The sequence below is a fragment of the Pseudarthrobacter sp. H2 genome, from assembly GCF_050157045.1.
Lineage (GTDB): Bacteria > Actinomycetota > Actinomycetes > Actinomycetales > Micrococcaceae > Arthrobacter.
This window is the reverse complement of the sequence record NZ_CP189594.1, coordinates 3,407,574-3,465,244: the sequence shown is the minus strand read 5'-3', so window position 1 is coordinate 3,465,244 and position 57,671 is coordinate 3,407,574. Positions and strand designations below refer to the sequence as shown.

Genomic DNA, 57,671 nt, shown 5'->3' with positions numbered 1-57,671 from the left:
ATCCAGGCTCGCCTCCGTCAACTTCATCACGTCCCACGACGGCTTCACCATGGCGGACCTGATGTCCTACGACCGCAAGCACAACGAGGCCAACGGCGAGCAGAACCGCGACGGCCATGGCGACAACCGCAGCTACAACCACGGCTTCGAGGGCCCCACCGAGGACGAGGGCGTCCTTGCCCGGCGGGCCCAGACCGGCCGCAACCTGATGACCTCGCTCATGACCTCCCTGGGCGTGCCCATGATCACCGCGGGCGACGAGATCGGCCGGACCCAGCAGGGCAACAACAACGCCTACTGCCAGGACAACCCCATCTCCTGGATCGACTGGACCAGCACCCCGCAATCCCATGCGATGCTGCGCGTCACCAAGCGCGTGATCCGGCTGCGCAAGGAATTCCTCGCTGGCCAGCCGCACGACTATCCGGCGCGCGAAAACCAGGCCTACTTTCGTTGGTTCGATGCGAGCGGCGCGCCGATGTCCGGCGACAGCTGGGAGGACCACCGCCACCGCGTGGTCCAGCTCCTGCTCGGCTCCGACGACGGCGAAGTGATCGGTCTCGTGGTGGTCAACGGCGGCGCCGAGGACGTCAAGGTGACGCTGCCGCTTCTGAACAATGAGGACGGCACCGGCCACCGGCTCTTCGAACTGCGGATGACAACCTCTGAACTGAACGACCGGCGCCAGGGCGTCCGCGTCTCCTCCGGCGAGCGTGACGTGGTCCAGGCCAACACCATCAACATCTACCGCACCTGATCCGGTCCACAGCGAGGATTCACGCACTGCGGAAGTCCGCGAAACTTCTTGCCTTGATCGCTCTGCTGGCCGGACTCGTGGCGGGGAATTCCGGCGAGAAGTATTACACCGGGGACCACTACTCATCGTTCAGATTCATCATCGAAGGCAAATAGGGGAATCCATGAAGATCTACTCGGCAGACACCTGGACCCTCGAAGAGCTGCGGGAGCAGATCGACGACGCCGGCCGCCGCGCCGTCGTCATCCCCGCCGCGGTCACCAAGAAAGCCGTGCTGAAGACGTTCGGCGAGACCCTCCAGTTCCCGGAGCACTATGGCGTCAACCTTGACGCCCTCAACGACTCGCTGCATGACTTCGCCGACGCGGTCGCGGATGACGGCGAGCCGCCGCTCACGCTCATCTGGCAGGTGCCGGCCGCCTTCCGCGCCGACCGCTCCTTCGGTGTCATCTGCGAGATCCTCCAGGACGCCGAGAGCTATGCCGGGAAGAACCTGGCCGTGATCGCCGTCTGCCTGTAGCCTTCTGCGCGACATCGCACGGGGGCTGCGGCGCTGTGCCACCCGCCCGCCGGCTATTCAGGGTAACGGGCGGGGGCAGCCTGTCGTGGCCCCTGCGTAGCGGCCGGGTGCTCGATCGTGACGGTGCCGGCGTCGCCGTCGACGCGGATCTGCTGGCCGCTGGTAAGCCGCTGGGTGGCCACTCCGGTGCCGAGCACAGCCGGGATGCCGTACTCCCGGGCCACGATCGAGCTGTGGCTCAACGGGCCGCCGACGTCGGTGACCACGGCCGAGGCCATCGCGAACAGCGAGGTCCAGGCAGGGGTGGTGATGCGGGCGACCAGAACCTCGCCGGGCACCATCTGGGAGAAGTTCTGGGGCCCGCCCAGGACCCGGGCCGGACCGCTGACCCGGCCCGAGCTCGCGCCGACCCCCTTGATGACGTCGCCGTGCTGGTCCTGCGAGCCTGCCGGCATCATCCCCCCGAAGGCCCGCTCCATCCACCGGCTCTCCGGCAGCAATTGCGGGGCAGCGGCCTTGCGCTGGCCCCGCCAAAGCATCTTGCGCTCCTCGACGGCGTCGGCGCGGACGGGCCGGTCCGCTCCGGTAATGGCGACTGCCACCGGTGCGCCCATCGGTTCCGGAACGCCTTTGGTTTTCCGGCTTCCCGGGGCTTCGCCGGCCCGCGGCGCGGCGAGGCCGAACTCGACGGCGCTCCGCAGTTCCTGCTGGCGCAGCCAGAACACGTCGGCGGGACCGGCGATGACACCGGAGCCAACCAGCCGTTCCCCGAGTTCGAGCAGCATCCGCCGCATCAGCGGCCACGCCAGGCCGACGTCGGCCAGGGCATCCTCGCGGATCGGGGCGGCCTTCTGCGCCCACCGGAGCAACCGGAGGAACCCGGCCCTGCTGCTCCGGCCGAGCCTGGCGACCATTCGGCCGGTTTGCTCCTCCCTGCGGGCGGCGGAAAGCCGCTGGCGCTCGTGCGGGTCATTGCCCTGCCCCCGCAGGTAGAACTTCACCGTCTCCAGCAACGGCGCGGGATCGTCGGCCGGCACGGGGCTGACGAAGTCCAGGTTGTAGACCGCATGGCCGAACCGGTCGAGGTGGTCCTGGAACCGGGAACGCCACTGCTGCCACAGCGCCGGATCCATGCCGCCGGGAGCAGGCCCGGTGCGCTGCGACTCGGACAGCGCCGGTGCCGGTGCGCTGAGAATCGCAGGGGCCAGCCCGGGCACGCCCCGGGCCCAGGCTGCGAGGTCGTACAGGGACTTCTCGGCCCGGATGGGCTCGCTGTCGTAGCCGAGGAGAAACGTCTCGGCCGGTGGATCCCCGTCGCGCCGGACGAGTTTGTCGTAGTACGCCCGGAACGAGATTTCGCTGGTCGCCGAGATCGGAATGATCGACTGCACTGCCGTGTAGTACACGGTCCCGGCGTCCAGCAGCGCCTGCACTCCCGCCAGCAGTTCCTGTCCCGGGAGCTCCCCGACGGGCTTCGCCGACCAGTCCGCAATGATCCGCTCGTAGCGGGGGTGGGAGAATTCCCGCCAGCCGGCCACACCCATGTGCGCCTTGCCGCGGACCAGCGCGCGTACCGCCGTCAGTGACCTGCCCATCACCCGCCACATTCCCGAGGTGCGGTAGTAGTAGTACGCGTAGCCGTTGACGGTGGGCAGCCCCACATCGTCCTCGCGGACGACATTCTTGCCGACGGCCTCTGCCATCAAGGCTCTCAGCGACCGGGCCACCGAGCCGTCGATGAGGTCGGCGAACAGCGGCGAGAGGGGGTCCGGCAGCTGCTCCACGATGCTCGCCCGGAAGTAGAGGCCGTTCGGGTAGGGCACCGCCCAGGTATCCGGGGTGTCGGCCGCCGGTTCAGGCAGTGCGGTGATGGGCCGGGATTGCAGGATGAAGAATTCGCCGCCGGCCCGTGCCCACTCGATGTCCTGCGGCGCCCCGAAATGATCCGCAATCCGTGTTCCATGGCGGGCCAGCGCGGCCGCCGCCCGGTCGTCCAGCACGGCCTGGTGACGGCGTGCCGCCGGCACCGGCTGCTCCCGGGTGCCGCGGTCCGCGTAGACAGTCATGACCTCCTTGTCGGCCGTCCGCCGCGACAGCACGCGGCCCGTCGCTGCTTCGACGACGACGTCATCCGTGGTGACCGTTCCGCTGACCACGGACTCGCCCAGGCCCCACGCGGCGCTGATCACGATCTGGTCGCGGCGCCCGTTGGCCGGATTGGCGGTGAACATGACCCCGGCCGCCTCGGCCTCGACCATCCGCTGGACCACGACAGCGAGGCGGACCGCGTCCGGTCCGATGCCTTCACGGGCCCGGTAGGCCATGGCGCGCGCTGTCCACAGCGAAGCCCAGCAGTCGGTCACCGCCGCGGCCAGGGCCTCCGCCCCGCGGACGTTGAGGTAGGTGTCCTGTTGCCCGGCGAAGCTGGCCGAGGCGAGGTCCTCGGCCGTGGCGGAGGAGCGGACCGCCACGGCTGGACCGCCTTTGCCGGGACCATCGCCGGGACCGTTGCCGAGATGCCCGTAGGCAGCGCCGAGTTCGGCTGCGATCACTCCCGGCATGGTGCCGCCGGTGAACAGGGCGCGGATCCGTCCGGAGGCATCCTCATAGTCCTGCGGCACCGCCTGCGGCGACAGTGCGGCCAGCTCTTGGATGCCCGGCCCGAGATGATTGGCATCCACAAAAGCCGCGTAAGCCGCGGTGCTCAACACAAACCCCGGAGGGACCGGCGCCCCGGCCCGGATGAGACCGCCCAGCCCGACGCCCTTGCCGCCGGCCGCGGCGACGTCGCCCTGTCCCACATCGCCGAAATTGCTGATGTATGTCACGACCGTGCGTCCATTCTGCCCGTGCCCGGAGCTGGGCCGCGTTCATTGAGCCTGATGCCCAACATACTGGCACGCCGGCGGGCCGGAGGCCATGGCCGCCGGCCGCCCGGGACGACGCCCGGGCGGCCGGCGGTTTACAGCCCTAGGCGTTGACGATCAGGCCAAGCTCGGCCTTGGACGCCAGGGCCTCGTGCTTGGGGAGCACGCGGACCGTGTAGCCGAACGATCCGGAGCGGTCGATCACAAGGGTGCCGGTGAAGAGGTGGCGGCCCTTGCCCAGGCTCTCCGCGGCCTTCAGTTCCGCGACCGTGATGTCCGCCAGTTCGTCGCTGTCCTCGGCCCGGCCATAGGCCACCTCGACGTACACATCGTCCGGGGAAAGGTCCGTCAGGTCCACGTAGGCGTTCACCTGGAGCAGGTCGCCGATCTGCGGGTCCTCGGAGACCCCCACGGAGTCCACATGCTCCACCTGGATCTGGGGCCACGCGGCCCGGACCCGGGAGGTCCACGCAGCGAGGTCCTTCGCCTGGGCGTAGTTGTCCGCCACGGCGTGTCGTCCGGCGATGGCTGCGGGCCGGTACAGGACGTTGACGTAGTCCTTGAGCATCCGGTCCGCGGAAACGGCCGGGCCCAGGTGGGAAATGGTGTGCTTGATCATCGACACCCAATGGGTGGGGACCTTCTGCGGCCCGGACTGCGAGGGGCCGGCGGCCCCCGCATCGTCGGCGGTGGTCAACCCGTAAAACCGGGGTGCCACCTGCTTTTCGAGGAGCTCGTAGAGCGCCGCGGCCTCGATATCGTCGCGTTCCTCGGGGGAGGCGTCGTTGTTGGCGGTCGGAATCGCCCAGCCGTTTTCGCCGTCGTACATCTCGTCCCACCAGCCGTCCAGCACCGAAAGGTTCAACGAACCGTTCAGGGCGGCCTTCATGCCGGAGGTTCCGCAGGCCTCCAGCGGACGCAGCGGGTTGTTGAGCCACACATCGCAGCCCGGAAACAGCGTGCGGGCCATCGCGATGTCGTAGTTGGGCAGGAACGCGATCCGGTGCCGGACCTGGGGGTCGTCGGTGAAGCGGACCAGTTCCTGGATCATTTTCTTGCCCGCGTCGTCGGCCGGGTGCGACTTCCCCGCGATGACCAGCTGGATGGGGTGCGTCTTGTGCAGCAGCAGCGCCTTGAGCCGCTCGGGTTCGCGGAGCATCAGGGTGAGCCGCTTGTAGGTCGGCACACGCCGGGCAAAGCCGATGGTCAGGATGTCCGGATCAAGCACCGAGTCCGTCCAGGCCAGCTCGGCGTCGGCAGCGCCGCGCTTCTTCCAGGCGGCCCGCAGGCGGCGCCGGACGTCGTCGACGAGGGACACCCGCATCTCCCGGCGCAGCGCCCAGACGTCCTCGTCGCTGACGTCGTAGGCGAGGTCCCAGCGGCCCTGGGACTCGGCCTCGGAGCCGAACTGCTCGCGGGCCAGCTTCGAGATGCGCGGGTCCACCCAGGTCGGGACGTGCACGCCGTTGGTGACGGAGGTGATGGGCACCTCCGATTGGTCGAATCCCGGCCAGAGGGCGGAGAACATCCCGCGGGAGACCACGCCGTGCAGCTTGGCGACGCCGTTGGCCCGCTGGGCCAGGCGGAGGCCCATGACCGCCATGTTGAAGACGAAGGGGTTGCCGTCCGCGTAGCTTTCCCGGCCCAGGTCCAGGATCTTGGCCACCGGGACATCCGGCGCCAGCCCGGCGTCGAAGAAGTGCTGGATCTGCGAGGTTTCAAAGCGGTCGATGCCGGCCGGCACGGGCGTGTGGGTCGTGAACACCGTGGAGGCCCGGCCGGCGGCCAGCGCTTCTTCCCAGGTCAACGGCTCCTCCGCGGACATCATTTCCTGGATCCGCTCGACGCCGAGGAAGCCGGCGTGGCCTTCGTTGGTGTGGAACACCTCAGGGGCAGGGGAGCCCGTGAGTTTCTGGAACGCCCGCAGGGCCTTGACCCCGCCCATGCCCAGCAGCAGTTCCTGCTGGAGGCGGTGGTCACCGCCGCCGCCGTACAGCCGGTCCGTGATGCCGCGGGCGGCGTCGTCATTGCCGGGAACGTTGGAGTCCAGCAGCAGCAGCGGAACACGCCCGACGTCGGCCCGCCACACGTGCGCCAGCAGCCGGCGCCCGTGGGGGAGGGGCAGGGAGATCTGGATGGGCTTGCCGTTGCCGTCCGGCGAGGCCTCGCGCAGCAGCGTCAGGGGCAGGCCGTCCGGGTCCAGGACCGGGTAGGTTTCCTGCTGCCACGCGTCGCGGGAGAGTGACTGCTTGAAATAGCCGGCCTGGTAGAGGAGGCCGACGCCGATCAGCGGCACGCCGAGGTCCGATGCCGCCTTCAGGTGGTCGCCGGCCAGGATGCCCAGGCCGCCGGAGTACTGGGGCAGGACTTCGGTGATGCCGAATTCCGGCGAGAAGTATGCGATGCGCGACGGCGCGCCGTCGCCCAGGCTCTGGTACCAGCGGGGCTGCTCGAGGTACCGGTCCAGGTCTTCGGCGGCGGCGTGGACACGGCTGACGACGTCCATGTCTGCAGCGAGGCGCTGCAGCTCTTCCCGGCTGACCAGCCCCAGGAAGCTCACCGGGTCGTGGTTGCTCGCGGCCCAGATCCGGGGATTGAGCCCTTCGAAGAGCGCCCGGGTTGGCCGGTGCCACGACCATCGTAGGTTGGTCGCGAGCCGGGCCAGCGGCCGGATGGACTCGGGAAGTACGGTTCGGACGGTAAATCTGCGGATTGCCTTCACCAGCGACACACTAACGGACAAGTGTGGGCCCCGGAACTGCTTTGAGTTTCTTTCGCCTAAATGACGGAGGGCGTCCGGGAAAATCCGGAAACCACCGGAACACGGGCGCATTCTTAGCAATCTGGGAGAAATCTAGATAACGTCGAGCCTGTGACGACTAACTCGCGAACCAGTGCCGTGTCCAAGCAAAAGCCGAAGGCCCTGATCACGGACGGCCTTCGCTTTGGCCGTTTTCCGATCACCGCCGTACAGCCGGCCGTCGAAGGCGGGAAATTCCCGGCCAAGGCCACGGTGGGGGAAAGCCTGGTGGTGGGCGCCACGGCCTTCCGGGAAGGCCATGACCAGCTCGGCGTCAGCGCCGTCCTCCTCGATCCCCGCGGAAAAGAGCGGCAGCGGGTCCGGCTCGCGCCGCCCCGGGGCCCCCGCGGCCAGGGCACGGACCGCTGGGAAGGGCTCCTGGCTCCGCCCGCCACCGGAAACTGGTCCTTCGTCATCGAGGCCTGGCACGACAGGTACGGCACCTGGCACCACAACGCCGAGGTGAAGGTGGAGGCGGGCATCGACGTCGACCTGATGCTGGCGGAGGGCGCCGCCCTGCTCTCCGAGGCTTCCGAGGACCCGGCCCGCCCGTCGTCCGACCGGCGCACGCTGCGGATGGCCGTCGTCGTCCTGTCCGACGCGTCGCTGACCCCGGAGGAACGGCTCGCCGCCGGCTTCAGCGCCGAGGTGGCCGCCGTCGTCGAACGCCAGCCGATCCGGGACCAGGTGACCGTCTCGGAGCAGTACCCGCTGCTGGTGGAACGGGATCTCGCCGGCCGCGGCGCCTGGTACGAATTCTTCCCGCGCTCCGAGGGCGCCGTCCGCCACCACGAAACCGGGGAATGGACCTCCGGGAACTTCCGGACCGCCGCGAAGCGCCTCGACGCCGTCGCCGGCATGGGCTTTGACGTCATCTACCTGCCGCCGATCCACCCGATCGGGATCCAGCACCGGAAGGGCCCGAACAACACCCTGCTGGCCGGCCCGCACGATCCGGGCTCGCCCTGGGCCATCGGCGCCAGCGAGGGCGGCCACGACGCCATCCATCCGGACCTCGGGACCTTCGAGGACTTCGACGCCTTCGTGGCGCGGGCCGGCGAGCTGGGACTGGAAGTCGCCCTGGACCTGGCGCTGCAGGCCGCCCCGGACCACCCCTGGGTCCAGAGCCACCCGGAGTGGTTCACCACCCGCGTGGACGGCAGCATCGCCTACGCCGAGAACCCGCCGAAGAAGTACCAGGACATCTTCCCGCTCAACTTCGACAACGATCCCGCGGGCCTGTCCCAGGAAATCCTCCGCATCGTGTTCCTCTGGGTGAGCCACGGCGTGAAGATCTTCCGCGTGGACAATCCGCACACCAAGCCGGTGTGGTTCTGGGAATGGCTGATCGGCAAGGTCAACAAGAAGCACCCCGACGTCATCTTCCTCGCCGAGGCGTTCACGCGCCCCGCCATGATGCACGCCCTCGGCCGCGCCGGCTTCCAGCAGTCCTACACCTACTTCACCTGGCGGAACACCAAGGAGGAACTGGAGGAGTACTTCCAGGAAGTCAGCCACGAATCCGCGGCGTTTTTCCGGCCGAACTTCTTCGTGAACACCCCGGACATCCTCACCGAATTCCTGCAGTTCGGCGGCCCGGCCGCGTTCAAGATCCGCGCCGTGCTGGCCGCGACCGCGAGCCCGAGCTGGGGCGTCTACGCGGGCTACGAACTCTACGAACACGTGGCCCGGCCGGGTGCCGAGGAGTACATCGACAACGAGAAATTCGAATACAAGGCCCGGGACTGGGACGCGGCGGCGGAATCCGGCCGCACCCTGGCCCCCTACCTGACCAGGCTCAACGCCATCCGGCACGAGCACCCCGCACTGGGGGACCTGCAGAACCTGACGGTGCACCAGAGCACCGACAACGCCACCATCGTGTACTCCAAGCACAAGACCCTTCCGGACGGCACCAAGGACACCCTGATCATCGTCGTGAACCTGGATCCGCACTCCACCCGGGAGAGCACCGTCTCGCTGGACCTGGCGGCCCTGGGGCTTGATCCGGACGACCTGACGCGCAGCGGCGGCATCATGGTCGATGACCTGCTGAGCGGCGAGAGCTGGGAATGGCGGGAGTCCAACTACGTCCGCCTGGATGCGCATGTCGAGCCCGCGCACATCCTGAGCATCCGGAGGGAGCGCCAGTGAGTTTCAGCCCGCAGAACCCCAGCCAGCACTTCAGCCCGAAGGCGAGTTTCGAACTGAACGCGCCTGGCCTGCACCACGACCCGTTGTGGTACCGCAAGGCGGTGTTCTACGAGGTGCTGGTCCGGGGCTTTGCGGATGGAAACGGGGACGGCTCCGGTGACTTCCACGGGCTCATCGAGAAACTCGACTACCTGCAGTGGCTGGGCGTGGACTGCCTCTGGCTGCCGCCGTTCTTCCAGTCCCCGCTCCGCGACGGCGGCTACGACATCTCCGACTACAACTCCGTCCTGGACGAGTTCGGCACCATCAGCGATTTCAAGCGGCTCGTGGCGGAGGCCCATGCCCGCGGCGTGCGCGTGATCATCGACCTGCCGCTGAACCACACCTCGGACCAGCACCCCTGGTTCCAGGAATCCCGCCGGGACCCGGACGGGCCCTTCGGCGACTTCTACGTGTGGAGCGACACGGACGAGAAATACCAGGAAGCCCGCATCATCTTCGTGGACACGGAGGAATCCAACTGGACCTTCGACCCGATCCGCCGGCAGTTTTTCTGGCACCGCTTTTTCAGCCACCAGCCGGACCTGAACTTCGAGAACCCCAAGGTCATCGACGCGCTCTTCGACGTCGTGCGGTTCTGGCTGGACCAGGGAATCGACGGCTTCCGCGCCGACGCGATCCCATACCTGTTCGAGGAGGAGGGCACCAACTGCGAGAACCTGCCGCAGACCCACGAATTCCTCCGCAAGCTGCGCAGGATGGTCGACGAAAGCTACCCGGGCCGGGTGATCATCGCCGAGGCCAACCAGCCGCCGGCCGAAGTGGTGGAGTATTTCGGGACCGAAGAGGAACCTGAATGCCACATGGCCTTCCACTTCCCGATCATGCCGCGCCTGTACTACGCGCTGCGGGACCAGAAAGCCGCTCCCATCATCGAGACGATGAAGGACACCCCGGAAATTCCCGAAGGCGCGCAGTGGGGCACCTTCCTGCGCAACCACGACGAGCTGACGCTGGAAATGGTCACCGCCGACGAGCGCGCGGCCATGCTCGGCTGGTATGCGCCGGATCCGCGGATGCGCGCCAATATCGGCATCCGACGCCGGCTCGCGCCGCTGCTGGACAACTCCCGTGCCGAAATCGAGCTCATCAACGCCCTGCTGCTGTCCCTGCCGGGCAGCCCGTTCCTGTATTACGGGGACGAGATCGGCATGGGGGACAACATCTGGCTGGAAGACCGTGACGCCGTCCGCACACCCATGCAGTGGAATCCGGACCGCAACGCGGGGTTCTCCAGCGCGGACCCGGGCAAGCTGTATCTTCCGGTGATCCAGTCGCTGGTCTACAACTACAGCATGGCCAATGTCGAGGCCGAGGCCGCCCATTCGGGTTCGCTGCTGCGCTGGACGCGGCAGATCCTCAGCGTCCGCAAGAACCACCCCGCCTTCGGGCTGGGCGGATTCAAGCACGTCGAGGCCGACCGCGACGTCGTCCTCGCGTACCTGCGGGAGCTGCCGGAAGGCAACGCGGCCGGCGAGGACAGCGAAACCATCCTGTGCGCCTTCAACCTGTCCCAGCACCCGGTGGCGACCACGCTCCGCGTGCCCAAGTACTCCGGCCGGGGCCTGCGGGACGTTTTTGGCGGCCAGGCGTTCCCCGCCATCGCCGAGGACGGCACGCTGACGCTGACCCTGGGAAGCCACGATTTCTTCTGGCTGCGGATCCGTTCGGCCGCCTCCAACCCGGCGTCGCCCCTCACCCAGGCGATGCCTATCCTGTCCCTCGAAGGCTGACATGACCCGACCTACCATGACTCCCGCCCTCCGTGAACTGCTGGGGGCGTGGCTCCCGCGCCAGCGCTGGTTCCCGGTCAAGAGCGCGGCGTTCACCTTCCAGCCGGCAGGCGGCCTGCGGCTGGCCGGCGGCCTCGCCGAGGGCGGCGCTGGCGGCGGCGGCGGCGCCGAGCTTGCGGTGTTGCTGGTCGCGGTGCGCTACCCGACCGCCGACGGCAACCGCACCGACGTCGTGCAGGTCCCGCTGAGCTTCCGCCGCGCTCCCCTGGCCGGTGCGGAGTCCGCACTGATCGGGGAGGCCCTGACCGGGGAGTCTGAACTGATCGGGGAGACAACGGGGGCTGAGGGCCGCCGCTGGATCTACGACGGCGTCCACGACCCCGCCTTCATCGCCGCGTGCCTGGACCTCATGCGCAGCCGCGGCACCACGCCGTCGGGACATGCCTCCGGCCACCTCATGGAGTCCGGCTACCGCCTGCCCTTCGCCAGCGGCACGGTGCGGGTGCTCTCCGGCGAGCAGTCGAACAGTTCGGTAATCGTCGACGACGGCGGATCGGCCGCCATCCTGAAGTTCTTCCGCGTGCTCTCCGAGGGCCAGAACCCGGAGGTGGAAATCGGCGCGGCCCTGACCGCCGGCGGCACCATGGAAGTTCCGGCGACCCTCGGGTGGGTCACCGGCGAATGGGAGACCGCCGGAGGCGGGAAGGGCGGCACCCCCGCGCAGGGCGAGCTCGCCGTGGCCCACGAGTTCCTCGCCGGCGGCCTGGACGCGTGGCGGCTCGCCGTCGACGCGGCAAGCCGGGGTGCCGCGTTCACCGCCGAGGCCCATGCGCTGGGCGTTGCGACGGCCACGGTGCACCGCAGGCTGGCCGGGGCGCTCGGTCGCGCCGCCGAATCCGCCCCGGGCCCCGACATCGCACCCGGAGTAGCCGAGCGGGTGCGCGGCTCCTGGGCCGAAGCCGGGAACGCCGTCGGCCCCTATGACGAGGCGCTGGAGGGGCTGCTGGCGCGGCTTAGCGGCAGCGCCGGCCCCCTGCAGCGCATCCACGGCGACCTTCACCTCGGCCAGATCCTCCAGGTCCCGGGAGGCGCCGGGAAAGCGCCGCGCTGGGCCATCCTGGACTTCGAGGGGGAGCCGCTCCGGCCCATCTCGGAACGCAATTTTCCCGACGTCCCGCTCCGCGACGTCGTCGGGATGCTGCGGTCCTTCGACTATGCCGCCGGCGCGGCCGTCCGGGAACATCCGGGCACCGTGGTGCCGGCGGCGTGGGCGGACGACTGCGCCGAGGCCTTCCTGGCCGGCTATGCGGAGGTCACGCCCGGAACCATCGACCGGGACTCGCCGCTCTTCACCGCGTTATGGCTGGACAAGGCCCTCTACGAAGTTGTCTATGAATTACGGAACAGACCGGACTGGCTTTCAATCCCGGTAAATGCAGCACGTCGTCTCCTCGGCAGTACAGGCTCCGGCGTTCGCGCCGAAGCCGCAGCGGAAGGTATTAACATGACAGGTTCAACAAGTATCGATCGGCCCGGCGCCCCCCTCCCCGTGGATGCGGAGACCCTTGCAAGGGTTGCGTCCGGCGAGCACCACGCGCCGCATTCGGTCCTGGGCGCGCACCTTGACGACCACGGCCATGTGACGATCCGGGTGGTGAAGCACCTGGCGGAAGCAGTTTCCGTCGTCACAGCGGCCGGCGTCTTCCCCATGACCCACGAGTCCGGCGGCGTGTGGGTGGCCGTTCTCGAGCCGCTGGAGCACGGCCATGTGCCCGACTACCGGCTTGAAGTGACGTACAAGGACCACACGCCGGTTACTGCCGACGACCCTTACCGCTACCTTCCGACCGTGGGGGAAGTGGACCTGCACCTGATCAGCGAGGGCCGCCACGAGCGGCTCTGGGACGTGCTCGGCGCGCACGTCCAGCACTACAAGTCCGCCCTCGGCGACGTGGACGGCGTGTCCTTCGCGGTGTGGGCCCCGAACGCCCAGGCTATCCGGGTCAAGGGTGACTTCAATAGCTGGAGCGGCAAGGAACACTCCATGCGCTCCCTGGGCTCCTCCGGCGTCTGGGAACTGTTCATCCCGGGCGTTCTTGCAGGGGCGTGCTACAAGTTTGAAATCAGGAGCCGGCACGGGCACTGGGTGGAGAAAGCGGACCCGCTGGCGTTCGGCACCGAGATCCCGCCGCTGACCGCGTCCCGCGTCGTTGAGCCCTCCTATGCGTTCAAGGACGCCGAGTGGATGGAGGCCCGGGCCACCCGGGACACCCACAACGCGCCGATGAGCGTCTACGAAGTCCACCTCGGCTCCTGGCGGGTCGGCCTGGGCTACCGCGAACTGGCCAAGGAGCTGGTGGAGTACGTCAAGTGGCTGGGCTTCACCCACGTGGAATTCATGCCGGTGGCCGAGCACCCCTTCGGCGGCTCCTGGGGCTATCAGGTCACGTCCTATTTCGCCCCGACATCACGCTTCGGGCACCCGGACGAATTCCGGCACCTGGTCGATGAGCTCCACCTGGCGGGCATCGGCGTGCTGCTGGACTGGGTTCCCGCGCACTTCCCCAAGGACGAGTGGGCCCTGGCCCGCTTCGACGGCGAAACCCTGTACGAACACGCGGACCCGAACCTGGGCGAGCACCCGGACTGGGGGACGCTCATCTTCGACTACGGACGCCGTGAAGTCCGGAACTTCCTGGTGGCCAATGCGCTCTACTGGCTCGACGAATTCCACATTGACGGGCTGCGGGTCGACGCGGTCGCCTCGATGCTCTATCTCGACTACTCACGCGAGGAAGGGCAGTGGCAGCCGAACCGCTTCGGCGGACGTGAGAACCTGGAGGCGATCGCCTTCCTCCAGGAGGTCAACGCCACGGTCTACAAGACCCACCCCGGCGTCCTCATGATCGCCGAGGAATCCACGGCGTTCCCGGGAGTGACGGCCCCCACGAGCCAGGGCGGCCTGGGCTTCGGCATCAAATGGAACATGGGCTGGATGCATGACTCGCTCCAGTACATGGCCGAAGAGCCCATCAACCGCAGGTGGCACCACGGCACCATCACCTTCTCGATGATCTACGCCTACACGGAGAACTTCCTCCTGCCGATCAGCCACGACGAGGTTGTGCACGGCAAAGGCTCGATGCTGCGCAAGATGCCGGGGGACCGCTGGCAGCAGCTGGCGAACCTTCGGGCGTTCCTGGGCTACCAGTGGGCCCACCCGGGCAAGCAGCTGATCTTCATGGGCACGGAGTTCGGCCAGGAGTCGGAATGGTCGGAGCAGCATGGCCTGGACTGGTGGCTCGCCGACATCCCTGCGCACCACGGGATCCAGCTCCTCACCAAGGACCTGAACGAGCTGTATAGCTCCACGCCGGCCCTGTACGAGCAGGACAATGACCCGGCCGGCTTCCAGTGGATCCACGGCGGCGACTCGGACCGGAATGTGCTGACCTTCATCCGTCGCGACGCCGCAGGGAACCCCCTCGTCTGTGCGGTGAATTTCTCCGGCGGCCCGCACCCCGACTACCTCCTCGGCGTGCCGTCCGCGGGCGGCTGGCAGGAAGTGTTGAACACCGACGCCGCCGGCTACGGCGGCTCGGGCGTCCTGAACGCCGGCACCCTGACGGCGTCCGACGGCGGCCTGGACGGACAGCCGGCGACGCTCACCGTCACGTTGCCCCCGCTGGGCGCCGCGTACTTCAAGCCGCTGGGCTAGCTGCCCGTCGGCCGAAGCCCGCAGGGAGCCTGGAGGGCGTCGCACCGAAAAGCCCGGAATCCGCGTGATTCCGGGCTTTTTGGTCCCCTGCTCGGGGCGGCTTTGTCACCAGGGCAAAGTGGTGGTACAGTTTATTTCCGCGCTGCTCCCCGGAGTTGAACGGCAAGAAAGACACAGAAGCCTATGGCAAAACTGAGTCGGAACCGCCGATTGACAGTCGATTTGACAAGGGTGAAGCGGCCCGGTAAGTTTGGGAAGTTGCTCCGGAGCGAGCCGCGACCGTGATGGTTGTGGTGGTGCCGGGTGTGTCTGTTGTTTGAGAACTCAATAGTGTGCCAAGTTTGTTGATACCAATTTATTGTATGATGGATTGGTTGTTTTGCCGGGCCCGCCACCCCGTGGTGTGGTCTGGTTTTTACAGCCGGTTTCAAATTTTGTGCAGCCTGGGTCCGCGTTTTCCCGCGGGCTTAGTGGTTGTGTCTGTTTTTGTTTTACTTCAACGGAGAGTTTGATCCTGGCTCAGGATGAACGCTGGCGGCGTGCTTAACACATGCAAGTCGAACGATGATCCGGTGCTTGCACCGGTGATTAGTGGCGAACGGGTGAGTAACACGTGAGTAACCTGCCCTTAACTCTGGGATAAGCCTGGGAAACCGGGTCTAATACCGGATATGACCTCTCACCGCATGGTGGGGGGTGGAAAGCTTTATTGTGGTTTTGGATGGACTCGCGGCCTATCAGCTTGTTGGTGAGGTAATGGCTCACCAAGGCGACGACGGGTAGCCGGCCTGAGAGGGTGACCGGCCACACTGGGACTGAGACACGGCCCAGACTCCTACGGGAGGCAGCAGTGGGGAATATTGCACAATGGGCGCAAGCCTGATGCAGCGACGCCGCGTGAGGGATGACGGCCTTCGGGTTGTAAACCTCTTTCAGTAGGGAAGAAGCGAAAGTGACGGTACCTGCAGAAGAAGCGCCGGCTAACTACGTGCCAGCAGCCGCGGTAATACGTAGGGCGCAAGCGTTATCCGGAATTATTGGGCGTAAAGAGCTCGTAGGCGGTTTGTCGCGTCTGCCGTGAAAGTCCGGGGCTCAACCCCGGATCTGCGGTGGGTACGGGCAGACTAGAGTGATGTAGGGGAGACTGGAATTCCTGGTGTAGCGGTGAAATGCGCAGATATCAGGAGGAACACCGATGGCGAAGGCAGGTCTCTGGGCATTAACTGACGCTGAGGAGCGAAAGCATGGGGAGCGAACAGGATTAGATACCCTGGTAGTCCATGCCGTAAACGTTGGGCACTAGGTGTGGGGGACATTCCACGTTCTCCGTACCGTAGCTAACGCATTAAGTGCCCCGCCTGGGGAGTACGGCCGCAAGGCTAAAACTCAAAGGAATTGACGGGGGCCCGCACAAGCGGCGGAGCATGCGGATTAATTCGATGCAACGCGAAGAACCTTACCAAGGCTTGACATGGACCGGAAACACCTGGAGACAGGTGCCCCGCTTGCGGCCGGTTCACAGGTGGTGCATGGTTGTCGTCAGCTCGTGTCGTGAGATGTTGGGTTAAGTCCCGCAACGAGCGCAACCCTCGTTCCATGTTGCCAGCGCGTAATGGCGGGGACTCATGGGAGACTGCCGGGGTCAACTCGGAGGAAGGTGGGGACGACGTCAAATCATCATGCCCCTTATGTCTTGGGCTTCACGCATGCTACAATGGCCGGTACAAAGGGTTGCGATACTGTGAGGTGGAGCTAATCCCAAAAAGCCGGTCTCAGTTCGGATTGGGGTCTGCAACTCGACCCCATGAAGTCGGAGTCGCTAGTAATCGCAGATCAGCAACGCTGCGGTGAATACGTTCCCGGGCCTTGTACACACCGCCCGTCAAGTCACGAAAGTTGGTAACACCCGAAGCCGGTGGCCTAACCCCTTGTGGGAGGGAGCTGTCGAAGGTGGGACCGGCGATTGGGACTAAGTCGTAACAAGGTAGCCGTACCGGAAGGTGCGGCTGGATCACCTCCTTTCTAAGGAGCACCTGCAAGCCACGCCCCGTGTATGCGGGATGCGGACGTTTGCCAGGAGTATATGCCCGCTGCGCAGACGCTAGTTCTGCGGCGGGTGCTCACGGGTGGAATATCAACGAACAGCGGCCGCCGGTTTTTCCCGGCACCCAGTACGGTGTTTCAGGGTTCTCCTTCGGGGGTCCCTGGTCATCTGGAACGGTGCGGGGAGGGTACGGGCGGTTTAGTGTTTGGCACACTGTTGGGTCCTGAGACAACAGGACCATGGCGCGGCTGCGTTTCCTTTCGGGGGGGCGGGGTTGTGGTGTGGGACTTGTGTTTCTGGTTTCCTGGCTGCACCGAACACACATGATCAGCCCTGACGGGTTGGCCCCTTTGCGGGGTTGTGTGTGGGGTGTGTGGTATGGGGTTGTTGTTTGAGAACTACATAGTGGACGCGAGCATCTTTTATAAGAAGCAATTTCCAAGAATATGAACCTGGATCTGGCTGCACTTTCGGGTGTGGTTGGTTTTCGTGGTTCTCTCGTGAAGTAGTTTTTTTGATCTTTTGTGGTCAAGTTTTTAAGAGCACACGGTGGATGCCTTGGCATTAGGAGCCGAAGAAGGACGTAGGAATCTGCGATAAGCCTGGGGGAGTCGATAACCGGACTGTGATCCCAGGGTGTCCGAATGGGGAAACCCCGCCAGGGGCGCGAGCTGCCTGGTGACCCGCATCTGAACACATAGGGTGTGTGGGGGGAACGCGGGGAAGTGAAACATCTCAGTACCCGCAGGAAGAGAAAACAATAGTGATTCCGTCAGTAGTGGCGAGCGAACGCGGATCAGGCTAAACCGTTCCATGTGTGATAGCCGGCGGGCGTTGCATGGTCGGGGTTGTGGGACTTTCCATACCAGTTCTGCCGGACTGGTGAGGTGCGAAGTGTGGGCATAGGTGAACGGTCTTGAAAGGCCGGCCAGAGAGGGTGGGAGCCCCGTAACCGAAATGTTGTCATACCGCCTGGGAAGTATCCCAAGTAGCACGGGGCCCGAGAAATCCCGTGTGAATCTGTCAGGACCACCTGATAAGCCTAAATACTCCCTAATGACCGATAGCGGACCAGTACCGTGAGGGAAAGGTGAAAAGTACCCCGGGAGGGGAGTGAAACAGTACCTGAAACCGTGTGCTTACAATCCGTCGGAGCCAGTCTGATTCTGGTGACGGCGTGCCTTTTGAAGAATGAGCCTGCGAGTTAGTGTTACGTCGCGAGGTTAACCCGTGTGGGGAAGCCGTAGCGAAAGCGAGTCTGAACAGGGCGTTGCAGTGGCGTGATCTAGACCCGAAGCGAAGTGATCTACCCATGGCCGGTTGAAGCGACGGTAAGACGTCGTGGAGGACCGAACCCACTTCAGTTGAAAATGGAGGGGATGAGCTGTGGGTAGGGGTGAAAGGCCAATCAAACTTCGTGATAGCTGGTTCTCCCCGAAATGCATTTAGGTGCAGCGTTGCGTGTTTCTTGCCGGAGGTAGAGCTACTGGATGGCTAATGGGCCCTACAAGGTTACTGACGTCAGCCAAACTCCGAATGCCGGCAAGTGAGAGCGCAGCAGTGAGACTGTGGGGGATAAGCTTCATAGTCGAGAGGGAAACAGCCCAGACCACCAACTAAGGCCCCTAAGCGTGTGCTAAGTGGGAAAGGATGTGGAGTTGCGAAGACAACCAGGAGGTTGGCTTAGAAGCAGCCATCCTTAAAAGAGTGCGTAATAGCTCACTGGTCAAGTGATTCCGCGCCGACAATGTAGCGGGGCTCAAGTACACCGCCGAAGTTGTGGATTTCAGGCAATAACCCAGCCGCCCCCTTTGCGGGGTTGGTTCAGGTGTCTGGAGTGGTAGGGGAGCGTCGTGTGGGCAGTGAAGTCGCGGTGTAAACCAGCGGTGGAGCCCACACGAGTGAGAATGCAGGCATGAGTAGCGAAAGACGGGTGAGAAACCCGTCCGCCGAATGATCAAGGGTTCCAGGGTCAAGCTAATCTGCCCTGGGTAAGTCGGGACCTAAGGCGAGGCCGACAGGCGTAGTCGATGGACAACGGGTTGATATTCCCGTACCGGCGAAGAACCGCCCATGCTGAACAGGGGACACTAACCGCCCGAGACCTGCCCGACACCCCTTGTGGGTGAAGGGTTTTGGTGGAGCGCGGGACCTGATCCTGGGAGGCAAGCGTATTAACAGGTGTGACGCAGGAAGGTAGCCGGGCCGGGCGATGGTTGCCCCGGTCTAAGGATGTAGGGCGAACGGTAGGCAAATCCGCCGTTCATGATGCCTGAGACCCGATGGGACCCCCGTGAGGGGGGATCCGGTGATCCTATGCTGCCGAGAAAAGCATCGACGCGAGGTTCCAGCCGCCCGTACCCCAAACCGACACAGGTGATCAGGTAGAGAATACTAAGGCGATCGAGAGAATTATGGTTAAGGAACTCGGCAAAATGCCCCCGTAACTTCGGGAGAAGGGGGGCCCCCAGCGTGATGGACACGAGCTGTCCGGAGCGTGCAGGGGCCGCAGAGACCAGGGGGAAGCGACTGTTTACTAAAAACACAGGTCCGTGCGAAGTCGCAAGACGATGTATACGGACTGACTCCTGCCCGGTGCTGGAAGGTTAAGAGGACCGGTTAGCCGCAAGGCGAAGCTGAGAATTCAAGCCCCAGTAAACGGCGGTGGTAACTATAACCATCCTAAGGTAGCGAAATTCCTTGTCGGGTAAGTTCCGACCTGCACGAATGGAGTAACGACTTCCCCGCTGTCTCAACCATAAACTCGGCGAAATTGCAGTACGAGTAAAGATGCTCGTTACGCGCAGCAGGACGGAAAGACCCCGAGACCTTTACTATAGTTTGGTATTGGTGTTCGGAGTGGCTTGTGTAGGATAGGTGGGAGACGTTGAAGCCGTGACGCCAGTCATGGTGGAGTCATCGTTGAAATACCACTCTGGTCACTTTGGACATCTAACTTCGGCCCGTAATCCGGGTCAGGGACAGTGCCTGATGGGTAGTTTAACTGGGGCGGTTGCCTCCTAAAAAGTAACGGAGGCGCCCAAAGGTTCCCTCAGCCTGGTTGGCAATCAGGTGTCGAGTGTAAGTGCACAAGGGAGCTTGACTGTGAGAGAGACATCTCGAGCAGGGACGAAAGTCGGGACTAGTGATCCGGCGGTACATTGTGGAATGGCCGTCGCTCAACGGATAAAAGGTACCTCGGGGATAACAGGCTGATCTTGCCCAAGAGTCCATATCGACGGCATGGTTTGGCACCTCGATGTCGGCTCGTCGCATCCTGGGGCTGGAGTAGGTCCCAAGGGTTGGGCTGTTCGCCCATTAAAGCGGTACGCGAGCTGGGTTTAGAACGTCGTGAGACAGTTCGGTCCCTATCCGCTGCGCGCGCAGGAAATTTGAGAAGGGCTGTCCTTAGTACGAGAGGACCGGGACGGACGAACCTCTGGTGTGTCAGTTGTACTGCCAAGTGCACCGCTGATTAGCTACGTTCGGATGGGATAACCGCTGAAAGCATCTAAGCGGGAAGCCCGCTTCGAGATGAGATTTCCATACACCTTGTGTGTGAGAGGCCCCCAGCCAGACCACTGGGTTGATAGGCCGGACGTGGAAGACAGGACTAAAGACTGTTGAAGCTGACCGGTACTAATAGGCCGATAACTTACACCACACACTCTCCCCGTAAACCCATTCAAAAGGGGTTTACACCCAGGGGAGGGTACAAAGAAACAAGACTGCTTGCGTCCACTATGTGGTTCCCAGACAACAAACCCGTACACCACGGGCACGTTGCACCAGGGAACAAACCACAACAACATAACAACACCACAACTGCACCACCACCCCGACAAGGGACGGTGCAGGATGTTGTAACCAAAGATTTCCCACCCCGCGGCCACGGCCTGAGGGTGCGGAGCAAGGGTTACGGCGGTCATAGCGTGGGGGAAACGCCCGGTCCCATTCCGAACCCGGAAGCTAAGACCCACAGCGCCGATGGTACTGCACCCGGGAGGGTGTGGGAGAGTAGGTCACCGCCGGACACACATTAGAGCTCGAGCCCCGACAACAAATGTCGGGGCTCGAGCCATTTAACCCCCAAACCCCACACCACCACCCCCGCAGGAAAACGACCGACCCTTTGCTGCTGCGCAGGAGCAATCCCGACCCGGATATCAGGATCCGTAATGCCGTTGCCACCTGGCCCGGGCCTCCCGCGCGGCGCCTCGTGCCTGGCGACGCGCAGATTCCCTGCCGCTACCGGGATTCAGGTAGCGACAGGAAATCCGCGCATCGTGGGGCAGGTCGCGCGTCATCAGCCACACCAGACCACGAAAGGAACACCCTACGCCGGCGCTGGAAAGCCCTCAGGCATCACGGCCGGAGCCCGCCGGAGCCCGCAAACCAACCCTCCTCACCGCCCGGCGCCGGCCACACGGAAACTGAGGGAGCGTCGCCCCGGGGCCTGCGGGACGTGAGGGAGCGTCGCCCCGGGAGCTGGAGAATGTGAGGGAGCGTGGGCGTGCCGGTATGGTTGGTGCCCATGGATAACCTCTTCAGCCACGCTGCTCCTGACAGCCCGGAACCAGCTGCAGCAGACGGCCTGGATCCCATCGTCTACACCGTTGTGGTGCCAGGCGCCGTCGCCCGCGCCTTCGTGGGGTTCACCGAACACACCCACCTCTGGTGGCCCCTGGAAGATCACGGCGTCTACGGTCCGGGCTCCTACGTGGAGTTCGAGGAGAACCTGATCATGGAGACGTCCGACGACGGCCGGACTGCCGTCTGGGGCTCAATCGACGACTGGCAGCCCCCGCTGTCCTTCCACGCGAGCTGGCATCCCGGAACCTCGGCAGTGTGGTCCACCGAGCTTCGCGTCTCGTTCCGCGCCGTCGAGGGCGGCACCGAGGTGCGCCTGGTGCACACCGGCTGGGAAGGCGCCGAGGATCCGGCCGGCACTCGGGCGGAGTACGAGGCCGGCTGGCCCGGGGTCCTGGACCGGTTCGTGCGCTTCATGGGCGGGGCGGAGGCCGCATGAGCAGCATCGTCGATGAACTGACCACTGTCCTGGGTGCGGCGAAGGTCGCTGTGGACGCCGCGACCCTGGCCGCCTACGCCGTGGACCAGGCCCCGGTGCTGGACTACCAGCTGCCGCAGGCCGTGGTCCGGGCCGAGTCGGTGGCTGACGTCCAGGCTACGGTCCGCGCCTGCGCCGCGCACGGCGTCGCAGTGGTCGCGCGCGGCGCGGGCACCGGAGTGTCCGGTGGGGCCCATGCCAGCAAGGGCTGCGTGGTGCTGGGCCTCGAACGCATGGACAGCATCCTGGACCTGAACCCGGACGACGAGACCGCCGTCGTCGAACCCGGGGTGATCAACGCCGACCTCAACGCCGCGGCGGCGGTGCACGGGCTCATGTACGCGCCGGATCCGGCGAGCTTCAAGCTGTCCACGATCGGCGGCAACGTGGCCACCAATGCGGGCGGCCTGCGGTGCGCCAAGTACGGCGTGACCCGGGACTCCGTCCTGGCGCTCGACGTCGTGCTGGCGGACGGCTCCCTCATCCACACCGGGCACCAGACCTTCAAGGGCGTCGCCGGCTACGACCTCACCGGCCTGTTCGTCGGGTCGGAGGGGACTCTGGGGATCGTCGTCGGGATCACCCTGCGGCTCAAGTACCTGCCGCAGGAGGTGCACACGATCGCCGCCTTCTACCCGGATTTCCGCAGCGCCGCGGCGGGTGTCCTGGCCGTGGGCAGGGCGCGGGTGCAGCCGGCGATCATGGAACTGCTCGACGGCGGCTCGCTCGCCCAGCTCGACGCCATACACGGTTCGGACCTGGCCTCGAGGGGCGCGGCCCTGCTGCTGGTCCAGACCGACGGCTTCGGCGCCGCGGCGGAGGCGGCGGCCATCCGTCCGGTCCTGGCGGCGGGCGGGGCCGTCGTGACCACCGAGGCCAGCGCCGAGGCGGAGCGGCTCGTCGAGCTGCGCCGCAACAGCCGCGGCGTGGAGGTCGACGACGAATACCGGGTGGGGGAGGACGTCGCCGTGCCGCGCTCCCGGCTGGTGGACTACGTGGCCGCCCTCGAAGCCATGGCGGTGGCGCACGGGGTCCAGCTCAAGGTGGTGGCGCACGCCGGCGACGGCAACCTGCACCCCACCTTCTGGGTGGACCGGGTGGACAGCGTGGTGGACGAGGAAGCGATGACGCGCCTCGGCGCCGCCCTGGACGAGTCCATCACGGTGGCCCTGGCGATGGGCGGCACCATCACGGGAGAACACGGGATCGGCCAGTACAAGCTGCGCTGGCTGGGCCTCGAACAGAAGGCCCCGGTGCGCGAACTGCAGCGCCGGATCAAGGAACTGTTCGATCCCGCCGGCATCCTCAACCCCGGCAAGGCGATTTAGCCCGGGACCAGGGAATAACCCCCGGACCAGGGGAGCGTTGCCAGTTTGGCCGGAGCTGCCTCAGTCGTCGGCGTCCGGGTACTCGTCCTCGTGGGCGCCGTACCGTGATTCCTCGGTTTCGACCTCGAGGATCTGGAGCAGCCCCGTGTCCGGATTGAGCATGATCGCGGCCTCGTCCCGGCGGTGGCGGAGTTCGTTCTCAATGTAGGACTGCACGGCCTCGGCCAGCGGGATATGCCGGTTCTCCTCCTCGGACATGTACCAGCGGTGCTCCAGGACCTCGTGCACCGCCTCGGCCGGCTCGAGCTTGCCGGACAGATCGCGGGGGATGGCCCGGACAATCGGCTCGAAGATCTGGCTGACCCAAAGGTGGGCGCTGTATTCCTCGTCCATGCCCGGGTTGTTGTCCGCCCGGAAGGAGTCCATGTCGTTCAGGAGCCGGCGGGCCTGGTTTTCCTGAGCGTCCAGGCCGGTCAGGCGCAGCAGCCGGCGCTGGTGGTGCCCGGCGTCGACCACCTTCGGCTGGAGCTGGATGGTGGAGCCGTTCTGCGTGGTCTTGATGGCGTATTCCTCGACATCGAACCCGAGCTCGTTGAGCCGGCGGATGCGGGCCGCCACGCGCCAGCGCTCCCCGATCTCAAACGACTCCTTCGCCGTCAGCTCCGTCCACAGCCGCCGGTAGCTGTCCATGATCAGTTCGCTGGTGGCCACCGGGTCCACCTTCTCCTCGATGAGCCCGCCGTCGAGGAGGTCCATGAGCTCACCAGCGATGTTGACCCGGGCGATTTCCAGATCGTACTCGCGCTGGCCGGTGGACAGGTCCGGGTACAGCTCACCGGTTTCGGCATCCACGAGGTACGCGGCGAAGGCGCCGGCGTCGCGGCGGAACAGGGTGTTGGAGAGCGACACATCGCCCCAGTAGAAACCGATCAGGTGCAGCCGGACCAGCAGCAGGGCCTGGGCGTCGATCAGGCGGGTGAGGGTGTCCTTGCGCAGCATCTGGGAGAAGAGCGCCCGGTATGGCATGGAGAACTTCAGGTGTCGGGTGACCAGCACCGGGTTCAGCGGACGCCCGTCCCGGGTGGTCCGCCCGGTGATGACGGCGACCGGCTCCACGCCGGGGACATCCAGCCGGGCGAGCTTGCGGAGCATGTGGTACTCGTGCCGGGCGACGTGCTCGGACGTTTCCTTGATGGCGATGACGGATCCGCCAAGGTGGGCAAAACGCACGATGTGGCGCGAGATGCCGCGGGGGAGGGCGGCGAGGTTCTCGGCCGGCCAGTCCTCGAGGGCGATGTGCCACGGCAGGTCCAGGAGTTCGGGATCGGTGGCGGCGGCCGTGATGCTCAGCGAGCTGGAGGCCGGGGCCCTTTCATCGTTGGCGCTGGCGGCTTCAAAGCGGGGCAGCTTGCCGATCTGACCGTAGTCGGTGGGCTCGTCGTGCCACTGGGCGTTGTTTTCCTCGGTCATGAATCAATTCTTCCGTACATTGGGCCCGGGACCCTAGCACAGGGCCCGGGCAGTCGGGCCGAAGACCTGCATTGACAGCCTGCGGTCACCGTCGGCATTGACAGCCTGCGTTAAAGCCCGACGGCGGCCCCCGGCTTGGGGGCCGCCGTCAGTCGCGGTGGGGACTAGTCGCCGAGGCGCAGGCCCGTCTTGGTGTCAAACAGGTGGACGTGCCCGGACTGGGGGCGGACCCAGATGGACTCACCCTTCTTCGGAGGATTGCGTCCGTCGACGCGGGCCACGATGTCGTGGCTCTTGCCGTCCAGGGTCGAGTGGCCGTAGACGTAAGCGTCGGCGCCGAGTTCCTCGACGACGTCGACCTCGACCTGGAGCCCTTCGCCCTCTGCTGCGTTTTCAAGGTCTTCCGGACGGGAACCGACGGTGACCGTCTTGCCGTGCGCCTCGTCGAGGATGTTGCGCGGAACGGGGTAGACGGTGCCGCCGAACTGCACGCCGCCGTCGACCACCGGAAGCTCGAGCAGGTTCATGGCGGGGGAGCCGATGAAGCCTGCTACGAACACGTTCTTCGGCTTGTCGTAGAGGTTGCGCGGGGTGTCGACCTGCATCAGCAGGCCGTCCTTGAGAACCGCGACACGGTCACCCATGGTCATCGCCTCGACCTGGTCGTGGGTCACATAGACCGTCGTGACGCCCAGGCGGCGGGTCAGGGACGCGATCTGGGTCCGGGTCTGCACGCGGAGCTTGGCATCCAGGTTGGACAACGGCTCGTCCATGAGGAAGACCTGCGGGTTCCGCACGATCGCACGGCCCATGGCGACACGCTGTCGCTGGCCGCCGGAGAGCGCCTTCGGCTTGCGGTCCAGATACGGCTCGAGGTCCAGGAGCTTGGCGGCCTCTTGGACCCGCGCGGTGCGCTCTTCCTTGCTGATGCCGGCGATCTTCAGCGCGAAGCCCATGTTGTCCGCGACGGTCATGTGCGGGTACAGGGCGTAGTTCTGGAAGACCATGGCGATGTCGCGGTCCTTCGGAGGAACGTCGGTGACATCGCGGTCGCCTATGAGGATGCGGCCGGAGTTCACATCCTCGAGACCTGCGAGCATGCGCAGGGAGGTGGATTTTCCACAGCCTGAGGGTCCGACGAGGACCAGGAATTCGCCATCGGCGATATCAATGCTGAGCTTGTCAACAGCGGGCTTGTCCGTGCCCGGGTACAGACGCGTTGCGTTATCAAAAGTAACTGTAGCCACAGTTATCAATCCCTTCACCGGCAGGTACGTGCCGGACGATCCGTAGTGAATGGTCGTTTTATTCAGTTGTCTGTTCAATTGTACGTTTCATGCGCATACTCCCCGGCCGAAGCCGAGGAGTATCCAATGACGCCGCACGGTAACTGTGCGCCACATCACAACCAGAGTATGGCATGTATATGGCATTCCGGCCAAAATGTTACGAACGTCACAGGTGAAACGGCTCACACCGTCCTAGCCTGCGCCGGCCACGGCACGTTTCCGCTCCCGCAACAGCGCCTCCAGGAAGTCGCAGACCTGGACCGGGGACTCCACGCGGAACTCCGCCTGGGTGAAATCGAGGCCCACCTTGACCCCCAGGTCGCCGGGGACCAGCCGGCCCAGGGCATCCTCGTCGGTGACGTCGTCCCCGGCGAAGACCACGGCCGTGGCCCCGGTGGCCTGCCTCAGGAAGGCGACCCCCTCGCCCTTCGAGGCGTGGACCACGGAGGACTCCAGCACGCGGTTTCCGGTTTTCAGGAAGACGCCCGGGCGGTCCTGCAGCACGGCACGGGCCGCGGCCACCGCATCCGCGGCGACGTCGTCGGCCGCGAGCCTGGTATGGAGGACCACTCCGGCGGGCTTGTCCTCCAGCAGCGTGCCCGGCGCGTGTTCCATGATCCCTTCGAGGACCAGGCGGACGCCGGCAAGCAGTTCCCGCTGGGCGCCGTCGAGCGTGAGCGGGGCGGAGCCGGGCCCCATCCAGACTTCCGCGCCGTGGCTGCCGATCAGCAGCGTGTTCTCCGGCGGGAGGGCGACCGCCCGCAGGCTGGCCAGGGCCCGTCCCGAGATGAGCGCCGTCGTCGTCCGCGGGAGGGCGGCCAGCCCGGCGAATGCGGCCGCCGCGCGGGGGAGGGCCCGGGAGTCTTCCGCATGGTCCACGAGGGGTGCCATGGTGCCGTCAAAATCCATCGTGACCAGCAGCTGCCCGGTGCCGGCGACCCGGCGGACCGCCTCCAGCAGCTCCGGTGAGAGGGAAAGGGACGTCGTGCCGGGATTGTCGGCGCCTGTCTTGCCCGTGCCGGGTTTGTCGGCGCCGGTGGCGTCACGTGTCATCGCGGATTACCTTCTCGTTCAGGGCGGTCAGGAACTCAGAAGACCAGCGGTCGACGTCGTGGTCCAGGATCTGCTTGCGCATCGCCCGCATCCGGCGCGCGGCCTCGGCCGGCTGCATGTTCACGGCCTTCATGATGGTGTCCTTGAGGCCGTCGATGTCGTGCGGGTTCATCAGCAGCGCCTGCTTGAGCTGGTCCGCGGCGCCGGCAAATTCGCTGAGCACGAGCGCGCCGTCGTTTTTGGTGCGTGCCGTGACGTATTCCTTGGCCACGAGGTTCATGCCGTCCCGCAGGGCGGTGACCAGCATGACGTCCGCCGCGAGGTACAGCGCCACCATCTCCTCGACGGGGTAGCTGTGGTGCAGGTAGCGGACGGCGGTGTTCTGCATGGTGTCGTAGGTGCCGTTGATGTGTCCGACGGTGCCCTCGACCTCCTCGCGCAGCAGGCGGTACTGCTCCACGCGTTCCCGGCTGGGGCTGGCCACCTGGATCAGGGCCGCGTCCTCCACGGTGACCTTGCCGTCGGCCAGCAGTTCCTCGTAGGCCTTGAGCCGGTGGCGGATGCCCTTGGTGTAGTCGAGGCGGTCGACGCCGAGCAGGATGGTCTTGGGATTCCCGAGATCGCGGCGGATCTGGCGGGCGCGCTCGATGATCTCGGGCCTGCGTGCCAGCTCGCTGATCTGCTGCACGTCGATGGAGATGGGAAACGCCTGGGCGCGGGCAATGTGGGTGGTTGCGCCGTCGCCGCCCTTGACATGGACCTGCTGCTGCTTGACGCTGGCACCCAGGAAGCGGCGGGCGGAGCGCATGAAGTTCCCCGCGTCGCTGCTGCGCTGGAAGCCCACGAGGTCTGCGCCGAGCAGGCCGTCGATGATCGCCCGGCGCCACGGGAGCTGGGCGAAGATCTCCGGCGGGGGGAAGGGGATGTGGTTGAAGAAACCGATCCTCAGGTCCGGGCGCGCATCGCGGAGCATCTTGGGGACGAGCTGGAGCTGGTAGTCCTGCACCCAGACGGTGGCGCCGGGGGCCGCATGGTGCGCGACGGCGTCGGCGAACCTCCGGTTGACCCTGCGGTAGGCGTCCCACCAGGTCCGGTGGAACTCCGGCGGTGCGATCACGTCGTGGTACAGCGGCCACAGGGTCGCGTTGGAGAAGCCCTCATAGAACAGCTCGATGTCCTGCGTGCTGAGCTGGACGGGGACGAGGTCGATGCCGCCGTGCGTGAAGGGCTCGACGGTCTCATCGGGTGCCCCGTGCCAGCCCACCCAGGCGCCGTCGGTCTTGGTCATCATCGGAGCCAGGGCCGTGACGAGGCCGCCGGGGGAGCGGCGCCAGCCGTCCTCGCAGCCACTTTCCTCCGCAGCGCAGCGGTCCACGGGCAACCGGTTGGAGACCACCATGAAGTCGTGCTCCGCGGCTGTCGCTGTGCTTGAAACCGCGTGATCGGCGCGTTCGGTTGCTTCCATTGGTGCCCCCTGGGCTCGCTCGTGGCTCTCAACCCACCCTAGCCGGACGGAATCTTCCGTGCTATTCGCCCTTTCGTCCTTTTGGGCGTGGCAGAGAAACTTGAGAGCGCAAGCTCTCAGTTTTCTCCCCTAAAATGATGAAGTTGCCACTGAGTGGACCATCCACGCCGATCGACACGAGGAACCAATGAGCCCCGCAAACGAACCACGACAGTCCAAGGCAGAGCGAACTGCCGCGGCCCGCGAAAAAGCACGGGAGATCCGCGAGGCGCAACTGAAGAAGGAAAAACGCAACAAGCTGCTCATCGGCTGGGGCATCGTGGTGGCCGTCGTGGCCATCATCGTGATCGTGGCACTCGTGGTCACCTCCAACATCCAGAAGAACACCCCGATCGCCGACGAGGGCCCCACTCCGGCCAACGGCAACATCCACGGCGGCGTCACCCTGCTGGCCAACACCGACGTGGCCAAGCCGGACCCGGCAACCATCAGCATGGCCGACCTTCCCGCCGCCCCGGCCACGCCGCCGGCAGAGGTCACGGCCCCCGGCGCCGAGGCCGAGTCCGGCAAACCCGTGAAGGTGGTCGTCTACATCGACTTCATCTGCCCGGTGTGCAAGAGCTTCGAGGCGCAGTACAACACAGGACTGACCAAACTGCGCAACGAAGGCAAGATCACGGTGGAATACCGCCCGCTGGGCTTCCTGGACAGCCGCTCCACCACCAACTACTCGTCCCGCGCGGCCAACGCCGCCGCCTGCGTCGTCAACGAGTCCCCGGACAAGTACTCGGACTTGGTCAACGCCCTCTTTGACAAGCAGCCCGCTGAAGGCACGGCCGGCCTGTCAGATTCGGAACTGAAGAAGATGGCCGCCGACGTCGGGGCCAAGAGCATCGACAAGTGCGTGGACGACAAGACCTACCGCCCGTACGTGAAGCACACCACCCAGGAGGCCCAGGTCATCGGGGTTACGGGTACGCCCACCGTCTTTGTGGAAGGCAAGCAGTGGGGCAAGGGCGACAGTGCCCAGACTCCGTTCGACCAGTTCCTGCAGGCCGCCATCGACGCCAAGAAGTAGCAGCACCCAGCAGCGGCAACAGCTGTTGGCCCGGTTCCGGCTTCATCCGGGACCGGGTTGGCTGTTGGTTTCTCGCCACGGTTACATCGGTTCCTTCCCGGCGTTTTTGACCAGCATTTTTACCACCGGGCGTGCTTGGGCTAACCTTGTCTAGCGTCATGGCGCCAGGCCCCTGATCGGGGTCCTGCGCCCGGCGTGACACAGGAATGCCTCCTTAGCTCAGTTGGCCAGAGCACCGCTCTTGTAAAGCGGGGGTCGTCGGTTCGAATCCGACAGGGGGCCCTACGAACCCCTCCGTTCCGGCGATTTTGCCCCGAACGGAGGGGTTTTTCATGCGCGGTGACCGGGGCATGGGGATGAGCCCGCCTACGCCCTCCGCGGGCCGCGGTGCGTGCGCCCGTGGACCAGGAAGTACAGCAGGACCGCAGAACACATCAGCAGGCTCAGGGCGCCGTACATCCCGGCGTAGCCCAGCACGGGGACGAGCGCACCCAGGACCACCGGTCCCAGCCCCGTCCCGGCGTCGAGCATGAAGTAAAACGTGGAAATACCGGTGCCCATGCGCGCTGGGGGCACCGCGGTGACTGCAATCGTCTGGGCACACGGCAACAGTGCCCCGAAGCCGAAACCAACCAGGATCCCGGCCAGCCCGATGCTCCAGACGCTCGGTTCGAGTGCCAGCATGGCCAGGCCCAGGGCGAAGAATGCCAGCGTCGGATACATGACGCTGTTGTCGCCCCGGCGGTCCTGGATCCGTCCGACGAACAACCTCGAGGCCAGCACCGCTGCGGCATAGAGCAGGAAGAAGATCCCCGCTGAGTCGGACATTCCCCGGGCCTTGGCATAGGACACGAGAAAGGCGAGGATGCCCGAGTAGGCGAGGCCGACGACGAAAATGACACTTGCGATGGGCAGGGCATCGGGATCCAGCAGGGCGGAGAGACGTGACCGGCGGCTGGGTTCGTGGTGCCCGGAGTGCTTCCCGGGGCTGCGGACCCGCTCGGGCAGGCGCAGCGTGAACGCAATGATGAGCGAGATCACGGAGGAGGCGGCGCAGAAGTAGAAGATGCCCTCGTACTCTCCGTTCGAGGAGAGCTGGATGGCCAGGGACGGTCCCAGGGCCGTGGCGAGCGTGGCGGACAGGCCGAAGTACCCGGTGCCCTCGCTCCGCCGCGCGGGCGGGATCAGGGTCTGGACCGCAGCTGCGATCGCTGTGTTCCCGGCACCGAATGCCAGTCCGTGGACGAAGCGCAATGCCAGCAGCAGGCCCAGCGTGTTCGCCGGCAGGTACAGCAGCGATGCCACGACGAACACGGCGAGGCTGGCCAGGAGTACGCGGCGCCGGCCGAGGGTGTCCAGCAGCCGCCCGGCGAAGAGGCGGGCCACCATGGAACCCACGATGAAGGCGCTCGAGGCGAACCCGGCGGCGCTGTCCGAGGCCTGGAAACGCTCCACGGCGTAGAGCGCCATCGATGTCATGAGCAGGTAAAACACCATCGAGATGAAAAGGTTGGTCACGATCGCGAGGACAAAGTTCCGTGTCCAGAGCCTTGTCTGTGGCTGGCTGTCCTCGCCCATTCGTTATCCTTCCCCCGGCTGCGCAGCTGGCCTGGTGGCCGGCGCGCGGCTTCAATTATCCCCGCGGCGGGGACCGGACGGGTGCTGGGCGGTGCCGCGGGTCCCGGCGCCCGGCCCGCGCGCGGTGCAGTTTTGTCCCATATCCCCCAACTGCGTGCATAATGACCTAAACTGCTTCACTGATACGCCTGAAATGGCGCTGCGCAGCAACGAAAGTGAACCCCGCCATGGCTACCGATTACGACGCCCCACGCAAGACAGAAGAAGAATCCCCGGCTGAATCGCTGGAGGCCCTGCAGGCTTCCCGTGGCGGCGGCGCGCAGACTGCTGTCATCGACGTCGAGGAGAACGACACCGCCGAGGGAATCGACCTTCCCGGCGCGGATCTGTCCGGCGAAGAACTGACCGTCGTCGTCGTTCCCCAACAGTTTGATGAATTCACCTGTTCCTCCTGCTTCCTGGTCCGCCACCGGTCACAGGTGGCCCGTGAAAAGAACGGCCTGAATTACTGCCGCGACTGCGAAGGCTAGGACCCGCCGGCACGCCATCAACTCCACAGCGTGCAGCAGCAGGCATCGCGACGCGCCGGACCCGCACGGGTGCCGGCGCTTCGCCGTTTTGTGACCCGGCGCGGCCCAGATTAACGGTTGGGCGCCGAAGCCGGTGAAGCTCTCGCCAGCAGGCACGGGCGCTCGTACGCTTGAACTGTCTGATCCTTTGAGGGGGTAGCCGAGTTGAAAAAGATCCAGGTGTGGCTTGTCGCCCTTCTGATGGCCGCCGGTCTGGGCCTGCTGGCTCCCGGCCCCGCCGTCGCGGACTCCTACTGCGGGCTGGTCTGGGGATCGCTCGTCAAGGCGGATCCCGCCATGAGCCAGGCGAAGGTGGTCAACGTCAGGACCGGGCAGCACTACTGCTTCGACCGGCTGGTCATTGACCTCAACGGAGCAGTGGCCGGCTACACCGTCGGCTATGTCAAGGAAGTGGGGCAGGAAGGCTCCGGGGCACCGATCCCGTTGCGGGGCCAGGCGTTCCTCCGTGTCACTGTCAACGCGCCCGCCTACGACGACAGCGGCAAGGCCACCTACAACCCGGCGGACAAGAACGAACTGAGCAATGTAACCGGCTACCAGACCTTCCGGCAGGTGGCGTGGGCAGGCAGTTTCGAAGGCTACTCCGGCCTGGGGCTCGGGGTCCGGGCACGGCTGCCGTTCCGGGTGTTCACCCTGGCCGGCCCCGACGCAGGATCACGCCTCGTGGTCGACGTCGCGCACTTCTGGTAACAAGCACTTCTGGTAGCAGGCACTTGCTGGAAGCAAGCACTTCCGGTAACAACGACGCCGGGCCGCGCCGAAGGCAGGCCCGCGCCCAGGCCGCTTAGTAAGCTGACTGAGAAATTCCGGCCGGGATCGTCGCCGGCCGGATCCCGCCGGAGTAGCGTCTGGAGTACCGGCCCCAGCGGCAGCGGGCGAAACGGTATCGGACCCACCCAGGAGGATTCATGAAAGCATCACCTACTCTCACGGCCAACCTGCAGGCAGTCCTCGCGGACCTGATTGAGCTTCACATCCAGGGCAAGCAGGCGCACTGGAACATTGTGGGAACCAACTTCCGGGACCTTCACCTGCAGTTGGACGAGATCATCGATGCGGCACGTGTCTTCGCGGACGAGACGGCGGAGCGCATGCGCGCCCTCCACGCACTGCCGGACGGCCGCAGCTCGACGGTCTCCAAGTCCACGTCCCTGGCCGAATTCCCGGCTGGCCTGATCAATACCAAGGATGCGATCGAACGGATCGTCGCCGCCCTTGAGGCGGCAGTCGGCACGATGCGCAAGGTCCACGACGAGGTGGACGAAGAGGACCCCACGTCGGCGGACCTGCTGCACGCCATCATCGCCAGGCTGGAGCAGTTCGCCTGGCTGGTAAACGCCGAGACCATGAAGCCCACGGCCAGCGTCACCACCGCCAACAGCAAGTAGCACCGCTCGCCCTTTACCGCAAGCTTTCCAGAGCGTCCGACGCCGGGTTCCTCCCGGCGCCGGACGCCTCTCTTTAACCCGCGACGATGCCCTTGACTTCCGCCGCGGACAGCGAATACTTAAGTATGTGCTTAACAATCCAGCGCAACCGCAAGCAGGGGATCAGGAGCTCGACGGCGTCTTCCATGCGCTCGCCGACCCCACCCGCCGCGCCATGCTCGTCAGGCTCTGCGAGGGGCCGGCCACGGTCTCCCAGTTGGCGGAGCCGTTCGGGATGAGCCTGCCCGGGATTGTGCAGCATCTTCAGGTCCTGGAAGCCAGCGGCCTGATCCGCAGCGAAAAGATCGGCCGGGTGCGCAGCTGCAGCGTCAACCCTGCCGCGGTCCGGCGCGCAGAGAACTGGCTGGGCCAGCGCCGGACGCCGGGGGAGCGCCGACTCGACCGGCTTGAGAGCTTTCTGGATACCCAGCCACCCCACTGAACAGATACCAGGAGTCCGCCATGAGCACCCCCATCACGCACGCCAGTTTCAGCCTGGAGCGCCAGCTGAACGCCTCGCCGTCGAGCGTTTTCCGCGCGTTCTCGGACCATGCGAGCAAGAAAAAGTGGTTCGCCGGGCCGCCCGAATGGAACCAGGGGGAGTCGAACCTGGACTTCAGGGAGGGCGGCCGCGAGACGGACGTCGGCGGCCCCGCCGGCGGCTTCGTCTCCACGATGCACGCGGTCTACCACGACATCGTGGAGAACGAACGGATCGTCTACACCTACGAGATGCTCCTGGATGGGGTGCGCATGTCCGTTTCGCTCAGCACCCTGGAGCTGGAGCCCGACGGCGACGGCACCCGGCTGACCCTGACCGAGCAGGGCGCCTTCTTCACCGGCAGCGTCGAAAGCGATGCGGCCCAGGTGGCAGGCCGCAAGGAAGGCACCAACGGCCTGCTGGACGCGCTCAAGGCCTTCGTCGAGGGAAGCTGAGCCGGCTGGCCGCCGTCGTCCGCTCCGTCAGCGTGCGGTGGGCACCTTGCGGAGGGCGGCGGCGGCGAGGACGGACGCTCCGGCCATCAGCACCAGCGCGATGGCGGCCGTGACGTGGACGCCTGATTCGAAGGCGGCACGGGCGGCCGCCGTCACCGCCTCCGCCAGCGGCGCCGGCAGGGACTGCGCCAGCTCGACGGCACCGGCGAGCGTCTCGCCTGCCTGCGCGGTGGCCGTACCGGTTGATTGGCCGGCCGCCGGTTCGCCCAGTCCCGCGGGCAGGTGGAGGTTGCGCTGGTAGGAGGCGGTCAGGATGGACCCCAGAATCGCCGTGCCCAGCAGGGACCCCACCTCGTAGCCGGTCTCGGAGATCGCCGCGGCAGCGCCGGATTTCTCCGCCGGGGCCGCGCCCAGGATCAGGTCGTTGGAGATCGTTTCGGCCGCGCCGACGCCGAGGCAGAGGACCAGCAGGGCGGCCAGCAGGATCCCCGGGCCGTGGCTGTGGTCACCGAAGGCCACCAGGAAGTAGCCCGCCGCGCTCAGCAGGAGTCCGCCGGCCACGACGAAGCCGGGACGGACCTTCCGCACGAGCGGCACGACGAGCAGGCCCGCCGCGACGGTGGCGATCAGCGCCGGGATCATGGCGACGCCGGACTCGGAGGGGGACTGGCCCTCCAGCAGTTGCAGGTGCTGGGCCAGGAACAAAATGAAGCCGTTGAAGGAAAACAACGCCAGGACGTTGGCGGTAATCGCCGTGCTGAAGACCCTGTTGCCGAAGAGGCTGACGTCCAGCAGCGGTGACGCCGCGGCGGACTGCTCCTTGCCGTTCGGGGCCCGACCTCCTTGTTCCCGAGTCCCGTGCAGCAGGGCCCGCTGCCGGCGGATGAAGACGTAGCCCATGAGCAGGCCGAAGCCCATCGCGGCAACGGGTTCCGGTGCCAGGCCGTGGGTGGCGAGGGCCTTGATGCCGTAGACCACGGGAACCATCACCAGCAGGGACAGGATGATGCTGGGAACGTCCACCCGGCCCGGCTGGGGGTCGCGCGATTCCGGGACCAGGACCGGGCCGAGCACCAGCAGCGGCAGGATGATCGGCACCGCCACCAGCAGGATTGCACCCCACCAGAAGTGCTCCACGAGCCAGCCGCCGAAGATCGGGCCGAGCGCGGCGCCGCCGGAGAAGCCTGCAGCCCAGATGGCCACGGCCAGCCGGCGCCTGTTGGGCTGCGGGAAGATGTTGCGGATCAGGGAGAGCGTGGACGGCATCAGCATCGCGCCGAAGAATCCCAGTCCGACGCGGCCGGCGATCAGCCATTCGGCGCTCGGTGCGAAGGCGGTCGCCGCCGAGACCGCGGCGAAACCGGCGCTGCCGATCAGGAGCAGCTTGCGGCGGCCGATCCTGTCGCCCAGGCTGCCCATCGCCACGAGCAGTCCCGCCAGGACCAGGGGGTAGGCGTCGACAATCCAGAGCAGCTGGACGCCGGTGGCGTCGAGGCTGCGGGCGATGGACGGCAGCGCGAAGGTCAGCGCGGTGTTGTCCACCGCCACGAGCAGTACCGGGAACATCAGCACGGCCAGGGCCAGCCAGTCGCGCCACGGTGCGCGCGGGGCCGGGACAGTCGGCGTGGCGGTGCTGCCGGTGAGCGGGCTGAAAGATGTGTTGCTCATGAAGATAACTATACCGTCTGGACGGTATAGTTAAGAAATGGTGCCGGTGCCGGGCATGATAGGAACCATGGCCAGAAAACCCGTAGCCCGCGAAGCCGTCCTTGATGCCTTCGAATCCCTCCTGATCGATGAGGGCGAGCGGGCAGCGACGCTGGATGCCGTCGCCAGGCTGGCGGGGGTCTCCAAGGGCGGGCTGCTGTACCACTTCCCGAACAAGGAAGCCATGATCTCCGTGCTGCTCGAACGGCTGGACCGGCTCCTTGCCGAGGACGTCAAGGCCATGGCGGCCGCTCCGGAAGGTGCCGCAGCCTACTTCATCAAGTCCTCGGTCTGGGCGGACACCCCGATGGACCGGGTCTTCGTGGCCGCCACCCGGCTGGCCGAAGTCGCGCATGAGGAGACCCTGCACCGCTTCGCGGCCGGCCAGGCCCGCTGGCTCGAACTTTTGGCCGCCGACATCGGCCCCGGGATGGCCAAGGCCGTCCTGTACATGGGGGACGGGCTGTACTTCAACGCCATGCTGGCCCGCGGCCCCGGCGGCCCGCTCCCCGAGGTGGGCGGCGACGTCGAAAGCCTGCTGGCCGCCGTCGAACGGCTGCGCGGCTGAGCGGTTTGCGGCTGTCGATATAGTCCCCGGCTGCCGAAGTCGCCGGAAGCGTGCCAGATCGCAGCAACCTTCCGGCGAGCCCGCGTGCTGACCGGCGACTTCGCGGCCGCGGACCGCCTGGCGGTGCCGTTCTGCCGGCCGACGTCGAAAGCCTGCTGGCCGCCGTCGAACGGCTGCGCGGCTGAGCGGTTTGCGGCTGTCGATATAGTCCCCGACTGCCGAAGTCGCCGGAAGCGTGCCAGATCGCAGCAACCTTCCGGCGAGCCCGCGTGCTGACCGGCGACTTCGCGGCCGCGGACCGCCTGGCGGTGCCGATCTGCCGGCCGACGTCGAAAGCCTGCCGGCCGACGTCGAAAGCCTGCCGGCCGCCGTCGAACGGCTGCGCGGCTGAGCCTGCGGCTGTCCCTCGTAGGAGTTTGCAGACGCGGGCCGGACGGAGGACAATGGGGGCCAGTGACTGTTGTCACCGCAATTGAATATGCCTTTGATCTGCGGCGGGAGAGTTCTGCTAGTAGGTACAAGCAGGCGCCGTAGGAGCAAACCCTCCCCAGGAATCTCTCAGGCCCATGTACCGCCGCGGCAAGGCAACTCTGGAAAGTAGCAGGCTGTCCAGCCCGGCTCCGGGTCCGTCCCGGACAATTGGCCCTGACATGCTGTGCTCACCGACGGTGCAAGCGGCGCCTGCGACAGCGGGCAAAGCGGAAACTCTCAGGTCCAATACAGAGCGGGGAGGAACCCGAACCAATGTGGCGCACCCTGCGCCGCCTTATTTATGGAGTTCCTTGTGACTGTTACCCCAGCCTCCACGTCCTTCGTTGACCGGCATATCGGCGCCCGCCGCCAGTCCGACGTCGACGCCATGCTGAAGGCTGTCGGCTACGACACCGTCGATGCGCTCGTGGACACCGCCGTCCCGAAAGACATCAGGCAGGACTCCCCGCTGGAGCTCTCCGAAGCCCTCAGCGAGGTCGAAGTCCTCGCCGAACTGCGCAGGATCGCCGCGAAGAACAAGACCGCTGTCCAGATGATCGGCCAGGGCTACTACGACACCCTGACCCCGCCGGTGATCCGCCGGAACATCCTCGAGGCCCCCGCCTGGTACACCGCCTACACGCCGTACCAGCCGGAAATCTCGCAGGGCCGGCTCGAGGCGCTGCTGAACTTCCAGACCATGGTCCAGGACCTCGTGGGCCTGCCGGTCGCCAACGCCTCCCTGCTGGACGAGGCCACCGCCGTCGCCGAGGCCGTGCTGATGATGCGCCGGGCGAACAAGAACAAGGCCGCCCACGACGGCAAGACCGTGCTGGACGCCGACTGCCTGCCGCAGACCATCGCCATCGTCAAGGGCCGCGCCGAGGCGCTCGGCTTCGAGGTCGAGGTCGCCGACCTGTCCAAGGGCCTGCCCGACGGCGTCATCAACGGCGTCGTGCTCCAGCAGCCCGGCGTTTCGGGCCGGGTGTTCGACCACTCCGCCGTCATCGCCGAGGCCAAGGAACGCGGCGCCCTCGTCACCGTCGCCGCCGACCTGCTGGCCCTGACGCTCATCACCCCTCCTGGCGAGCAGGGCGCGGACATCGCCGTCGGCTCCACCCAGCGCTTCGGCGTCCCGCTGTTCTTCGGCGGCCCGCACGCCGCCTACATGGCTGTGCAGAAGGGCCTCGAGCGGTCCATGCCGGGCCGGCTGGTCGGCGTGTCCAAGGACGACGCCGGCGTTCCCGCGTACCGCCTGGCGCTGCAGACCCGCGAGCAGCACATCCGCCGCGAGAAGGCCACCTCCAACATCTGCACCGCGCAGGCGCTGCTGGCCATCGTGTCCTCCTTCTACGCCGTCTATCACGGCCCGGACGGCCTCAAGGCAATCGCCGAAACCACGCACGGCCATGCCAGGACGATCGCCGCGTCGCTGAAGGCCGCCGGCCTTTCCGTGCTGCACACGTCCTTCTTCGACACCGTCACCGTCTCCGTCCCGGGCAAGGCCGCCGGAATCATCGCCGCCGCCGAGGCCAAGGGCATCAACCTGCGTGCCATCGACGCGGACACGGTCGGCATCTCCACCGATGAGGCGACGACGGCGGGCATCGTCGCCGACGTCGTGGCCGCCTTCGGCGCCGGCGTGGCGGGCAGCGCCTCCGACGCCGCCTTCGCCCTGGACGCCGCCGTCGAACGGACCTCGGACTACCTGCAGCACCCGGTCTTCAACACCCACCGCTCCGAGACCCAGCTGCTGCGCTACATCCGCCGGCTCTCGGACCGCGACCTCGCGCTGGACCGCACCATGATCCCGCTGGGCTCGTGCACTATGAAGCTGAACGCCACCGCGGAGATGGAGGCCATGTCCTGGCCGGAGTTCGCCTCCATCCACCCCTTCGCCCCCGAGTCCCAGACCGCCGGCTGGCGTGAACTGATCGAGGACCTCGAGGCGCAGCTGACCGAGATCACCGGCTACGACCAGGTCTCCATCCAGCCCAACGCCGGTTCCCAGGGCGAGCTGGCCGGCCTGCTGGCCATCCGCGGCTACCACCGCTCCCGCGGCGAGGCGGGGCGCAACATCTGCCTGATCCCCGCCTCCGCGCACGGCACCAACGCCGCCTCCGCCGTGCTGGCCGGCATGAAGGTCGTCGTGGTCGCCACTTCCTCCGACGGTACGATCGACCACGCCGACCTCACCGCCAAGATCGAGCTGCACAAGGACGCGCTGGCCGCGATCATGATCACCTACCCGTCCACCCACGGGGTGTACGACGCCGACGTCCGCGAGGTCTGCGACGCCGTCCACGCCGCCGGCGGCCAGGTCTACGTGGACGGCGCCAACCTCAACGCCCTCGTCGGGCTGGCTCAGCCGGGCCTGTTCGGCGGCGACGTCTCGCACCTGAACCTGCACAAGACCTTCTGCATCCCGCACGGCGGCGGCGGCCCCGGCGTCGGCCCAGTCGCAGCGAAGGCGCACCTGGCGCCCTTCATGCCCGGCAACGCCGCCGACCCGGCCAACGGCGCCGGCGGCACCCCGATCTCCGCCACCCGCTACGGTTCGGCCGGCGTGCTGCCGATCTCCTGGGCCTATGTGAAGCTGATGGGCGGCCGGGGACTGACCGAGGCCACCAAGTCGGCGCTGCTCGCGGCCAACTACGTCGCGGCGCGCCTGGATGAGTTCTTCCCGGTGCTCTACACCGGCGCGGGCGGCCTCGTGGCGCACGAGTGCATCCTGGACCTGCGCGAGCTCACGTCCAGGACCGGCGTCACCGCCGAGGACGTCGCCAAGCGCCTCATCGACTACGGCTTCCACGCCCCCACGCTGGCGTTCCCGGTTGCCGGCACGCTGATGGTGGAGCCCACCGAATCCGAGGACCTCGCGGAGATCGACCGGTTCATTGAAGCGATGATCACCATCCGGCAGGAAATCGACCAGGTGGCCAATGGCGACTTCACGGTCGCGGACAGCCCGCTGCGCAACGCACCGCACACGGCCGCCGCGGTCATCAGCACCGACTGGGCACGGGCGTACCCGCGCGAGCAGGCCGCATTCCCCGTCCACCACCTCAAGCAGGACAAGTACTTCCCGCCGGTCGGCCGGATCGACGGCGCCGCCGGCGACCGCAACCTGATCTGCTCCTGCCCGCCGCTTTCCGAGTTTGAAGACTAGACCAGCATCCGGTGGTTGAGCTTGTCGAAACCGATCTCGACAGGCTCGATCACCGGGGCTCGATCACTGCCTCACCGGCTTGAAAGGTAATTCACAATGACTGAGAATTTCACTGCCCTGTACGCAGAGCACCAGAAGCTCGGTGCCTCTTTCACGGACTTCGGCGGCTGGCAGATGCCGCTCAAGTACAGCTCCGAGCTGGCCGAACACCACGCCGTCCGCAAATCCGCCGGCCTCTTCGACCTCTCCCACATGGGCGAGGTCTGGGTCACCGGCCCGGACGCCGCCGCGTTCCTGGACTACGCCCTCGTGGGCAAGATCTCCGCCATGCCGGTCGGCAAGGCCAAGTACTCGCTGATCTGCAACGAGGACGGCGGCATCATCGACGACCTCATCACCTACCGGCGGCCCGCCGGTGCGGACGGAACAGACACGTTCCTCGTGGTGCCCAACGCCGGGAACGCCAAGGTTGTCGCCGCGGCCCTGGCCGAACGGGCCGGTTCCGGCAAAGAGGGGGGCTTCGACGTCGCGGTCGAGGACGCCTCCGCGACGACCTCACTGATCGCCGTGCAGGGTCCCAAGGCGGAGGAGATCCTGCTGCGCCTGGTTCCGGCCGCCCGGCACGACCTCGTAACCGGTCTGAAGTACTACGCCGCCGTGGAGGTTCCGTTCCTGGTCGGCGGCAGCAGCAAAGACCTGCTGCTGGCCCGCACCGGCTACACCGGTGAGGACGGCTTCGAGATCTTCGTGGCCAACGACGACGCCGCCCCCCTGTGGGCTTCGGTCGCCGAAGCGGGGGCTGAGTTCGGCATCGTTCCGTGCGGCCTCGCCTCCCGCGATTCGCTCCGGCTCGAAGCCGGCATGCCGCTCTACGGCAACGAGCTTTCGCTCGAACGGTCGCCGTTCGACGCCGGCCTGGGTCCCGTCGTGGCGCTGAAAAGCAAGGAAGGCGACTTCGTGGGCCGTTCGGCACTGGAGGCCGCCAAGGAGGCCGGTTCCGAGCGCAAGCTGGTGGGCCTGAAGGGCCTCGGACGCCGTGCCGGCCGCGGGCACTACCCGGTCCTCAAGGACGGCGTAGTGGTTGGTGAGGTCACGTCCGGACAGCCCTCCCCCACCCTCGGCTACCCGATTGCGATGGCCTACGTCGACATCGAGTTCACCGAGCCGGGCACGGCCCTGGACATCGACCTGCGCGGCAAAGCGGAGCCCTTCGAGGTTGTTGCCCTGCCGTTCTACAAGCGCCAAAAGTAATTACTCCCGACGCTCCCTCACCTTTCGCAGTGTTTGGGCCGACGCTCTCTCACTTGTTGCACTCCAAACTTAAGGAAAAACACACATGGCCAAGGTTGCCGCTGAACTGAAGTACTCCGCCGAGCACGAGTGGATCGCCGCTGATGGCTCGGGACCGTCCGTGATCGGCGTGTCCGCCGTTGCCGCCGAGGCTCTGGGCGACATCGTGTACGTGGACCTGCCCGAGGTCGGCTCCACGGTGACCGCGGGGGAGACCTGCGGGGAGATCGAGTCCACCAAGTCCGTTTCGGACCTGTACTCCCCGGTGACGGGCGAGGTCACGGAGGTCAATGACGGCGTCGTCGCCGATCCTGCCGTGATCAACTTCGATCCGTATGGTGCCGGGTGGCTGTTCAAGGTCTCTGTGACCGAAGAGGGCCCGCTGCTGTCCGCGCAGGAGTACGCTGCAGCCAACGGCGGCGAGCTGTGAGCGCCGCCGGCACCGCCACGGCAGTCACCGCCTTCGAGCAGGTCGTGTCCCCGTCCCTGGACGCGGAGCTGTCCGCGCTGGATCCGGAGATCGCCGCGAGGATCGATGCCGAGCTGGGCCGGCAGCGCGACGGCCTGGAGATGATCGCCTCGGAGAACCACACGGCGGTGGCCGTGATGCAGGCGCAGGGCTCGGTGCTGACCAACAAGTACGCCGAGGGTTACCCGGGCAAGCGGTACTACGGCGGCTGCGAGCACGTGGACGTCATCGAACAGCTCGCCATCGACCGGGTCAAGGCCCTGTTCGGCGCCGGGTTCGCGAACGTGCAGCCGCACTCCGGTGCGCAGGCGAACGCCTCGGTCATGCACGCCCTGATCAAGCCCGGCGACACCATCATGGGCCTGAACCTGGCCCACGGCGGGCACCTGACGCACGGCATGCGGATCAACTTCTCCGGCCGGCTCTACAACGTGGTCCCGTACCAGGTCCGCGAGGACACCCACACCATTGACATGGCCGAGGTGGAGGCCCTGGCGCTGGAGCACAGGCCGGCACTGATCGTGGCCGGCTGGTCCGCGTACGCCCGGCAGCTGGACTTCGCCGAGTTCCGCCGGATCGCCGATGCCGTGGGCGCGTACCTGATGGTGGACATGGCGCACTTCGCCGGGCTCGTCGCCGCCGGGCTGCACCCCAACCCGGTCCCGCACGCGCACGTCACGACGTCCACGACGCACAAGACCCTCGCCGGTCCGCGCGGCGGGATCATCCTGTCCAACGACGCGGACATCGCCAAGAAGATCAACTCCGCTGTCTTCCCCGGCCAGCAGGGCGGCCCGCTGGAGCACGTCATCGCCGGGAAGGCCGTGGCCTTCAAGATCGCCGCATCGGCCGAGTTCAGGGAACGCCAGGAGCGCGTCCTGGCCGGCGCCAGGATCCTGGCCGACCGCCTGGTCCGGCCGGACGTCACCGCGAAGGGGATCAACGTGATCTCCGGCGGCACCGACGTGCACCTGGTCCTGGTGGACCTGCGCGACTGCGAACTCAACGGCCAGGAGGCCGAGGACCGCCTCGCCGCGATCGACATCACCGTCAACCGCAACGCCGTCCCCTTCGACCCGCGCCCGCCCATGGTCACGTCCGGGCTGCGGATCGGCACCCCGGCCCTGGCCACCCGCGGCTTCGGCGAAGCCGCCTTCCGTGAAGTTGCGGACATCATCGCCGAGGCACTGACCGCCGACGCCGGCGCGGACCTGACCGGCCTCCGTCACCGGGTCGAGGCCCTCGCCGCCGCCCACCCGCTCTACCCCGCGGTTGCCAACCACGCCTAAGGGCAATACTGTTTACTTAGGCTTTTTTGGTATTCGCTTGAGTGGCCAGTTCGACATTTTCCTTTTGATGACGCGGGGGTTGGTTCTTGGCCGGCGCGGGGGCAGCAGTTCATGCAGGATTTCGCGGCAGAAGACCGTGAAGGCCTCCGCCAGACGCTCAGGGGGAAAAAGCCGGGCGCGCGGCGAGGGAACGCCGTACTGCCCGGAGGGTGCGGGTGAAAGAGAACCTCAGGGGGTCTTCCTCGAAGTGGTGGGCGACGTCGCCGATGAGGGACCGGATGGCGTAGTGCACGCAGAGGTATCCGTAGATTTCCTGCAGGACCCCGTCGGGGGTTTTGGAGCGCAGCACGGTCCCGGGGCCGCGCTGGTGGGTTTTGAGTTCATCGAAGCAGGACTCGATTTCCCAGCGTTTGGCGTAGGCTTCGGCAAGGTCCTCCGCGGAGGCGGCGTGCGGGTCAAGGATCGTGGTGATCAGCCGGAATTCGCTGCTCGTGTCGCCGGTGCTGACGGTGTATTCGATCACGCGCACCCGGATGGGGTCCGTGTTGTTCCGCCGTGTCTTCGGGTTCGCGTAGACGGCGGAGAGGTAGGAGCCGTCGGCCAGGTCCTCGAGCACGGGCAGCACGGCGTTGGCCTTGACCCGCCACAGCAGTTGCGCACCGGTTCCGGAGCTGTCCTTCCAGGCCGTGTAGGAGAAGAACCCGCGGTCGGCCATGGCCAGCATGTCCGCCTCCAGCCGGTGGAGCAGGCCCGGATAGAGGTCGTGCTCGGACGTGGAAAAGCCGGAGACCACGGCCCCGATCACCGCGTGCGTGGCGCATTCGACCAGGCCGAGCACCCGCGCCTGCGGGTAGGCGCTTTTCAGATCCGTGGCCGTGCCCGGCCTGCCATACGCGCGCTCGTTGGCCTCCGTGTCCGCCAGATCCAGGCAGGTCCCGTCCACGGACACCAGCCGCCAGGAGCCGTGGAATCCCGGACCGCCCGGGAGTGCCAGAGGCTTCGCGGTCTCGGCGAACAGTTCGGCCATCACGGCGGAACCGAGGCGGGTCCGGGCCTTGAAGATCGCGGCCTTCGTCGGCATCTGCCAGTCCCGGAACCGGCCCGTGATCCATTCCATGCCGGCCAGCAGGGACCGCATCACTTCCTCATACGAACCGGCCGAAAACAAGGCCAGCGCCATCACGTAATAGACCATCAACCGCGACGGCAGCAACCGGTTCCGCTGCTCACGGGCCCCGGTCCGCCCAATCACCGCATCAACGACATCCGGCGGGAAAACCCGCGTCAAAACACCGAGCGAGACGTGGTCACTCAACCGCTCAGGACCCTCGGGAGTCACCCATCCGCTACGCGCCATGCCGAAAGATTAACACAACTACTCTAAGTGAACGGCATTGCGCCTAAGGGACGTATTACAGAAGTAGTAGCAATACAGATCACCTAGCAGTTCAGATCACGACGCCGGGCCGCCGCCACCAGCTGCCGCCCGGCGTCGTGCATCCGGCAGTGTTGTCGCCTACCGGCGGCCACCTTCCGGTGGTTGAGCCTGTCGAAACCCCGGGGACCGCTGGATCTCGACAGGCTCGATCAACGAACTATTCAGTTAGGAACCAACCATGGCCGTTGGAGTCTTCGACCTTTTTTCCATCGGAATAGGGCCCTCCAGTTCGCACACCGTGGGCCCGATGCGGGCCGCCGCGGTTTTCGCCGGCGAGCTCAAGGCGTCCGGAAACCTGGAACGGGTGGCGTCGCTGCGCGTTGACCTTTACGGGTCACTCGCCGCCACCGGCCGCGGGCACGGCACCATGACAGCCATCCTGCTCGGCCTGGAAGGCTACCACCCCGAGCTGATCCTCCCCGAGGAAGTGGAAGAGCGGCTGGCCACCATCGCCGAAACCGGCATCCTGAACCTGGCCGGTGAGGTTTCCCTGCCCTACGGGGAATCCGACATGGTCCTGCACCCCCTGACCATCCTGCCCCGGCACACCAACGGGATGACGTTCACGGTCGCCGACGCCGGCGGCGGGACCCTCCACAGCGCCACGTTCTTCTCCGTGGGCGGCGGCTTCATCATCCGCGACGGCGAGGAAGACGCGGCCCAGAAGGAACTGGACGAATCCAAGAAGGAGCTGCCGCTGCCGTTCCGGACCGCGGCGGAACTGCTGGACCACTGCGCCGCCCGGGGCCTGTCCATCGGGCAGGTCATGCTCGTCAACGAACGCGCCTCCCGGACCGAGGCCCAGATCCGGGACGGGCTGCTGCACATCTACTCCGTCATGGAAGGCTGCGTGCAGGTCAGCCTCAAGCGGACGGGCCTGCTCCCCGGCGGGCTGAAGGTCCGCCGTCGTGCGCCCGACTGGCACGAGCGCCTGCTCAAGGAGGACAAGGGCCACGACCCGATGTACTGGCAGGAATGGGTGAACCTGATCGCCCTGGCCGTCAACGAGGAAAACGCCTCGGGCGGCCGCGTCGTCACCGCCCCCACCAACGGCGCCGCCGGCATCATCCCCGCCGTGCTCTACTACGCCCTTCACTTCGCGCCCGGCATGGACAAGGCCAGCCAGGCCGACCGCGACGACGTCGTGGTCAGGTTCCTGCTGACCGCCGCCGCCGTCGGGGTGCTCTACAAGGAACAGGCATCCATCTCGGGTGCCGAGGTGGGCTGCCAGGGCGAGGTCGGCTCGGCCTCCTCGATGGCCGCCGCCGGCCTGGCCGAGGTCATGGGCGGCACCCCGGCGCAGGTGGAGAACGCCGCGGAAATCGCGATGGAACACAACCTGGGCCTGACCTGCGACCCGATCGGCGGGCTCGTCCAGATCCCCTGCATCGAACGCAACGCGATCGCCGCCGCGAAGGCCATCAACGCCGCCAAAATGGCGCTCTGGGGCGACGGCTCGCACCGGGTCTCCCTCGACGAGGTCATCGTGACCATGCGCGAAACCGGCAAGGACATGAGCTCCAAATACAAGGAAACCGCCATGGGCGGCCTCGCCGTCAACGTTCCGGAGTGCTGACCAATTAGTTGTTGAGCGCGGCCCACAGATTGAGGGACGCGGCAAACACGACCCAGGACAGGTAGGGCAGCATCAGCAGCCCCGCCGCCCGGCTGATCGGTCCGAAGAGCGTCACCGTGGTGGCGACAGCCACGGCAAGGGCGACGATGATGGCGAAGGCGGTCCACAGCGCCGGGGTTCCGAGCACCGTGTACAGGCCGAAGAAAACCGGGGTCCAGAGCAGGTTCAGCGCCAGCTGCACCCCGTAGCTGGTCAGGGCGGCGCGTGACTTTCCGTTCCGGCGGCGCCAGACGAGCCAGGCGGCGACGGCCATCGCAAGGTAGAGCACAGTCCAGGCCGGGCCGAACACCCAGTTCGGCGGCGACCACGGCGCCTTGTCCGCGGTGGCGTACCAGCCGTTGACGTTGCTGGCGGTGGCGAGCCCACCGAGACCGGCCACGAGGGCAGAGGCGCCAAGAAACAGCAGCAATGCCAGCACCTCATGACGGGTCCCGCGCCCTCCGGTCTCCTGTGGCGGGACTTCGGAACGCGGCGTGACCGGTTGCTGGTTGGCCTCCATGATTCCAGCCTATCTTGTCCGCCCGGCGCCCCGCCGGGACGCCGTCAGGGCGCTGGTCGTGGCTCCCTGCGGCCCTCGGTCCGGGACAGGGCCGATAGACTTGTGGCTGCATGTCATCGTGCCGCCGAAGCCCGTTCCGCGAAGATTGGATACCGCACACTTGCGTGAATTCACTGCCCGCTTTGCCTCCGCCGAAGAGGTCGCCAACTGGGACTCCCACGTCACCGCGAACCCCAATGGCGGAAACCTGCTGCAGTCCGAGGCATTCGCCGAGGTCAAACAGCACTTCGGCTGGAAGCCCCTGCACCTGGTCTACGAGACGGCCGACTACACGAGCTACAACCTGGTCCTGGAGAAGTCCTTCCCGCTCCTGGGCAAACTCTGGTACCTGATCAAGGGGCCCGATGTGGCCTCCGTCGAGGACATCCCCGGCATCGCCGCAGCCAACGCCGAGCTCGTGAAACGCGCCCGGCTCGGCGTCTTCGCCATCAAGATCGAGCCGGACATCATCCTCTCCGACGGGGCGAAGAGCGTCCTGGAACGCGCCGGGCTTCTCAAGACCCACAACCTGCAGCCCAATGACTCGACGGCTTTGCTGGATATCTCGCCGGAGGACAACCAGCTGTTGCGCAACCTCCATTCCCGCGGCCGCAATGCCGTCCGCCGTGCCATCCGCGAAGGCGTGGAGGTCCACAACGCGGAACCGAGCGAAGAGAACTTCCGATCCATGTACGGGCTGATGACCACTACCGTGGAGGCCAAGTCACAGGTCCGGGTCCGTGAATACGAGTACTACCGGCAATTCTGGACCAACTTCATCGACCGGGGCCAGGGCCGGCTGCTCTTCGTCCATGAGGACGATGTACCCTCCGTGGGCGCCTTCGTCATCAACTACGGCCGGAAGGGAACGTACAAGGACGGCGGCTCGCTGCAGAAACGCAGCCAGTACGGCGACTCGCACCTGGTCCAGTGGACCGCGATCAACCAGCTCAAGGAACTGGGCTGCACCGAATACGATTTCTGCGGCACCCCGCCGAGCGACCAGCTCAAGGACACCGCCAACCCGTTCCACGGGCTCGGCCTGTTCAAGACCAGCTTCAGCAAGACCGTCACCGACTTTGTCGGCTGCTACGACCAGGTGCTGAGCCCGCTGAAGTACAAGGCCTGGATGGCCGCGGGGGAGCGCGTGGCCCGCCAGCTTTACACGCGCCGCACCGGCCAGCAGTTCTACTAAACCGGCTGCAAAGCCAAATTGAGGACGCCGGAATGACCAAAGAATCCGACGGCCGCCGCAGGCCGCACACCGACGGACTGCCCCGGACCGAGCCGATGTCACCGATGCAGGTGAACCAGAACGCCGCCGCCCGGCGCATGCTGCGCCGGCTTGTCCAGGGCGAGAACCCGCCGACGGCCCCGATGAGCATCGTGGACCGGCTGGCCGGCAGCCCCTACGCCAACCCGATGATCCAGGTGGGCGGGGTGGACACCTCCGCGCGCACAACGATCGACTTCGCGCTGCACCTGGCCGAGTCCATGTTCCGGTATGGGGCCGGCGCGCTGGAAGTTGAAACCAGCATCATCGCCATCACGGCCGCCCTGGGGCTGAAGAACATTGAGGTGGACATCACCAACCAGTCGGTGGCCATCAACTATGCGCCCAAGGAGCAGACCCCCATCTCGCTGTTGCGCGTGGTGCGGTCCTGGACCAACAACTACGCGGGCCTGGCCGAGGTCCACCAGTTGGTCACCGACATCGTGGCCGGAGGTGTGGGCCGCGAGGAGGCCGTGCGCCGGCTCGACGAGATCACACACCGCTCCAAGCCGTTCCCGCGTTGGATGGTCACCGTGGCGTTCGCGGTCTTCTCCGCCGTCTTCGTCGGCGTGCTCGGCGGCGGACCCGGCGCCTCGGCGGTCGCGTTCCTCTCCAACCTGCTGGTCAGCCTGGTGGTGCGGCAACTGCGCCGCTGGCGCCTGCCCGACTTCTTCATCACGGCAGCCTGCTCCTTCCTGGTCACCATCCTCGCGCTGCTGCTGTGGCGGTTCGGCAGCCCGTTGGGGATTCAGATCGCCCCGGCCATCGTGGTGGTCGGCGGGATCCTGCTGCTACTCCCGACCGGGCGCCTGGTGTCCTCGGTGCAGGATGCCATCAACGGCTTCCCCGTCACGGCGGCCGGCCGGTTCCTGTCCACCATACTGACCTTCGGGGCCCTCGTCGCAGGCATCTCCGTCGCCTTCGTCGTCGGAGATCTGACGGGCATGGAGCAAATCGACGTCACGGAAACATTCCCGCCCAAGTATGACTTTTGGGTCGTTGTGATCCTGATCGCCATCGCCGTGGTGGCCATCGGTATCACGGAGCAGACCGCCTGGAAGTTGTTGCTCCCCACGGCGGCGGTCGGCGTGGTGGGCTACCTGGCACTGATCGGGGGAGACGCCCTCGGCCTCGGCGCCCGCTTCGCCCCCGCCCTCGCCGCCGTCGTGATCGGTCTGCTGGCCCGCGTAGTGGCACTCCGGATGGGGGCGCCGCAGCTCGTGGTGGCCGTCCCCGCGGCGCTGATCCTGCTGCCCGGACTGACCATATTCCGGTCCATGTATGTATTGACCATCGAGGAATCCGAGATCCTGATCGGCGCCGGCGGGATGCTCAACGCTGCGGCGATCGTGCTGGGCGTCGCGGGCGGCATCGTGCTCGGCGACACCCTGGCGCGGCCCCTGACGCGGAGCCTGGCGAGCAACGAGCGACGGCGGGCCCGGCGCCGGTAGGGCCGGCTTCCTGCCCGACTGATCTTGAAACGCCGATAATGTATCGGCCATACGGGAGACTAATTACCTTCTGATCGGGCGCTTTGCTCGTGCGCCTCTGCTCCAGTCACCTCGGGGCGGACCGTCATGGTGCGCCCGCGTGGAGCGTCCGCACTCGGTTCTACCGCAGTTCCCGAAGGTGATGCGTGGGGATCCTGTCTCGGTCGTATGTGATTTTGTCGTAGCCGTGAGGTTCGGGCTTGCCCTCGACGCTGAGGTTAACGAAAACAATTTCCTCGATTGTCAGGATGCTTTGACGGGTGATCATGTTCCGGACCTCGGCGCGCATTGTCAGGGAGGTTCGGCCGAACCTCGTGGCCGTCAGCCCCATCTCAATCAAATCCCCTTGGACTGCGGAGCTAACAAAGTTTATTTCAGATATGTATTTGGTGACGGCGCGACCGTTACCAAGCTGGATGATGGCGTAGATCGCCGCTTCCTCATCAATCCATTTCAGGAGGCTTCCGCCGAACAGTGTGCCGTTTGCATTTAGGTCTTCTGGCCGGACCCATTTTCGGGTACGGAAGCTGATATCAGACGATTCCATGAGTGCGACAGTAGCTGACACCACGACGAAAAACGCAGTGTGTCGGTGGGCTTCCGGGCCGGACCACAGCATTACGGTTCATGGCGCCGTAGTCCGGCCGGCGAGTCACCCTTGGCGGGCTTGGGAGCCCCGATGTGCGGCGGCGCCTTCTGTTTCACATTGGAACACCTGTGCGCTGGAACAACTCTCTAGATTGGAGCTAGACACCGTGGCGGCCATCAGATTGGGGCGGGCGCGGCAATAAGGAAACAGAACTTAGGCGCCGCACCAATCAGTCCGGTCCGGAGACGGTCCGAAACAAACCAGGGATGACCTTATGACCATCAATGGTGCACTGTGGTCACTTGGGGCTGTTTCCGGCCTGGGCCGTGAAGGAGGGAAGCAGGGTGGTGACGAGCCGTTTTCCGAAACCGTCGTCCATGGGGGAGCCGCTGAGGAAGAACCGGTAGTAGATGGGGCCGAGCAGGAGATCGGTGACCATTTCGGGGTCGAGGTCAGCTCTGAGTTCTCCTCTGGAGATGCCGCGTTCGACCAGGGCGCTCACGTCCGCGGGCCGGTGGCTGACCAGGTCCGGGATGAGGGCATCCGTGCCGGGTCCTCCGTGGAGAAGCTCGCCGGCCTGAAGACCGTGTTCCGGGCCGACAACGGCACCGTGACCGCCGGGAACGCGTCCCCGCTCGACGGCGCGTCCGCGGCGTGGATCGGGTCCGAGAACGCCGCCGGGCTGCTCGGGCTGGAGCCGTTGGCCCGCATCGCCGGCCGCGGGGCGCATGGCAATGATCCGCAGTTCTTCGGGTACGCCCCGGTGGAGGCGGCGAACAAGGCCCTTGCGAAGGCGGGCATCGGCTGGGACCAAGTGGGCGCCGTCGAGCTTAACGAGGCGTTTGCCGCGCAGTCCCTGGCCTGCATCACCGCGTGGGGCATCGACCCGGGCATCGTAAACCGGCACGGCGGCGCGATCGCCTTGGGCCACCCGCTGGGTGCGTCCGGTACCCGGATCCTGGGCACCCTCGCCCGGTCATTGCAGGCATCCGGGGAACGCTGGGGTGTCGCCGCGATCTGCATCGGAGTGGGCCAGGGCCTCGCCGTCGTCATGGAAAACGTTTCGCACCGGCATTAAGGCATACTGAGCAGGAGTTTTAGGGACCCGTCAGCGTCTGGCTGACGGGTCTCTGTCGGACAGGCGCGTCACGTTTATTGACGAAACCCTGTCTGACGGGTCCCTGAAGAAATGAACCAATGAAGGTTTGCCCGGCCGCGGAATCGCGCCCCGGGCTTTTTGTATGGATGAGGGAGAGTGAACGTGACACGTATTGGCATTGTGGCCGAGTTGGGTCGCGAGACGAGGGTGGCGGCGACGCCTGTCACCGTCAGGCAGTTGTTGGGATTGGGCTACGACGTTGTGGTCGAGAAGGGCGCTGGGGAGTCCGCGTCGTTCCGTGACGAGGCATATGCCGAGGCGGGTGCCCTGATTGTGGGGGCGGACGAGGCGTGGGGCAGTGAGGTGGTGCTGCGGATCAATCCGCCCACGGAGGAGGAGATTGGCCGGCTGGCTGTGGGGGCGACGCTGATCGGGTCGTTGAGCCCGGGGCTGCGGCCTGAGTTGGTGGAGGCGTTGGCGGCGCGTCCGATCACGGCGCTGGCCCTGGATGCGGTGCCGAGGATCTCGCGGGCGCAGTCGATGGATGTGCTCAGTTCGATGGCGAACATTGCCGGGTACCGGGCCGTGATCGAGGCGGCCCATGAATTCGGGAGGTTCTTCACGGGCCAGGTGACGGCGGCGGGCAAGGTCCCGCCGGCGAAGGTCCTGGTCGCCGGGGCGGGCGTGGCCGGTCTGGCGGCGATCGGTGCCGCGAGCAGTCTCGGCGCCATTGTGCGGGCGACGGACCCGCGGCCCGAGGTGGCTGACCAGGTCAAATCCATCGGCGGAACCTACCTCAAGGTCGAGGTCGCCGAGGAGATGAAGTCCTCCGACGGGTACGCCAAGGCCACGTCCGAGGCCTATAACGCCCGCGCCGCGGAGATCTACTCCGAGCAGGCCCGGGACGTGGACATCATCATCACCACGGCCCTGATCCCGGGCCGTCCCGCGCCGAAGCTGCTCACGGCCGAGGATGTGGCCGGCATGAAGTCCGGCAGCGTGATCGTTGACATGGCCGCGGGCCAGGGCGGAAACGTGGAAGGCTCGGTCGCCGGGGAACGGGTGGTCACGGACAACGGTGTGGTGATTCTGGGCTACACGGATCTTCCGGCCCGGCTGCCGGCCCAGGCCTCCCAGCTGTACGGGACGAACATGCTGAACCTGCTCAAGCTCCTCACCAAAGACAAGGACGGGGTCCTGAGGATCGACTTCGACGACGTCGTGCAGCGCTCGGTGACGGTGGTGCGGGACGGGGAGAAGACCTGGCCGCCGCCCCCTGTCCAGGTCTCCGCCGCGCCCCCGGTGCAGACTGACGCCGCGCGTGCCGGGGAGTCCGCTGCCGGGACGGCGGCGAAGAAGACGGGACTGGGCCCTGCCGGCAAGGCCTGGCTCATTGCCGCGGGCATCGCGGTTCTTTTTGGGATCAACGCGGTAGCTCCGGCGCCGCTGCCGCAGCACTTCACCGTGCTGCTGCTCTCCATCGTTGTCGGGTTCTACGTCATCGGGAAGGTCCACCATGCCCTGCACACCCCGCTGATGTCCGTGACCAACGCCATCTCGGGCATCATCGTCGTCGGTGCGCTGCTGCAGGTCACCTCCGGGAACATCGTCATGCAGGTTCTCGCCGCCGTTGCGGTCCTGCTGGCCAGCATCAACATCTTCGGCGGCTTCGCCGTCACGCGGCGCATGCTCGCGATGTTCTCCCGCGGAAAGAGCGCCAACGGATGAGCGCCGCACACGAAGCAACCCAGATCATAGCCAGGAGTCTTACCGTGTCTGAAACCGTCTCCGGTCCGTTGACCGCAGAGTCCATCGCGGGAGCGGCCTACATCGTCGCGGCCCTGCTGTTTATCCTCAGCCTTGCCGGCCTGAGCAAACACGAGAAGGCCCGTACGGGCGTCATCTACGGCATCTCGGGCATGGTGATGGCCCTGGCGGCCACCATCTGGCTGACCCTGCAGGGCGCGTGGGGGTCAGAGCCGGCCCGCACCGGCCTGGTCCTCCTCGTGGCCGCGGTGCTGGTCGGCGGCGCCATCGGACTCTGGCGCGCCCGGGTCGTGGAAATGACCGGGATGCCGGAGCTGATCGCCCTGCTGCACAGTTTCGTTGGCCTCGCCGCAGTGCTCGTCGGCTGGAACGGCCATCTGGAGGCCCCCCATCTGCCCGAGGCCCTGAGGGCAGTCCATCATGCCGAGGTCTTCATCGGGGTCTTCATCGGAGCGGTGACCTTCACCGGCTCGATCGTGGCGTTCCTCAAACTCTCGGCCAGGATGAAGTCCTCACCGCTCATGCTGCCCGGCAAGAACGCCATCAACCTCGGCGCCCTCGCCGCGTTTGCCGCACTCACCATCTGGTACGTCAACGACTCCCAGCTGTGGCTGCTCATTGTTGTCACCGTGCTGGCCCTGGGCCTGGGCTGGCACCTGGTGGCCTCCATCGGCGGCGGCGACATGCCCGTCGTCGTCTCCATGCTCAACAGCTACTCCGGCTGGGCCGCCGCAGCCGCAGGCTTCCTGCTGAACAACGACCTGCTCATCATCACCGGCGCCCTGGTCGGCTCCTCCGGCGCCTACCTGTCCTACATCATGTGCAAGGCCATGAACCGGTCCTTCATCTCCGTAATCGCCGGCGGCTTCGGCATCGCCGCCCCCACCGCGGCGGACGCGGAGTACGGCGAGCACCGCGAAATCACCGCCCAGGCAACCGCCGAGCTGCTCTCCAACGCCTCCAGCGTCGTCATTACCCCCGGCTACGGCATGGCAGTCGCCCAGGCCCAGTACCCCGTCGCCGAACTCGCCCACAAACTGCGGGAGCGGGGAGTGGACGTCCGGTTCGGCATCCACCCCGTCGCCGGACGGTTGCCGGGCCACATGAACGTGCTCCTCGCCGAGGCGAAAGTCCCCTACGACATCGTCCTGGAAATGGACGAAATCAACGAGGACCTGAACGGGACCTCCGTCGTCCTCGTCATCGGGGCAAACGACACCGTGAACCCCTCCGCGGCCGAGGACCCGTCCAGCCCCATCGCCGGCATGCCCGTGCTCCGTGTCTGGGAGGCCGAGAACGTCGTGGTGTTCAAACGGTCCATGGCCGCCGGCTACGCCGGTGTGCAGAACCCCCTGTTCTTCCGGGAGAACTCACAGATGCTCTTCGGCGACGCCAAACAACGTGTCGAGGACATCCTCCGCGCGTTCTAACAGCCGCCCCGGGCCGGCGGTGCCGCTCCAGCGGATCACCGCCGGCCCCGGCTCCGCGACACCCTTGGAGCTTGGCGTCAGATCTTCCCGATGGGCTGTTTCTTTTCGGCCTGGAAGTCGTCTTCCACCCGGCCCGTTGCCCAGTAACCGGAGAGCGAGACCTGCCCGCGCTCCAGGCCGCGCTGGACATAGAAGACGTCCCGCAGGCCCTTCATGTAGCCGCGCTCACCGTGGGCGAAGACCTGAACCCGGCCCTCGGGCCACTCGGCGTCCCGCACGGCATTGACCAGCAGTTCGCTGGAGCCGGCCGGGACGCCGCCGCGCTTCAGCCAGACGAGTTCGACGCCGGCGGGCGCCCCGATCTGCTGGATGTCGGCGTCGCCGTCGACCTCCAGGAAGGCGAGGCCGGTGGCATCCTGCGGCAGCGACTCGATGGCTGCGCTGATGGCCGGCAGCGCGGATTCGTCGCCGGCGAACAGGTGCCAGTCCGCCGTCGGGTCCGGGTTGTAGCCGCCGCCCGGGCCGGTGAAGATGAGGCGGTCCCCGGGCCGGGCGGAGTCCGCCCAGGGGCCGGCGAGGCCTTCGTCGCCGTGGATCACGAAGTCGATCGCAAGTTCCCTGGCCGCCGCGTCGACCCAGCGGACGGTGTAGGTGCGGGTATGCGGCCACTGAGCGCGCGGCATGGATTCCCGGACGGCCCAGAGATCCAGCGGCTCCGGGTACCCGACGCCGGGCTGCGGGAACACGATCTTGACGTAGCGGTCCACGTAGCCGTTGTTGACGTAGCCGTCGAAGCCCGGGCCGCCGGCGACGATCCGGACCATGTGCGGTGAGAGTTGCTCGCGCCGCAGGACCGTGAGGTCTGTCTGCGGGCGGGAGTTGCGGCTGGCAGTGGTGGCGGCGGGGACAGAAGTCATGGACCTAAGCCTAGCGAAGCAGCTACGCAAGCGGCGGCAGTTCCCAGTCCACCGTGCCGTCGCCCTGGTCCTGGAGGAGGGCGTTGGCCCGGCTGAAGGGCCTGGAGCCGAAGAAGCCCCGCGATGCCGAGAGCGGGCTGGGGTGGGCGCTGGAGAGCACCGGGCAGGATCCCAGCAGCGGCCGGACGGAGTCGGCGTCCTTCCCCCAGAGGACCGCCACGAGGGGCGGAATGCCGCCGTCTGCGGTACGGCGGCTTGCGACAGCGCTGATGGCGGCCGCCGTGATGGCCTCCCACCCCTTCTGGCGGTGCGAGCCCGCCGCCCCGGCGCGGACGCTGAGGACCCGGTTCAACAGCAGGACCCCCTGGCCGGTCCAGCGGCTTAGATCCCCGTGGACGCGCGGCGGCAGGCCGAGATCGGCCTCGAGTTCCTTGTAGATGTTGGCGAGGCTGCGCGGGATCGGGCGGGTGGCGCCGTCCACCGCGAAGGCCAGCCCGACGGCGTGGCCCGGCGTGGGGTACGGGTCCTGGCCCACGATCAGGACACGGACGGCCTCCAGCGGCTGGCGGAATGCCCGCAGCACGTTCGACGGCGACGGCAGGACCGCGTGGCCGCCAGCAACTTCGGCGGCAAGGAAGCCCAGGACGGTACGCAGTTGCCCCTCAACCGGGGCGAGCGCCGCCGCCCAGTCGGGGGCGGCGAGCCCCGCCAAGGGCAGCTCGGCCAGCTCGGCGAACCCCAAGGGGTCTGCCGCCGGCTCCAGCTGGAACAGCGCGGCGGGCTCAGAGGGATCGGAAGCAACCACAGGCTCCATTCTCGCAGGCCGCGCAATGACAACCGTCGTAGCCGGCCCGTAACATGGAGACCGAGCTTTTTTCCAGACCAGCCAAGGAGTGACGTGGCCGAAACAGCGCAAGAGCACCTGCCGGCGTCGGAAGATACCGCCGCGGACACCGGCCCGGACGGGTCGCCCGGGGAGTCCCCGCTGAGCAGCCGGGAGCAGCAGATACTCGCCCTCGAACGGCAATGGTGGAAGTACGCCGGGGCCAAGGAACAGGCGATCCGGGAGCTCTTCGACCTCTCCGCCACCCACTACTACCAGATCCTCAACGCGCTCATCGATACCGAGGCTGCGCTGGCGCACGATCCTATGCTGGTGAAGAGATTGCGTAGACTACGTACGTCACGCCAACGTGCCCGCACTGCACGCCGTTTGGGTTCAGAGGCGTAAAACCGCGTGAAGAACAGCCGGAAATGCAGATTCCCGCGCTGAACCCGGCCGCGGTCACTTCGTAAGAAATCAGCAAGGACGTCGTTCTACCATGACCAAATATGCTCGGGATGAATTTGATCGGGTCCCGGAGACCTCCACGCGCCAGGGTGTCCACCGGGCAGTCTCCACGCCCCGGCGCCGCAGCCTGGCCCCGATTCTGGCTGCCGGCTTCGCAGCCCTGGCCATCGGGCTCGTGGCGTTCCTGATCCTGCCGAAGCTCGGCTTCGCCTCGGCCGGGGAATCCTCGGCCCTGACCGCGGAGGCGGCCGGTTCCTCCGCATCGCCGGCACCCGCCGCCCCAAGCCCAACGCCCTCCAGCGCGTACCCGGGTGCGTCCGCGGGTGCGTCCGCGGGTGCCACCAGCGAAGCGCCCGGCGGGTCGCCGTCGGCGTCCGCGCCGGCCGGGGACACCCCGGCGGCGGCCGTCCAGCCCGTGGACAAGACGCAGCCGGTGACGATCTACAACGGGACCACCACGGCAGGGCTCGCCAGCCGCGTGGGCGGCACCGTCTCGTCCGCCGGCTGGACACTGGGCCAGCTGGGCAACTGGCCCGGGGCCCGCCAGCAGACTTCGGTGATCTTCTACACCGGCAAGGCGCAACAGGGCAACGCCGAGGCCCTGGGCACACTCCTGGGCATCCCCACGATGGTGCAGTCCGCGGAATTCAACGCGCCGCTCGTCGTCGTGCTGGGGCCAGGGTTCCAGTAGTCCCTTCCGGTTACGCCTGAATAACTATTCGCCGCCGACCCGGCCCGCACCCTGCTCCCGCACGGAAGGCTGCGGATACAGTGTCTGCGGACCTTGTTTTGCATTCCGCGTTTTGCATTCTGCGTTTTGCATTCTGCGTTTTGCATTCCGCGGCGCACATCGTGGTGAGCCGTTCGCCAGCTAACTGAAAGTGTGGACACCATGGCACTGGGAACCGTGAAGTGGTTCAACGCCGAAAAAGGCTACGGCTTCATCACCGTGGACGGCTCCGGAGACGACGTCTTTGTGCACTGGTCCGCCATCGTCGGCGAAGGGTACCGCGCACTGGACGAGGGCCAGCGGGTCGAGCTTGAGGTCGGCGAGGGCGAAAAGGGCCCGCAGGCCGAAAGCGTCCGGCCCGCCTGATGTTCTTCCCCGCTGCGCATTCCCGACGCCGGGGGCGCGCCCTGCGCCTGCGCCCCGCCGCCGCGGCGGGGGCCCTGGCGGTCCTGGCGATGACCGTCCTGGCGATGACCGTCCTGGCGATGACCGGCTGCGCGTCGGGCACCGCCCGCATCACCGCGGCCGATGCCAGCGGTGACGGCACGCTGCGGGTCGGCCTCATCCTGGACAAC

The 57,671-nt window shown here is 66.5% G+C and carries 41 protein-coding genes, 1 tRNA gene, 3 rRNA genes, 1 pseudogene and 1 riboswitch (2 of these 47 cut by a window edge); of the genes and pseudogenes, 32 read left to right on the top strand and 14 right to left on the bottom strand.

Annotated features, from left to right (window positions below; genetic code table 11):
* Positions 1–757: the final stretch of a glycogen debranching protein GlgX gene (gene glgX / locus ACQCSZ_RS16115; protein ID WP_427004726.1), read on the top strand. It extends 1,358 nt beyond the left edge of the window; the window shows 757 of its 2,115 coding nt (coding positions 1,359–2,115); its start codon lies beyond the left edge, outside the window; the stop codon is at positions 755–757.
* 163 nt (positions 758–920) lie between these two features.
* A complete protein-coding gene (locus ACQCSZ_RS16110; RefSeq protein WP_427004725.1) occupies positions 921–1,277 on the top strand; it encodes a barstar family protein in 357 nt (118 codons plus the stop codon).
* Positions 1,278–1,330: 53 nt separating this feature from the next.
* Here ACQCSZ_RS16110 and ACQCSZ_RS16105 read toward each other — a convergent pair whose 3' ends face one another.
* On the bottom strand, positions 1,331–4,105 hold the full coding sequence (locus ACQCSZ_RS16105; protein WP_427004724.1) for a PEP/pyruvate-binding domain-containing protein: 2,775 nt from the start codon (positions 4,103–4,105) through the stop codon (positions 1,331–1,333).
* A gap of 142 nt (positions 4,106–4,247) precedes the next feature.
* On the bottom strand, positions 4,248–6,866 hold the full coding sequence (gene glgP / locus ACQCSZ_RS16100) for an alpha-glucan family phosphorylase (protein ID WP_427004723.1): 2,619 nt from the start codon (positions 6,864–6,866) through the stop codon (positions 4,248–4,250).
* 177 nt (positions 6,867–7,043) lie between these two features.
* Between glgP and ACQCSZ_RS16095 the strand changes: the two genes are divergently transcribed.
* From ACQCSZ_RS16095 to ACQCSZ_RS16060, 8 genes are all read left to right on the top strand, one after another.
* On the top strand, positions 7,044–9,098 hold the full coding sequence (locus tag ACQCSZ_RS16095) for an alpha-1,4-glucan--maltose-1-phosphate maltosyltransferase (RefSeq protein WP_427004722.1): 2,055 nt from the start codon (positions 7,044–7,046) through the stop codon (positions 9,096–9,098).
* Positions 9,095–10,891, top strand: coding sequence for a maltose alpha-D-glucosyltransferase (gene treS / locus ACQCSZ_RS16090; RefSeq protein WP_427004721.1), 1,797 nt, complete (start codon positions 9,095–9,097; stop codon positions 10,889–10,891). The genes ACQCSZ_RS16095 and treS overlap by 4 nt, the downstream gene beginning before the upstream one ends.
* Before the next feature lies 1 nt (position 10,892).
* Positions 10,893–14,609, top strand: coding sequence for a 1,4-alpha-glucan branching enzyme (locus ACQCSZ_RS16085; protein WP_427004720.1), 3,717 nt, complete (start codon positions 10,893–10,895; stop codon positions 14,607–14,609).
* A 496-nt stretch (positions 14,610–15,105) separates the two neighbouring features.
* Positions 15,106–16,631 (top strand): 16S ribosomal RNA (locus ACQCSZ_RS16080).
* A gap of 548 nt (positions 16,632–17,179) precedes the next feature.
* Positions 17,180–20,317: ribosomal RNA gene (locus tag ACQCSZ_RS16075) — 23S ribosomal RNA — on the top strand.
* A gap of 253 nt (positions 20,318–20,570) precedes the next feature.
* Positions 20,571–20,687: ribosomal RNA gene (rrf, locus tag ACQCSZ_RS16070) — 5S ribosomal RNA — on the top strand.
* The 16S, 23S and 5S rRNA genes sit together here, the layout of an rRNA operon.
* A gap of 500 nt (positions 20,688–21,187) precedes the next feature.
* On the top strand, positions 21,188–21,682 hold the full coding sequence (locus ACQCSZ_RS16065) for an SRPBCC domain-containing protein (RefSeq protein ID WP_427004719.1): 495 nt from the start codon (positions 21,188–21,190) through the stop codon (positions 21,680–21,682).
* Positions 21,679–23,049: an FAD-binding oxidoreductase gene (locus tag ACQCSZ_RS16060; RefSeq protein WP_427004718.1), complete on the top strand. Its 1,371-nt coding sequence runs from the start codon at positions 21,679–21,681 to the stop codon at positions 23,047–23,049. The genes ACQCSZ_RS16065 and ACQCSZ_RS16060 overlap by 4 nt, the downstream gene beginning before the upstream one ends.
* A gap of 60 nt (positions 23,050–23,109) precedes the next feature.
* Here ACQCSZ_RS16060 and ACQCSZ_RS16055 read toward each other — a convergent pair whose 3' ends face one another.
* From ACQCSZ_RS16055 to ACQCSZ_RS16040, 4 genes are all read right to left on the bottom strand, one after another.
* Positions 23,110–24,519 carry a DUF4032 domain-containing protein gene (locus ACQCSZ_RS16055; protein ID WP_427004717.1) on the bottom strand — a complete coding sequence of 470 codons (1,410 nt, stop codon included), beginning with the start codon at positions 24,517–24,519 and terminating at the stop codon, positions 23,110–23,112.
* A gap of 164 nt (positions 24,520–24,683) precedes the next feature.
* Positions 24,684–25,766: an ABC transporter ATP-binding protein gene (locus tag ACQCSZ_RS16050; protein ID WP_427004716.1), complete on the bottom strand. Its 1,083-nt coding sequence runs from the start codon at positions 25,764–25,766 to the stop codon at positions 24,684–24,686.
* A 234-nt stretch (positions 25,767–26,000) separates the two neighbouring features.
* Positions 26,001–26,861: a trehalose-phosphatase gene (otsB, locus tag ACQCSZ_RS16045; protein ID WP_427004715.1), complete on the bottom strand. Its 861-nt coding sequence runs from the start codon at positions 26,859–26,861 to the stop codon at positions 26,001–26,003.
* Positions 26,851–28,326, bottom strand: a complete 1,476-nt coding sequence (locus ACQCSZ_RS16040; RefSeq protein ID WP_427004714.1) for an alpha,alpha-trehalose-phosphate synthase (UDP-forming) — start codon at positions 28,324–28,326, stop codon at positions 26,851–26,853. The genes otsB and ACQCSZ_RS16040 overlap by 11 nt, the downstream gene beginning before the upstream one ends.
* Positions 28,327–28,513: 187 nt before the next feature.
* Here ACQCSZ_RS16040 and ACQCSZ_RS16035 point away from each other — a divergent pair, with 187 nt between their 5' ends.
* Entirely contained in the window at positions 28,514–29,404 is an 891-nt protein-coding gene (locus ACQCSZ_RS16035; protein WP_427004713.1) for a DsbA family protein, read from the top strand.
* 208 nt (positions 29,405–29,612) lie between these two features.
* Positions 29,613–29,686 (top strand) — tRNA-Thr (locus tag ACQCSZ_RS16030).
* 84 nt (positions 29,687–29,770) lie between these two features.
* On the opposite strand, the gene ACQCSZ_RS16025 is transcribed toward ACQCSZ_RS16030, so the two are convergent.
* On the bottom strand, positions 29,771–30,982 hold the full coding sequence (locus ACQCSZ_RS16025) for an MFS transporter (protein WP_427004712.1): 1,212 nt from the start codon (positions 30,980–30,982) through the stop codon (positions 29,771–29,773).
* Between the two features lie 227 nt (positions 30,983–31,209).
* Between ACQCSZ_RS16025 and ACQCSZ_RS16020 the strand changes: the two genes are divergently transcribed.
* The 5 genes from ACQCSZ_RS16020 (at position 31,210) to ACQCSZ_RS16000 (ending at position 33,935) form a co-directional block, all read left to right on the top strand.
* Entirely contained in the window at positions 31,210–31,512 is a 303-nt protein-coding gene (locus ACQCSZ_RS16020) for a DUF4193 domain-containing protein (RefSeq protein ID WP_427004711.1), read from the top strand.
* A gap of 204 nt (positions 31,513–31,716) precedes the next feature.
* Positions 31,717–32,262 (top strand): AMIN-like domain-containing (lipo)protein, encoded by a 546-nt coding sequence (locus ACQCSZ_RS16015; RefSeq protein ID WP_427004710.1) that lies wholly within the window; start codon positions 31,717–31,719, stop codon positions 32,260–32,262.
* Between the two features lie 218 nt (positions 32,263–32,480).
* Positions 32,481–32,960: a Dps family protein gene (locus tag ACQCSZ_RS16010; protein WP_427004709.1), complete on the top strand. Its 480-nt coding sequence runs from the start codon at positions 32,481–32,483 to the stop codon at positions 32,958–32,960.
* A gap of 127 nt (positions 32,961–33,087) precedes the next feature.
* The gene (locus ACQCSZ_RS16005) at positions 33,088–33,441 is read left to right on the top strand and encodes an ArsR/SmtB family transcription factor (protein WP_427004708.1); all 354 of its coding nucleotides are present in this window, start codon (positions 33,088–33,090) and stop codon (positions 33,439–33,441) included.
* Between the two features lie 20 nt (positions 33,442–33,461).
* The gene (locus ACQCSZ_RS16000) at positions 33,462–33,935 is read left to right on the top strand and encodes an SRPBCC family protein (RefSeq protein ID WP_427004707.1); all 474 of its coding nucleotides are present in this window, start codon (positions 33,462–33,464) and stop codon (positions 33,933–33,935) included.
* 27 nt (positions 33,936–33,962) lie between these two features.
* On the opposite strand, the gene ACQCSZ_RS15995 is transcribed toward ACQCSZ_RS16000, so the two are convergent.
* The gene (locus ACQCSZ_RS15995; RefSeq protein ID WP_427004706.1) at positions 33,963–35,603 is read right to left on the bottom strand and encodes an MFS transporter; all 1,641 of its coding nucleotides are present in this window, start codon (positions 35,601–35,603) and stop codon (positions 33,963–33,965) included.
* Positions 35,604–35,670: 67 nt separating this feature from the next.
* Between ACQCSZ_RS15995 and ACQCSZ_RS15990 the strand changes: the two genes are divergently transcribed.
* The 5 genes from ACQCSZ_RS15990 to glyA all read left to right on the top strand — a co-directional run bounded on the left by ACQCSZ_RS15990 (position 35,671) and on the right by glyA (position 42,898).
* Complete coding sequence (locus ACQCSZ_RS15990; protein ID WP_427004705.1) at positions 35,671–36,210, top strand: TetR/AcrR family transcriptional regulator; 540 nt, start codon at positions 35,671–35,673, stop codon at positions 36,208–36,210.
* 485 nt (positions 36,211–36,695) lie between these two features.
* A riboswitch (glycine riboswitch) is annotated at positions 36,696–36,794 on the top strand.
* 188 nt (positions 36,795–36,982) lie between these two features.
* Entirely contained in the window at positions 36,983–39,850 is a 2,868-nt protein-coding gene (gcvP, locus tag ACQCSZ_RS15985; protein WP_427004704.1) for an aminomethyl-transferring glycine dehydrogenase, read from the top strand.
* Positions 39,851–39,946: 96 nt separating this feature from the next.
* Positions 39,947–41,101, top strand: coding sequence for a glycine cleavage system aminomethyltransferase GcvT (gene gcvT, locus ACQCSZ_RS15980; protein ID WP_427004703.1), 1,155 nt, complete (start codon positions 39,947–39,949; stop codon positions 41,099–41,101).
* Between the two features lie 85 nt (positions 41,102–41,186).
* Positions 41,187–41,570: a glycine cleavage system protein GcvH gene (gene gcvH / locus ACQCSZ_RS15975; protein WP_427004702.1), complete on the top strand. Its 384-nt coding sequence runs from the start codon at positions 41,187–41,189 to the stop codon at positions 41,568–41,570.
* A complete protein-coding gene (gene glyA / locus ACQCSZ_RS15970) occupies positions 41,567–42,898 on the top strand; it encodes a serine hydroxymethyltransferase (protein ID WP_427004701.1) in 1,332 nt (443 codons plus the stop codon). Before gcvH ends, glyA begins: the two co-directional genes overlap by 4 nt.
* Positions 42,899–43,055: 157 nt before the next feature.
* Here the strand turns inward: glyA and ACQCSZ_RS15965 are convergent, their stop codons facing one another.
* Positions 43,056–44,255 (bottom strand): IS4 family transposase, encoded by a 1,200-nt coding sequence (locus ACQCSZ_RS15965; protein WP_427004700.1) that lies wholly within the window; start codon positions 44,253–44,255, stop codon positions 43,056–43,058.
* Between the two features lie 259 nt (positions 44,256–44,514).
* On the opposite strand from ACQCSZ_RS15965, the gene ACQCSZ_RS15960 reads away from it, so the two are divergent.
* Positions 44,515–45,912: an L-serine ammonia-lyase gene (locus tag ACQCSZ_RS15960; RefSeq protein ID WP_427004699.1), complete on the top strand. Its 1,398-nt coding sequence runs from the start codon at positions 44,515–44,517 to the stop codon at positions 45,910–45,912.
* 4 nt (positions 45,913–45,916) lie between these two features.
* On the opposite strand, the gene ACQCSZ_RS15955 is transcribed toward ACQCSZ_RS15960, so the two are convergent.
* Positions 45,917–46,471 (bottom strand): TspO/MBR family protein, encoded by a 555-nt coding sequence (locus ACQCSZ_RS15955; protein ID WP_427004698.1) that lies wholly within the window; start codon positions 46,469–46,471, stop codon positions 45,917–45,919.
* Between the two features lie 160 nt (positions 46,472–46,631).
* On the opposite strand from ACQCSZ_RS15955, the gene ACQCSZ_RS15950 reads away from it, so the two are divergent.
* Both ACQCSZ_RS15950 and ACQCSZ_RS15945 read left to right on the top strand, forming a co-directional pair.
* A complete protein-coding gene (locus ACQCSZ_RS15950) occupies positions 46,632–47,705 on the top strand; it encodes a lipid II:glycine glycyltransferase FemX (RefSeq protein ID WP_427004697.1) in 1,074 nt (357 codons plus the stop codon).
* Between the two features lie 32 nt (positions 47,706–47,737).
* Positions 47,738–49,234: a threonine/serine ThrE exporter family protein gene (locus ACQCSZ_RS15945; protein WP_427004696.1), complete on the top strand. Its 1,497-nt coding sequence runs from the start codon at positions 47,738–47,740 to the stop codon at positions 49,232–49,234.
* A 160-nt stretch (positions 49,235–49,394) separates the two neighbouring features.
* Here the strand turns inward: ACQCSZ_RS15945 and ACQCSZ_RS15940 are convergent, their stop codons facing one another.
* Both ACQCSZ_RS15940 and ACQCSZ_RS15935 read right to left on the bottom strand, forming a co-directional pair.
* On the bottom strand, positions 49,395–49,820 hold the full coding sequence (locus ACQCSZ_RS15940) for an acyl-CoA thioesterase (protein ID WP_427004695.1): 426 nt from the start codon (positions 49,818–49,820) through the stop codon (positions 49,395–49,397).
* Between the two features lie 340 nt (positions 49,821–50,160).
* Positions 50,161–50,364 carry a TetR-like C-terminal domain-containing protein gene (locus ACQCSZ_RS15935; protein WP_427004694.1) on the bottom strand — a complete coding sequence of 68 codons (204 nt, stop codon included), beginning with the start codon at positions 50,362–50,364 and terminating at the stop codon, positions 50,161–50,163.
* A gap of 15 nt (positions 50,365–50,379) precedes the next feature.
* Here ACQCSZ_RS15935 and ACQCSZ_RS15930 point away from each other — a divergent pair.
* The 3 genes and pseudogenes from ACQCSZ_RS15930 to pntB all read left to right on the top strand — a co-directional run.
* Positions 50,380–50,940, top strand: a pseudogene (locus ACQCSZ_RS15930) (3-oxoadipyl-CoA thiolase); the annotation flags it as partial.
* A gap of 183 nt (positions 50,941–51,123) precedes the next feature.
* Positions 51,124–52,689 carry a Re/Si-specific NAD(P)(+) transhydrogenase subunit alpha gene (locus ACQCSZ_RS15925; RefSeq protein WP_427004693.1) on the top strand — a complete coding sequence of 522 codons (1,566 nt, stop codon included), beginning with the start codon at positions 51,124–51,126 and terminating at the stop codon, positions 52,687–52,689.
* Entirely contained in the window at positions 52,686–54,158 is a 1,473-nt protein-coding gene (gene pntB / locus ACQCSZ_RS15920) for a Re/Si-specific NAD(P)(+) transhydrogenase subunit beta (protein WP_427004692.1), read from the top strand. Before ACQCSZ_RS15925 ends, pntB begins: the two co-directional genes overlap by 4 nt.
* Before the next feature lie 77 nt (positions 54,159–54,235).
* On the opposite strand, the gene ACQCSZ_RS15915 is transcribed toward pntB, so the two are convergent.
* Both ACQCSZ_RS15915 and ACQCSZ_RS15910 read right to left on the bottom strand, forming a co-directional pair.
* Entirely contained in the window at positions 54,236–55,075 is an 840-nt protein-coding gene (locus ACQCSZ_RS15915; RefSeq protein ID WP_427004691.1) for a siderophore-interacting protein, read from the bottom strand.
* A 22-nt stretch (positions 55,076–55,097) separates the two neighbouring features.
* Positions 55,098–55,880, bottom strand: a complete 783-nt coding sequence (locus ACQCSZ_RS15910) for a uracil-DNA glycosylase (protein ID WP_427004690.1) — start codon at positions 55,878–55,880, stop codon at positions 55,098–55,100.
* Positions 55,881–55,973: 93 nt separating this feature from the next.
* On the opposite strand from ACQCSZ_RS15910, the gene ACQCSZ_RS15905 reads away from it, so the two are divergent.
* The 4 genes from ACQCSZ_RS15905 to ACQCSZ_RS15890 all read left to right on the top strand — a co-directional run.
* The gene (locus ACQCSZ_RS15905; protein WP_427004689.1) at positions 55,974–56,306 is read left to right on the top strand and encodes a DUF3263 domain-containing protein; all 333 of its coding nucleotides are present in this window, start codon (positions 55,974–55,976) and stop codon (positions 56,304–56,306) included.
* Positions 56,307–56,397: 91 nt separating this feature from the next.
* A complete protein-coding gene (locus ACQCSZ_RS15900; protein ID WP_427004688.1) occupies positions 56,398–57,057 on the top strand; it encodes a LytR C-terminal domain-containing protein in 660 nt (219 codons plus the stop codon).
* A 201-nt stretch (positions 57,058–57,258) separates the two neighbouring features.
* Positions 57,259–57,462, top strand: coding sequence for a cold-shock protein (locus ACQCSZ_RS15895; RefSeq protein WP_211879478.1), 204 nt, complete (start codon positions 57,259–57,261; stop codon positions 57,460–57,462).
* On the top strand, positions 57,462–57,671 hold the beginning of the coding sequence (locus ACQCSZ_RS15890) for an ABC transporter substrate-binding protein (protein WP_427004687.1). It continues 1,113 nt past the right edge of the window; only the first 210 of its 1,323 coding nucleotides appear in the window; the start codon lies at positions 57,462–57,464; its stop codon lies off the right edge, out of view. The genes ACQCSZ_RS15895 and ACQCSZ_RS15890 overlap by 1 nt, the downstream gene beginning before the upstream one ends.

What these genes read in the sequence shown, in the direction of transcription:
- ACQCSZ_RS15960 (WP_427004699.1), top strand. Translation starts at nt 44,515, where the DNA reads ATGGCCGTTGGAGTCTTCGACCTTTTTTCCATCGGAATAGGGCCCTCC.
- ACQCSZ_RS16055 (WP_427004717.1), bottom strand. Translation starts at nt 24,519, where the DNA reads ATGACCGAGGAAAACAACGCCCAGTGGCACGACGAGCCCACCGACTAC.
- otsB (WP_427004715.1), bottom strand. Translation starts at nt 26,861, where the DNA reads ATGACACGTGACGCCACCGGCGCCGACAAACCCGGCACGGGCAAGACA.
- pntB (WP_427004692.1), top strand. Translation starts at nt 52,686, where the DNA reads ATGAGCGCCGCACACGAAGCAACCCAGATCATAGCCAGGAGTCTTACC.
- ACQCSZ_RS16010 (WP_427004709.1), top strand. Translation starts at nt 32,481, where the DNA reads ATGAAAGCATCACCTACTCTCACGGCCAACCTGCAGGCAGTCCTCGCG.
- ACQCSZ_RS16020 (WP_427004711.1), top strand. Translation starts at nt 31,210, where the DNA reads ATGGCTACCGATTACGACGCCCCACGCAAGACAGAAGAAGAATCCCCG.
- ACQCSZ_RS16085 (WP_427004720.1), top strand. Translation starts at nt 10,893, where the DNA reads ATGACCCGACCTACCATGACTCCCGCCCTCCGTGAACTGCTGGGGGCG.
- ACQCSZ_RS15945 (WP_427004696.1), top strand. Translation starts at nt 47,738, where the DNA reads ATGACCAAAGAATCCGACGGCCGCCGCAGGCCGCACACCGACGGACTG.
- ACQCSZ_RS16065 (WP_427004719.1), top strand. Translation starts at nt 21,188, where the DNA reads ATGGATAACCTCTTCAGCCACGCTGCTCCTGACAGCCCGGAACCAGCT.
- ACQCSZ_RS16025 (WP_427004712.1), bottom strand. Translation starts at nt 30,982, where the DNA reads ATGGGCGAGGACAGCCAGCCACAGACAAGGCTCTGGACACGGAACTTT.
- ACQCSZ_RS15940 (WP_427004695.1), bottom strand. Translation starts at nt 49,820, where the DNA reads ATGGAATCGTCTGATATCAGCTTCCGTACCCGAAAATGGGTCCGGCCA.
- ACQCSZ_RS15900 (WP_427004688.1), top strand. Translation starts at nt 56,398, where the DNA reads ATGACCAAATATGCTCGGGATGAATTTGATCGGGTCCCGGAGACCTCC.
- ACQCSZ_RS15965 (WP_427004700.1), bottom strand. Translation starts at nt 44,255, where the DNA reads ATGGCGCGTAGCGGATGGGTGACTCCCGAGGGTCCTGAGCGGTTGAGT.
- ACQCSZ_RS15895 (WP_211879478.1), top strand. Translation starts at nt 57,259, where the DNA reads ATGGCACTGGGAACCGTGAAGTGGTTCAACGCCGAAAAAGGCTACGGC.
- gcvP (WP_427004704.1), top strand. Translation starts at nt 36,983, where the DNA reads ATGGAGTTCCTTGTGACTGTTACCCCAGCCTCCACGTCCTTCGTTGAC.
- gcvT (WP_427004703.1), top strand. Translation starts at nt 39,947, where the DNA reads ATGACTGAGAATTTCACTGCCCTGTACGCAGAGCACCAGAAGCTCGGT.
- ACQCSZ_RS15955 (WP_427004698.1), bottom strand. Translation starts at nt 46,471, where the DNA reads ATGGAGGCCAACCAGCAACCGGTCACGCCGCGTTCCGAAGTCCCGCCA.
- ACQCSZ_RS16040 (WP_427004714.1), bottom strand. Translation starts at nt 28,326, where the DNA reads ATGGAAGCAACCGAACGCGCCGATCACGCGGTTTCAAGCACAGCGACA.
- ACQCSZ_RS16000 (WP_427004707.1), top strand. Translation starts at nt 33,462, where the DNA reads ATGAGCACCCCCATCACGCACGCCAGTTTCAGCCTGGAGCGCCAGCTG.
- ACQCSZ_RS16035 (WP_427004713.1), top strand. Translation starts at nt 28,514, where the DNA reads ATGAGCCCCGCAAACGAACCACGACAGTCCAAGGCAGAGCGAACTGCC.
- ACQCSZ_RS15915 (WP_427004691.1), bottom strand. Translation starts at nt 55,075, where the DNA reads ATGACTTCTGTCCCCGCCGCCACCACTGCCAGCCGCAACTCCCGCCCG.
- gcvH (WP_427004702.1), top strand. Translation starts at nt 41,187, where the DNA reads ATGGCCAAGGTTGCCGCTGAACTGAAGTACTCCGCCGAGCACGAGTGG.
- ACQCSZ_RS16110 (WP_427004725.1), top strand. Translation starts at nt 921, where the DNA reads ATGAAGATCTACTCGGCAGACACCTGGACCCTCGAAGAGCTGCGGGAG.
- ACQCSZ_RS15990 (WP_427004705.1), top strand. Translation starts at nt 35,671, where the DNA reads ATGGCCAGAAAACCCGTAGCCCGCGAAGCCGTCCTTGATGCCTTCGAA.
- ACQCSZ_RS16060 (WP_427004718.1), top strand. Translation starts at nt 21,679, where the DNA reads ATGAGCAGCATCGTCGATGAACTGACCACTGTCCTGGGTGCGGCGAAG.
- ACQCSZ_RS15995 (WP_427004706.1), bottom strand. Translation starts at nt 35,603, where the DNA reads ATGAGCAACACATCTTTCAGCCCGCTCACCGGCAGCACCGCCACGCCG.